General features: G+C 52.6%; 56 protein-coding genes and 1 pseudogene (1 of these 57 cut by a window edge). 16 read left to right on the forward strand and 41 right to left on the reverse strand.

Annotated elements, in window-relative coordinates; translation table 11 throughout:
• Positions 1 to 101: pseudogene (locus QLH52_RS18135) on the forward strand (IS110 family transposase); the annotation flags it as partial.
• A gap of 313 nt (positions 102 to 414) precedes the next feature.
• Here QLH52_RS18135 and QLH52_RS18140 read toward each other — a convergent pair.
• The 3 genes from QLH52_RS18140 to QLH52_RS18150 all read right to left on the reverse strand — a co-directional run bounded on the left by QLH52_RS18140 (position 415) and on the right by QLH52_RS18150 (position 4860).
• On the reverse strand, positions 415 to 960 hold the full coding sequence (locus QLH52_RS18140; protein ID WP_319962480.1) for a hypothetical protein: 546 nt from the start codon (positions 958 to 960) through the stop codon (positions 415 to 417).
• 320 nt (positions 961 to 1280) lie between these two features.
• Complete coding sequence (locus tag QLH52_RS18145) at positions 1281 to 3809, reverse strand: ExeM/NucH family extracellular endonuclease (protein ID WP_319962481.1); 2529 nt, start codon at positions 3807 to 3809, stop codon at positions 1281 to 1283.
• A gap of 256 nt (positions 3810 to 4065) precedes the next feature.
• Positions 4066 to 4860: a UDP-2,3-diacylglucosamine diphosphatase gene (locus QLH52_RS18150; protein ID WP_319962482.1), complete on the reverse strand. Its 795-nt coding sequence runs from the start codon at positions 4858 to 4860 to the stop codon at positions 4066 to 4068.
• A 290-nt stretch (positions 4861 to 5150) separates the two neighbouring features.
• Here QLH52_RS18150 and phoU point away from each other — a divergent pair, with 290 nt between their 5' ends.
• Positions 5151 to 5879 carry a phosphate signaling complex protein PhoU gene (gene phoU, locus QLH52_RS18155; protein ID WP_319962483.1) on the forward strand — a complete coding sequence of 243 codons (729 nt, stop codon included), beginning with the start codon at positions 5151 to 5153 and terminating at the stop codon, positions 5877 to 5879.
• Between the two features lie 95 nt (positions 5880 to 5974).
• Here the strand turns inward: phoU and QLH52_RS18160 are convergent, their stop codons facing one another.
• Together QLH52_RS18160 and QLH52_RS18165 are read right to left on the reverse strand one after the other, a co-directional pair.
• Positions 5975 to 6748, reverse strand: a complete 774-nt coding sequence (locus tag QLH52_RS18160; RefSeq protein WP_033157892.1) for a ParA family protein — start codon at positions 6746 to 6748, stop codon at positions 5975 to 5977.
• 58 nt (positions 6749 to 6806) lie between these two features.
• Positions 6807 to 7295: a zinc ribbon-containing protein gene (locus QLH52_RS18165; protein ID WP_033157891.1), complete on the reverse strand. Its 489-nt coding sequence runs from the start codon at positions 7293 to 7295 to the stop codon at positions 6807 to 6809.
• 91 nt (positions 7296 to 7386) lie between these two features.
• On the opposite strand from QLH52_RS18165, the gene leuS reads away from it, so the two are divergent.
• From leuS to holA, 3 genes are read left to right on the forward strand one after another with little or no spacing between them, the layout of a single operon-like run.
• Positions 7387 to 9975 carry a leucine--tRNA ligase gene (gene leuS / locus QLH52_RS18170; protein WP_319962484.1) on the forward strand — a complete coding sequence of 863 codons (2589 nt, stop codon included), beginning with the start codon at positions 7387 to 7389 and terminating at the stop codon, positions 9973 to 9975.
• Positions 9976 to 10018: 43 nt separating this feature from the next.
• Positions 10019 to 10501, forward strand: coding sequence for an LPS-assembly lipoprotein LptE (locus QLH52_RS18175; RefSeq protein ID WP_319962546.1), 483 nt, complete (start codon positions 10019 to 10021; stop codon positions 10499 to 10501).
• A 2-nt stretch (positions 10502 to 10503) separates the two neighbouring features.
• Positions 10504 to 11532 (forward strand): DNA polymerase III subunit delta, encoded by a 1029-nt coding sequence (holA, locus tag QLH52_RS18180; RefSeq protein WP_319962485.1) that lies wholly within the window; start codon positions 10504 to 10506, stop codon positions 11530 to 11532.
• Positions 11533 to 11585: 53 nt separating this feature from the next.
• Here the strand turns inward: holA and pepA are convergent, their stop codons facing one another.
• Positions 11586 to 12410 (reverse strand): flocculation-associated PEP-CTERM protein PepA, encoded by an 825-nt coding sequence (pepA, locus tag QLH52_RS18185; protein ID WP_319962486.1) that lies wholly within the window; start codon positions 12408 to 12410, stop codon positions 11586 to 11588.
• A 556-nt stretch (positions 12411 to 12966) separates the two neighbouring features.
• On the opposite strand from pepA, the gene cysK reads away from it, so the two are divergent.
• The 3 genes from cysK (at position 12967) to QLH52_RS18200 (ending at position 14901) form a co-directional block, all read left to right on the forward strand.
• Positions 12967 to 13917 carry a cysteine synthase A gene (gene cysK / locus QLH52_RS18190; RefSeq protein ID WP_205453670.1) on the forward strand — a complete coding sequence of 317 codons (951 nt, stop codon included), beginning with the start codon at positions 12967 to 12969 and terminating at the stop codon, positions 13915 to 13917.
• Positions 13918 to 14053: 136 nt separating this feature from the next.
• The gene (locus QLH52_RS18195; protein ID WP_319962487.1) at positions 14054 to 14470 is read left to right on the forward strand and encodes a YeeE/YedE family protein; all 417 of its coding nucleotides are present in this window, start codon (positions 14054 to 14056) and stop codon (positions 14468 to 14470) included.
• Positions 14471 to 14484: 14 nt separating this feature from the next.
• Complete coding sequence (locus QLH52_RS18200; protein ID WP_319962488.1) at positions 14485 to 14901, forward strand: DUF6691 family protein; 417 nt, start codon at positions 14485 to 14487, stop codon at positions 14899 to 14901.
• A 24-nt stretch (positions 14902 to 14925) separates the two neighbouring features.
• Here the strand turns inward: QLH52_RS18200 and QLH52_RS18205 are convergent, their stop codons facing one another.
• The 6 genes from QLH52_RS18205 to QLH52_RS18230 all read right to left on the reverse strand — a co-directional run bounded on the left by QLH52_RS18205 (position 14926) and on the right by QLH52_RS18230 (position 20416).
• Entirely contained in the window at positions 14926 to 16284 is a 1359-nt protein-coding gene (locus tag QLH52_RS18205) for a DASH family cryptochrome (RefSeq protein WP_319962489.1), read from the reverse strand.
• Between the two features lie 61 nt (positions 16285 to 16345).
• Positions 16346 to 16891, reverse strand: a complete 546-nt coding sequence (locus tag QLH52_RS18210; protein ID WP_319962490.1) for a glutathione peroxidase — start codon at positions 16889 to 16891, stop codon at positions 16346 to 16348.
• A gap of 71 nt (positions 16892 to 16962) precedes the next feature.
• Complete coding sequence (ureG, locus tag QLH52_RS18215) at positions 16963 to 17580, reverse strand: urease accessory protein UreG (RefSeq protein ID WP_319962491.1); 618 nt, start codon at positions 17578 to 17580, stop codon at positions 16963 to 16965.
• A gap of 241 nt (positions 17581 to 17821) precedes the next feature.
• Positions 17822 to 18496, reverse strand: a complete 675-nt coding sequence (locus QLH52_RS18220; protein WP_319962492.1) for an urease accessory protein UreF — start codon at positions 18494 to 18496, stop codon at positions 17822 to 17824.
• A complete protein-coding gene (gene ureE, locus QLH52_RS18225; protein WP_171694564.1) occupies positions 18486 to 18917 on the reverse strand; it encodes an urease accessory protein UreE in 432 nt (143 codons plus the stop codon). The genes QLH52_RS18220 and ureE overlap by 11 nt, the downstream gene beginning before the upstream one ends.
• 422 nt (positions 18918 to 19339) lie before the next feature.
• Entirely contained in the window at positions 19340 to 20416 is a 1077-nt protein-coding gene (locus tag QLH52_RS18230) for a S1 family peptidase (protein WP_319962493.1), read from the reverse strand.
• 636 nt (positions 20417 to 21052) lie between these two features.
• Here QLH52_RS18230 and QLH52_RS18235 point away from each other — a divergent pair.
• Both QLH52_RS18235 and QLH52_RS18240 read left to right on the forward strand, forming a co-directional pair.
• The gene (locus tag QLH52_RS18235; RefSeq protein ID WP_171694566.1) at positions 21053 to 21409 is read left to right on the forward strand and encodes a hypothetical protein; all 357 of its coding nucleotides are present in this window, start codon (positions 21053 to 21055) and stop codon (positions 21407 to 21409) included.
• A gap of 85 nt (positions 21410 to 21494) precedes the next feature.
• Entirely contained in the window at positions 21495 to 22064 is a 570-nt protein-coding gene (locus QLH52_RS18240; protein WP_319962494.1) for a hypothetical protein, read from the forward strand.
• 94 nt (positions 22065 to 22158) lie between these two features.
• Here the strand turns inward: QLH52_RS18240 and ureC are convergent, their stop codons facing one another.
• The 3 genes from ureC to ureA all read right to left on the reverse strand — a co-directional run bounded on the left by ureC (position 22159) and on the right by ureA (position 24609).
• Positions 22159 to 23862: an urease subunit alpha gene (gene ureC, locus QLH52_RS18245; protein ID WP_319962495.1), complete on the reverse strand. Its 1704-nt coding sequence runs from the start codon at positions 23860 to 23862 to the stop codon at positions 22159 to 22161.
• Positions 23859 to 24176, reverse strand: a complete 318-nt coding sequence (locus tag QLH52_RS18250; protein ID WP_319962496.1) for an urease subunit beta — start codon at positions 24174 to 24176, stop codon at positions 23859 to 23861. The genes ureC and QLH52_RS18250 overlap by 4 nt, the downstream gene beginning before the upstream one ends.
• Before the next feature lie 130 nt (positions 24177 to 24306).
• Positions 24307 to 24609 (reverse strand): urease subunit gamma, encoded by a 303-nt coding sequence (gene ureA / locus QLH52_RS18255; protein ID WP_064020995.1) that lies wholly within the window; start codon positions 24607 to 24609, stop codon positions 24307 to 24309.
• Between the two features lie 133 nt (positions 24610 to 24742).
• Here ureA and QLH52_RS18260 point away from each other — a divergent pair, with 133 nt between their 5' ends.
• Together QLH52_RS18260 and QLH52_RS18265 are read left to right on the forward strand one after the other, a co-directional pair.
• A complete protein-coding gene (locus QLH52_RS18260; protein ID WP_064026876.1) occupies positions 24743 to 24994 on the forward strand; it encodes a type II toxin-antitoxin system Phd/YefM family antitoxin in 252 nt (83 codons plus the stop codon).
• Positions 24991 to 25251 carry a Txe/YoeB family addiction module toxin gene (locus tag QLH52_RS18265; RefSeq protein WP_319962497.1) on the forward strand — a complete coding sequence of 87 codons (261 nt, stop codon included), beginning with the start codon at positions 24991 to 24993 and terminating at the stop codon, positions 25249 to 25251. Before QLH52_RS18260 ends, QLH52_RS18265 begins: the two co-directional genes overlap by 4 nt.
• Before the next feature lie 317 nt (positions 25252 to 25568).
• Here QLH52_RS18265 and QLH52_RS18270 read toward each other — a convergent pair whose 3' ends face one another.
• The 18 genes from QLH52_RS18270 to fmdA all read right to left on the reverse strand — a co-directional run bounded on the left by QLH52_RS18270 (position 25569) and on the right by fmdA (position 44377).
• Positions 25569 to 26888: a pentapeptide repeat-containing protein gene (locus QLH52_RS18270; protein ID WP_319962498.1), complete on the reverse strand. Its 1320-nt coding sequence runs from the start codon at positions 26886 to 26888 to the stop codon at positions 25569 to 25571.
• A gap of 555 nt (positions 26889 to 27443) precedes the next feature.
• On the reverse strand, positions 27444 to 27626 hold the full coding sequence (locus QLH52_RS18275) for a hypothetical protein (protein WP_319962499.1): 183 nt from the start codon (positions 27624 to 27626) through the stop codon (positions 27444 to 27446).
• Between the two features lie 63 nt (positions 27627 to 27689).
• Positions 27690 to 28541, reverse strand: a complete 852-nt coding sequence (locus tag QLH52_RS18280; RefSeq protein WP_319962500.1) for an urease accessory protein UreD — start codon at positions 28539 to 28541, stop codon at positions 27690 to 27692.
• Between the two features lie 12 nt (positions 28542 to 28553).
• Positions 28554 to 28859 (reverse strand): hypothetical protein, encoded by a 306-nt coding sequence (locus QLH52_RS18285; RefSeq protein WP_319962501.1) that lies wholly within the window; start codon positions 28857 to 28859, stop codon positions 28554 to 28556.
• 116 nt (positions 28860 to 28975) lie between these two features.
• Positions 28976 to 29749, reverse strand: coding sequence for an ABC transporter ATP-binding protein (locus tag QLH52_RS18290; RefSeq protein ID WP_319962547.1), 774 nt, complete (start codon positions 29747 to 29749; stop codon positions 28976 to 28978).
• Positions 29749 to 30558, reverse strand: coding sequence for an urea ABC transporter ATP-binding protein UrtD (gene urtD, locus QLH52_RS18295; RefSeq protein WP_064041146.1), 810 nt, complete (start codon positions 30556 to 30558; stop codon positions 29749 to 29751). The genes QLH52_RS18290 and urtD (QLH52_RS18295) overlap by 1 nt, the downstream gene beginning before the upstream one ends.
• Positions 30555 to 31673: an urea ABC transporter permease subunit UrtC gene (urtC, locus tag QLH52_RS18300; RefSeq protein WP_319962502.1), complete on the reverse strand. Its 1119-nt coding sequence runs from the start codon at positions 31671 to 31673 to the stop codon at positions 30555 to 30557. The genes urtD (QLH52_RS18295) and urtC (QLH52_RS18300) overlap by 4 nt, the downstream gene beginning before the upstream one ends.
• Positions 31674 to 32052: 379 nt before the next feature.
• Positions 32053 to 32403, reverse strand: coding sequence for a hypothetical protein (locus QLH52_RS18305; protein WP_319962503.1), 351 nt, complete (start codon positions 32401 to 32403; stop codon positions 32053 to 32055).
• Positions 32404 to 32904: 501 nt separating this feature from the next.
• Complete coding sequence (gene urtB / locus QLH52_RS18310) at positions 32905 to 34569, reverse strand: urea ABC transporter permease subunit UrtB (RefSeq protein WP_425257745.1); 1665 nt, start codon at positions 34567 to 34569, stop codon at positions 32905 to 32907.
• Positions 34570 to 34723: 154 nt separating this feature from the next.
• Positions 34724 to 36013: an urea ABC transporter substrate-binding protein gene (urtA, locus tag QLH52_RS18315; RefSeq protein WP_425257725.1), complete on the reverse strand. Its 1290-nt coding sequence runs from the start codon at positions 36011 to 36013 to the stop codon at positions 34724 to 34726.
• Between the two features lie 35 nt (positions 36014 to 36048).
• Positions 36049 to 37299: a hypothetical protein gene (locus QLH52_RS18320; RefSeq protein ID WP_319962505.1), complete on the reverse strand. Its 1251-nt coding sequence runs from the start codon at positions 37297 to 37299 to the stop codon at positions 36049 to 36051.
• 448 nt (positions 37300 to 37747) lie between these two features.
• The gene (urtE, locus tag QLH52_RS18325; RefSeq protein ID WP_319962506.1) at positions 37748 to 38437 is read right to left on the reverse strand and encodes an urea ABC transporter ATP-binding subunit UrtE; all 690 of its coding nucleotides are present in this window, start codon (positions 38435 to 38437) and stop codon (positions 37748 to 37750) included.
• 46 nt (positions 38438 to 38483) lie between these two features.
• Complete coding sequence (gene urtD, locus QLH52_RS18330) at positions 38484 to 39227, reverse strand: urea ABC transporter ATP-binding protein UrtD (protein WP_319962507.1); 744 nt, start codon at positions 39225 to 39227, stop codon at positions 38484 to 38486.
• A complete protein-coding gene (gene urtC / locus QLH52_RS18335) occupies positions 39224 to 40378 on the reverse strand; it encodes an urea ABC transporter permease subunit UrtC (protein WP_319962508.1) in 1155 nt (384 codons plus the stop codon). The genes urtD (QLH52_RS18330) and urtC (QLH52_RS18335) overlap by 4 nt, the downstream gene beginning before the upstream one ends.
• An 11-nt stretch (positions 40379 to 40389) precedes the next feature.
• The gene (urtB, locus tag QLH52_RS18340; protein ID WP_319962509.1) at positions 40390 to 41307 is read right to left on the reverse strand and encodes an urea ABC transporter permease subunit UrtB; all 918 of its coding nucleotides are present in this window, start codon (positions 41305 to 41307) and stop codon (positions 40390 to 40392) included.
• A gap of 109 nt (positions 41308 to 41416) precedes the next feature.
• Entirely contained in the window at positions 41417 to 42667 is a 1251-nt protein-coding gene (gene urtA / locus QLH52_RS18345) for an urea ABC transporter substrate-binding protein (RefSeq protein WP_319962510.1), read from the reverse strand.
• Positions 42668 to 42770: 103 nt separating this feature from the next.
• Entirely contained in the window at positions 42771 to 43127 is a 357-nt protein-coding gene (locus QLH52_RS18350) for an FmdB family zinc ribbon protein (RefSeq protein ID WP_319962511.1), read from the reverse strand.
• A 26-nt stretch (positions 43128 to 43153) separates the two neighbouring features.
• Entirely contained in the window at positions 43154 to 44377 is a 1224-nt protein-coding gene (gene fmdA / locus QLH52_RS18355) for a formamidase (RefSeq protein ID WP_319962512.1), read from the reverse strand.
• A 273-nt stretch (positions 44378 to 44650) separates the two neighbouring features.
• Between fmdA and QLH52_RS18360 the strand changes: the two genes are divergently transcribed.
• The 3 genes from QLH52_RS18360 to QLH52_RS18370 all read left to right on the forward strand — a co-directional run bounded on the left by QLH52_RS18360 (position 44651) and on the right by QLH52_RS18370 (position 49882).
• Complete coding sequence (locus QLH52_RS18360; protein WP_319962513.1) at positions 44651 to 45412, forward strand: hypothetical protein; 762 nt, start codon at positions 44651 to 44653, stop codon at positions 45410 to 45412.
• Positions 45413 to 45572: 160 nt separating this feature from the next.
• A complete protein-coding gene (locus QLH52_RS18365) occupies positions 45573 to 48950 on the forward strand; it encodes a hybrid sensor histidine kinase/response regulator (RefSeq protein WP_319962514.1) in 3378 nt (1125 codons plus the stop codon).
• Positions 48947 to 49882 carry a response regulator transcription factor gene (locus QLH52_RS18370; RefSeq protein ID WP_319962515.1) on the forward strand — a complete coding sequence of 312 codons (936 nt, stop codon included), beginning with the start codon at positions 48947 to 48949 and terminating at the stop codon, positions 49880 to 49882. Before QLH52_RS18365 ends, QLH52_RS18370 begins: the two co-directional genes overlap by 4 nt.
• A 72-nt stretch (positions 49883 to 49954) precedes the next feature.
• Here the strand turns inward: QLH52_RS18370 and fabG are convergent, their stop codons facing one another.
• The 6 genes from fabG to QLH52_RS18400 all read right to left on the reverse strand — a co-directional run bounded on the left by fabG (position 49955) and on the right by QLH52_RS18400 (position 54541).
• Complete coding sequence (gene fabG, locus QLH52_RS18375; RefSeq protein ID WP_482194192.1) at positions 49955 to 50683, reverse strand: 3-oxoacyl-ACP reductase FabG; 729 nt, start codon at positions 50681 to 50683, stop codon at positions 49955 to 49957.
• The gene (fabD, locus tag QLH52_RS18380; RefSeq protein ID WP_319962517.1) at positions 50676 to 51632 is read right to left on the reverse strand and encodes an ACP S-malonyltransferase; all 957 of its coding nucleotides are present in this window, start codon (positions 51630 to 51632) and stop codon (positions 50676 to 50678) included. The genes fabG and fabD overlap by 8 nt, the downstream gene beginning before the upstream one ends.
• A gap of 2 nt (positions 51633 to 51634) precedes the next feature.
• A complete protein-coding gene (locus tag QLH52_RS18385) occupies positions 51635 to 52603 on the reverse strand; it encodes a beta-ketoacyl-ACP synthase III (protein WP_319962518.1) in 969 nt (322 codons plus the stop codon).
• Entirely contained in the window at positions 52600 to 53628 is a 1029-nt protein-coding gene (plsX, locus tag QLH52_RS18390) for a phosphate acyltransferase PlsX (protein ID WP_319962519.1), read from the reverse strand. Before plsX ends, QLH52_RS18385 begins: the two co-directional genes overlap by 4 nt.
• Before the next feature lie 210 nt (positions 53629 to 53838).
• A complete protein-coding gene (rpmF, locus tag QLH52_RS18395) occupies positions 53839 to 54021 on the reverse strand; it encodes a 50S ribosomal protein L32 (RefSeq protein WP_033158926.1) in 183 nt (60 codons plus the stop codon).
• 1 nt (position 54022) lies between these two features.
• Positions 54023 to 54541: a YceD family protein gene (locus tag QLH52_RS18400; RefSeq protein ID WP_319962520.1), complete on the reverse strand. Its 519-nt coding sequence runs from the start codon at positions 54539 to 54541 to the stop codon at positions 54023 to 54025.
• 69 nt (positions 54542 to 54610) lie between these two features.
• On the opposite strand from QLH52_RS18400, the gene QLH52_RS18405 reads away from it, so the two are divergent.
• Complete coding sequence (locus QLH52_RS18405) at positions 54611 to 55189, forward strand: Maf family protein (RefSeq protein ID WP_319962521.1); 579 nt, start codon at positions 54611 to 54613, stop codon at positions 55187 to 55189.
• 43 nt (positions 55190 to 55232) lie between these two features.
• On the opposite strand, the gene QLH52_RS18410 is transcribed toward QLH52_RS18405, so the two are convergent.
• Together QLH52_RS18410 and QLH52_RS18415 are read right to left on the reverse strand one after the other, a co-directional pair.
• Positions 55233 to 56096 (reverse strand): HDOD domain-containing protein, encoded by an 864-nt coding sequence (locus tag QLH52_RS18410; RefSeq protein ID WP_319962522.1) that lies wholly within the window; start codon positions 56094 to 56096, stop codon positions 55233 to 55235.
• A protein-coding gene (locus tag QLH52_RS18415) for a lytic transglycosylase domain-containing protein (protein ID WP_033158930.1) crosses the window boundary here: on the reverse strand, positions 56097 to 56638 show its 3' portion. Its footprint extends 34 nt past the window's final position; 542 of the gene's 576 nt are visible here — the last part of the coding sequence; the start codon falls outside the window, past its right edge; its stop codon occupies positions 56097 to 56099. It lies immediately after the preceding gene.

Below are 56638 nucleotides of genomic sequence, written 5' to 3' on the forward strand. Positions count from 1 at the left end.
ATAAACTCATTATCGGCGCCATGATGCGAAAATTGATTCATGTGGCGTTCGGCGTCTTAAAATCCGCCAAACCCTTCGATTCGGCTATTCATTTGGCTTGACTTGGATAACAGTATCTACGCGGTTTTCTTTGGACGTGGCTCTTTCCGACTCGCTCTGCGTGGAACCTCAAAAACAAAAGAACGTTCCGATCTTGCCGGCAACGACCTACAAAACCGCCCGCACCAATAGCCAATATGCCGGGTGGGCACGGTCTTTGTGCTTACCTGGCATAAACCTGTACCGATAATCGATTTGCAGAGATGCTCACCCTGCGTTTTGTTTTCTCTTGATTTTGGTAGTGGTGTTCTCCCGTTACTCCGCGCCAAGCATCGCAGCTCTTGTGCCCCGTGGGTGTTTGGCGAGAATAGCCCGTCAGGGGCGATGCAGGTATGCCGCGCGCTTCCGAATCCCCCCAAAACCCACCACCAAGCCACTCACAAACAGCAACAAAGAGGGCGGTAACGGCACAGCCGTGATGATGTTGAAGCCGACGCTGGTATTAATCGCCAGTGATCCTTGATTTAAAAAGATCAAACCTTGGTTGAGATCATGCAAATCGCTGGTAATCGCGATATTCAAGTTTCCCGCTGCGATAGCCTGAAAATGCAAAACCGCTAGAGAAATGAACGAGCCCACGTCATTTGCACTTAAGCCCGGAAAGGCCAGGCCGGCAGCGGCTAAATTCACGCCATCCTGTGTTGAAATGTCGTTGAACAACGGGTTAATGCTGCTACCCAAGAATTGCGCCGCTCCCGTGCCGCCTAATTGCGTGTTGAAACCAAAGCCCAACACCAGTTCGTCCGGGCTGGCATTAGCCAAAGGCGCGAGCGCCAGCACTTCAATATCAAAATGATCACCAATATGGGTAACCCCTGAGGTTTGTTGCACCGCCAAAAAAGTGGGCTCGGTGGGCAACACGATGGCTAACGGTGATATTGATCCCGAATTGGTTGGCGTTTGTCCCGCTTGGCTTGCAATACTACCGCGAGGCAAAATTTGAATGTCACCCCCTGTAATAAGTGGTGGTTGTTTAGCTTGCAGATTTCCTGGGGTTTGACTCGTTTGGAGGTCTATATTGTCGCCAGGGTAAATTTGAATATCGCCGGATGTGCTAAGCGTGCTCGCTTGGTTCGCACCGGACCAAAATGCCAACGCAAGTATCAGGCAATGACGCCATGTCATATTTTTCATAAAACCTTCTTTAACAAATAAAAATTAATCGGCAATGTTTGCGGTCGTTACGGTTTGCTGATCGCTGTGTAGTTATTGAAATAGCCATACCAAGTCCGGTAGTCGGCAATGCTGACGCAGCCGGTTGCGTCATAATCCGCTTCCCGGTTAAAACCAGCCTTGCCGCTGCATTTGCCAACTTGAGCCTTGATCAAATTGGCATCGGTACCATCGACATCGCCGTCGTTATCCAAATCACCCGGTACGAACAACTTGATCAACAGCGGATCGTGATCCGATGAGCGATAAGCACCGGCCGCGTAGAAGCTGCTTAATTGATTGGCTGTTTTGAACTCGGTGTTGTAATCCAGAGAGCGTGGTTCGTCGGCGTTGATATGCCATTCGCCGGCACTTTTAACTTGCGGCGCGAGTGCGGCATTCGCTAGGCCATGATCCAGATAACCGGCCGCGCCATCGAATACGTAACTGTAAGCGGCCTGATTGCCGACGAAAGTTTCCAGCAGGTTCTGGTAACCGGCGTTTTTCAAGGCACTGATCGGGTCTTCTTGAGCATAGCTGTTCAGGTCGCCGATGATCAGGGCATTGTTGGCGCCGTTGTGGGTAGGATCGCCAGCCAACCAGGTGGCCAAGGCTTGCGCAGCATTGGTGCGGGTTTGGTTGCAATTGCCTTGGCCGTCGCCGGTGTCGGGATCATTGACATCGTCACAAGCCGAACCTTTGGATTTAAGATGGTTGACTGCCACGGTCAGCAACTTGTTGGAAGCCTTATCCAAGAAAGTTTGGGCCAGGGCAGGGCGGTTTTTGGTGTCGATAAATAAGGGGTTTACCGAAGAATCCAATATTGCCACCGCGCCGACCGGCGTGGTTTTAGCCGGTTTGTAGATGATGCCAACCGCGATCTCATCGGTGCCGACTTTGCTCAAGCCCGGATTGATATAGGCATACGTGCCGGCGCCGGCCAGTTGATTCAAACCATTCACCAGATCGGCGATGGCGCTGCTGCTGCCGTAGCCGTCGTTTTCAATTTCCATCAAACCTACCACATCGGCATTTAAGGCATGGATGGCCGGAATGATTTTGTCGCGCTGGCGGTTGAATTCGACCAGGGTATTAGCGCCGCGAGCGGTTGGGAAGCCGCTGCCGACACCGTTACCGTTGAAGTAATTCAACACGTTGAAGCTGGCGACTTTCAATGAACCCAAATTCGATAGCGTGGGCACCGGGCCGCGGGCGTTATCGGCGACAAAAGTCAGTGGCTGAGTCGGTTGCAGACGGTACACGCCAAAATCGTAAGCCAACACGCCGGTAGCGCCCACCACCGCATCGCCGCTACGTAAAGGCGTGGCGGCGCTGAGACCGGTCGGTTGCGGATAAATTACCGGGTCTGGGTTTTGGATGTTTGAGCCATCATCCACGGTCAGCTGATTCAAGCCATTTTGCGCCGCAGCATCGATAGCCGCTTGGCCGGGAGTGGCGACTTGGGTGGGTGTCAATAAGCGGCCTCCGGACGAAAGTAAAAATTCACCGAAGCGGCCCAGGTTGAAATTTTCGCTGACTGTCAGGGTTTGCGGCAGATAGATCAACATGCCTTCCCAGCGTTCAGCGTTATTGTCGGCGTTGTCGAAGGGTAAATTTACTTCAACCGCGGTCGGTAAGGCGTTACCGGTGGCGCAAATGTCCACTGAGCTGACGCTTTCCAGGCGGGTCATATTGAAGGTTTCGGTGACGGTGCCGACGATGTGGACTTTATCGCCGACATTGACCGGCAAGCTGGAGGCGACGAACAAGCCTTCGGACGTAGCCGGATTGGCGTCGGCACCATCGATTTGCTGCACGAAAAAGCCGTTCAAATTACCGCTGCCTTGGAAGTCGGCGCTGACCACGGCTTCAACATGTTGCACGCTGCCGCTCAACGGACTGACGCCGCTGCTGCCTTGGATGGCGCTGATTAGGGTTGCCGCTTGGCCGCATTGGGAAACCGGTGGCGGCGGTGGGGTGACGCCGCCGAAGTTTTGGCCGTTGTTGACCGCGCCAAATGAATTTGTGGCTGGGGCGTTCCAGGTAAAGTTTTCGTAGCTGTTGCCGGTGCCTTTCAGTTGTAAGGATTGGCCGACGGGAGTTGAGTTAGTTTCCGCTACGCCAATATCCAAGCTGGTCATGCCGTTGGCCGGGCCGCCTACCGCTGTAAAAGGTGAGGGCTCGTAACTTAAAAACTGCACCACCGTGCTGCCGTTGACCAAGGCAATGCCGTCTGGTGCACCGTTTTGAATGCCGTCTGCCGGATAGCTGAAGCTCAGCGTGCCGAAGCCGGTGCCGGTTTGATCGGCTATCACGCCGCTTAAGGCTTTGCTGTTATAGCTGGCGCCACCGTTGCCGTTATAAAGCACCAACGACCAACCACTGAGGTTGGTGCCGGCCGGGCCGGCGATTTCGATGGCCTCACCGCTATCGGTGCCGACGTTGTCGTAATGAATTTCGTTAATAAACACCGGCGTGGCTGCCTGGGCGTTGCCGAAGCAGCTGAGGGCGCTCACTGCGGCCAGCAGCGGGTAGCTGCGGATGTGCTTTGCGATCATGGTCGGATGGTCTCTGTGCTTAAAAATCAGTAAGCAGGCTTGGATGAGCCTGAGCTGACTCGCAGAGAGACGCACTCATCGGCTTAAGGGGGAAAGACGACGAGCGCGTCATTGGGTGACTTCCCAAAATTCTGCAAGCCCGCTCACATTTTCCGGGATTACGCTTGGAGGAGGGTTAAGAAACCGTGACGGTTTGGCGAAGTTTTTGTGACATGTAATACAAAGCTAAGTAGGCCGGTTCCGGCAAGGTTTGGAGTTAGCCAGGATGCGGCAATTCTCCATCGTGCTGCTGCGTCAATTGCGGCGCTTCCTGGGTCAGCCAGCGGATTAACTCCAGTCTGCCGTCTTGATGTTCGACAATGGCCGTGCAGCTTTCCACGAAATCGCCGGTATTGACGTATAAGAAACCTTCTATTTCCTTGATTTCGGCATGATGTATATGTCCGCAAATCACGCCGTCCAGGCCTTCGTTTTTCAGGGTGCGGACAATGCTTTCTTCGTAATCGGAGATAAATTGCACCACATTCTTGACTTTGAATTTCACAAACGCCGCCAAGGAGAAATGCGATTGCCTGCCGAATAGGCGTCTGAACAAGCGCAGGAAGCGGTTGATTTCAATCAGCCAGTCGTAACCCAGGCTGCCGATTTTTGCCAACCATTGGTGATGTTTGGCGATGGTGTCGTATTCGTCGCCGTGGACGATCAGGAAGCGTTTGCCGTTTACCGTGGTGTGAATATCCGAGTTTTTGACGACGATGTCGCCGAACACGTAATCGTCGTAATCGCGGACGTTTTCGTCGTGGTTGCCGGGGACGTAGATAATTTGCGTGCCGTGTCTGGCTTTGCGCAGGATTTTTTGAATGATGGTGTTGTGATCACGCGGCCAGTACATTTTTTTGGACAAGGCCCAAAAGTCGATGATGTCGCCGACCAGATAGAGTTTTTCGCTGTCGTTATGTTTTAAAAAATCCAGCAGGGCATCGGCCTGGCATTGGGTCGAGCCAATGTGTAGGTCGGAAATCCAGATGGTGCGATAGAAAGAGGTATTCATAAGCAAACGCCAAATATTAGTATCGGACGAGGGTTATTCTTGTCTGCATTTATGACAGCAGCATGACAGAGCCGGCTTGTCGCTTCTTTGCCGAGTAATGCGGGCAACGGATTATTTTTGGCGTTTTGTGCAGACTTTAGATCGTCGGCTCTATAAATATATTGTTTAAAAACAATGGCTAACGCGCCGGGTTTTGCGTGTCTATCGGGTTGTGTCACATTCCTGTAATCTGCTTGTTCTAAGGTTTGCTTATTACCGAGACCCTGGCCAAACAAGCAAGAGAACTGCCGATGACGAAGCAAACAGACACTCCCAATAATGTGCATACCTTGCATGCGTATGACACCGATTTAGGGCATATGCACAGTTTGATGCTGGATATGACAGACCTTTTGGTTTACCAACTGGAACAGGCGATGCAGGCGCTGGACTACGGCGATGCCGAACTGGCGCAAAAAGTCGTATCACGGCATAAGAAGGTCAAGCACTTCGAAAGCAAGATTGACGGCGAGGTATTGAACATCATTGCCCGGCATAGTCCGGTGGCAAACGATCTGCGCTATGTGTTATCAACGTCGAAAATCGCCGTAGAGCTGGAAAAAATCGGTGTTGAGATTGTCGAGTTCGCCAAACTGATTACGGTGTTGTTCGACCCTAACACCAGCGACCCCAATCAAAAGCTGTTGGCTGACATCGTGAAAATCGGCGGTTTAATCAAGCTGATTTTGGACAAGTTGATGGTGGTTTTCGAAAGCCGGGATACCAAGCAGGCATACGCCTTGTTGGAATGCGACAGGGATTGCGAGTCGGAATTGCAGGAGGGTATCAAGCACCAATTGACTTTGGTATTGCACGACGCCCGAATGATTCGCAGAGCCTTGGATGTGATGCAAATGATGAAAGCCATGGAGCGTTGCGGCGAGCATTGCCGGAACATTGCCGAGCACGCCATTTTTATGTTGGACGGTATCGATGTGCGGCATGGTGGGCTGGCGGCTCAGGCTAGTCTTGCTGGTTAAGCATTTGCGCGCGGCTGCCTCTTCGGTATTTGCCGTCATTTAAAAACAAAAAAGCCGGCATTGCCGGCTTTTTAATGTGGGTAAATGCCAAACCGTTATTTGTGAATTTCCAAATGCAAGGCCCGGTATTCTTCGGTCAGTTTGTGGGTTGGCGCGTAGTGGATCAAAGGCTGGGCATCGCTGTGCGATTCGCGGACTTTCACCGAGGTGGAGATTTTGGTCTCCAGGACCGGCAAGCCCTCGGCGATCAGGTCTTCCACTAACTGCCGCGGCAGGTTGGCCTGTTTTTGATATTGGTTGACGATGACGCCTTCCACTTCCAGTCTGTCGTTATGATCGGCTTTGACTTCGGCGATGGCGCGCATCAATGTGTACAGTGCTTCACGAGCGAAGGTGTCGCAGTCGAACGGAATCAGGCATTTTTCGGCGGCGATTAAAGCTGATAGGCTATAAAAATTTAAAATCGGCGGGGTGTCGATATAGATTTGCTCGAAGCCTTCCAGTTTTTCCAGCGCCTCTTTTAATTTGTAGATTTTGTGCCGGGATTCCAACCGGCTTTGCAAACCTTCCAAATCGCTATGGGATGGCAACACGAAAAGGTTGGGGAAGGGCGTTTCATGGATCAGACCGTCCAAGCCTTCCTTGCCGCCGCCGAATAAGCCCAATCCCAGGCTGTCTTTGAAAAAATGGGCGATGGTCTTGTCGGAATCGGCGACTTTATTGCCCAGCAAATACTGGGTGGAATTGCCTTGCACATCGAGATCGATCACCAGGGTTTTTTTACCCTCTACGGCGCTGATGGCTGCCAGGTTACAGGTAATGGTAGATTTACCCACGCCGCCTTTCTGATTGAAGATCACCCTGCGCATAATCGCCCTCGATTGCTAAAAAATAAAAGCCCGCATTATAAGGTTAAAGCCTGCAATATCAAACGCGCGAGAAACTGCCGCCCTTGCATTCCGGGCAGGCCGGTATCACGCTGGTGGATTTGAAGGCGATTTGTTTGCCGCAGGCATCGCAGACAAAAGTGCCGGGGCCGGCTACCTCACCGCTTTTATAAGGATGATAGAGCTTGGCTTCCATCTCCAACGCGGCCAGCTTGACCTTGGTTTTGTCGGCAATGTCCATGAAAGCGTCCAAAGCAAAGTTCTCGATCAAATCGATGTCAAACTTCAACCATTCGGACAACGAATTGCTGTCGTTTTGTTGCGACGGCGCGGTGGCGACGTGTTCTACGTCGCGCATCACATAGTCGGCGATTTTATTGATTTCTTCTTGAGTGTGGCCGCCCAGCGCGCTGGTTTTTTCCTTGGCTATTTCCAATGCGTCGGCGACGGTGTGTAAGGTATCGTCCAGGGCTTCGTAAAGATGGCCCATCAGATCGTCATACGCTTTGATCAGTTTGTTTTCGCCCATGGCTGCTCCTTGTGTTGTTTTAATTTTCACGCTTTAGCTTTAAGCGTCTCTAAGGTATTCTAGCGCCTTTTTACAGCAAAAGACGAATAGGATGGAAGAGCATTACAAGCCGTCGGAAATAGAGCAAAAAGTACAGGCCGACTGGGAAAAATCCGGGGTGTTTACCGCTTCTGAAGACACCGGCAAAGAAAAATACTATTGCCTGTCGATGTTTCCTTATCCCAGCGGCAAGCTGCACATGGGCCACGTTCGCAACTACACGATAGGCGACGTGATCAGCCGTTTTCAAAGAATGCAGGGCAAGCATGTGTTGCAACCTATGGGTTGGGATGCCTTTGGTTTGCCGGCCGAGAATGCGGCTATGCAAAACAAGGTGCACCCGGCCGACTGGACCTATTCGAATATCGATTACATGCGTGACCAGCTGAAACGTCTGGGTTTTGGTTACGACTGGAGCCGCGAACTGGCGACCTGCGATCCGAGTTATTACCGGTGGGAGCAATGGTTTTTCATCCGTCTGCTGGAAAAAGGCCTGGTTTATAAAAAAACCGCGCCGGTCAACTGGTGTCCACACGACCAAACCGTGCTGGCCAACGAACAAGTCATTGACGGCTGCTGCTGGCGCTGCGATACCCAAGTCGAGAAAAAGGAAATCTCGCAGTGGTTTTTAAAAATCACCGCTTATGCCGATGAATTGCTGACATCGCTGGATAAACTGCCCGGCTGGCCGGAGCAGGTCCGAACCATGCAGGCCAACTGGATAGGTCGTTCCGAAGGTGTGGAGATGGATTTCGCGGTCGATGGTTTTGACGCGCCGATCCGCATCTATACCACCCGCCCCGATACCGTGATGGGCGTGACTTACGTCGCGGTCGCCGCGGAACATCCGCTGGCCTTGAAGGCCGCCCAAGCCAATGCCGACATCGCCGCCTTCATCGAGTCCTGCAAGTTGATGGAAACCTCGGAAGCGGCGATGGAAACCATGGAAAAGCGCGGTATCGCTTCCGGTTACAGCGCTATCCATCCGCTGACCGGAGAATCGGTCCCAGTATGGATCGCCAACTTCGTGTTGATGAGCTATGGCACGGGTGCTGTCATGTCCGTGCCTGCACACGATCAGCGTGACTATGAGTTTGCCAAGAAATATGGGATTGCCATCAAGGAAGTCATTGCCGCCGCGGACGGCTCTGACGACAGCGTTGCGGAAAAAGCTTTTACCGATAAAGGCATATTGAAAAACTCAGGCGAATTTGACGGCTTGAATTTCAAGCAAGCCTTCGACGCGATCGCCACTAAACTAGCTGGCTTAGGCAAGGGTGAACGCAAAACTAACTTTAGATTGCGCGACTGGGGTGTCTCGCGGCAACGTTATTGGGGGGCGCCGATTCCGGTGATTTATTGTGACGACTGCGGTACCGTGCCTGTCCCAGACGATCAATTGCCGGTGACCTTGCCGCGCGATGTGGTGCTGGACGGTTCACAATCACCCTTGGCCGCGCATCCTACTTTTCCGCACACCGATTGCCCGAAATGCGGCAAGCCGGCGCGGCGCGAAACCGATACATTCGATACCTTCATGGAATCGTCCTGGTATTTCGCCCGTTACGCCAGCCAGGATTGCGATAGCGCGATGCTGGACCAGCGCGCCAACTACTGGTTGCCGGTCGATCATTACATCGGTGGCATCGAACATGCGATTTTGCATTTGCTGTATGCGCGTTTTTTCACCAAATTGTTGCGCGATGAAGGTTTGGTGGTGTGCGATGAGCCGTTCAAGAACTTGTTGACGCAAGGCATGGTGATCGCCGAAACCTTCTATCAAATTGACGATCACGGCCACAAACGCTATTTCAATCTGACCCAAATCGATGTCGAACGCGATGGCAAAGGCAAAATAATTGGCGCCAAATTGCTGGAAGATGGTTCGCCGGTCACCGTCGGCGCCGTGGAGAAAATGTCGAAGTCGAAAAACAATGGTGTTGATCCGCAGGTCTTGATTGATAAATACGGTGCGGATACGGTGCGCTTGTACACGATGTTTACTTCGCCGCCCGACCAGTCGCTGGAATGGAATGACGCTGGTGTGGAAGGCGCTTTCCGTTTCCTGAAACGTTTGTGGCGGCAAGTCTATTTGCATGTCGAAGCCGGATTGCCTCAGCAAGCGCTGGACAAGGCGGCCTTGAGCGATGATCAAAAAGTGTTGCGTCGCCAGTTGTATCAGGCGTTGCAAAAAGTCACCGACGATATGGCCCGTCGCCATACCGTTAATACCGCGATTGCGGCCAACATGGAGCTGGTCAACGCGCTGAATAAATTTGAAGACAATAGCGATAATGGCAGGGCAACCCGTCAGGAAGTGTTGGAGGCTATCGTCTTGATGCTGGCTCCGATTATTCCGCATGCGGCTCAAGCATTGTGGAATCAGTTGGGGCATAACGATGACATCGTGCTTGCCGCTTGGCCACTGATCGACGAATCCGCATTGCAACAGGACGCCATCGAAATGGTCGTGCAAGTGAACGGTAAGCTGCGCGGTAAATTATCCGTTGCGGCAACGGCGTCCAAGGAGCAAGTCGAAGCCTTGGCCCTGGCCGACGACAATGTGCAGCGTTATCTGGAAGGTAAACCGGTGAAAAAGCTGATTGTGGTGCCGCAGAAACTGGTGAATATCGTTGTTTAAACGCTGGGTTTTCGAGAAGCAAATGATAAATCACTTGAGCCGAATGGTTTTGTTTGGAACTTTGGCGCTGCTGCTTGGCTGCGGATACCATCTGCGCGGTTCGATAGAGATGCCGGAAGTGCTGAAAAACATGTATGTGTTTGGTGCTTCCACTCCGCTTCAGGGTGAGCTGCAGTCCATCATGAAGGCATCGAAAGGCAAAATAGTGGGTTCTCCCAATGATGCCGGCGTGGTGGTCAAGGTGCTTAGGGAAGACATGCGTAACCGGGTACTGACCATCGGTTCAACCGGTAAATCCAGCGAGTCCGAGCTGGAATATTATCTGCGCTTTCAATTTTTCGACAGCAAGGAAAATGCGCTGATGGACGAGCAAGTGATCGAAATTTCCCGGGAGTTTTTTAACGACCAAACGGCGGTACTGGCGAAAGGCAACGAAGAACAATTGATTCGCAACGAAATCTATAAACAAGTGGCGCGGATGATATTGGCCAGAGCCAGGATAGCCGTCGATACGCAGAAAAAATAAGTATGCGTTTAAAGCTTGACCAGTTGACCGCTGCCTTGCAGAAAGAGCTGGCACCGGTTTATCTGGTGAGCGGTGATGAGCCTTTACAGCTTGGTGAAGCGGCCGACGACATTCGGCGTGCGGCTCGCACTGCAGGTTATCTCACCCGCGAAGTGATTGCCATCGATACCGGTAACGAGTGGCCGCAATTGACGCTCGAAGCCGAATCCCTTTCTATCTTTTCCGACAAAAAACTCATCGATTTGCGCTTGCCCTCCGCTAAGCCTGGGTTAGAAGGCGGCAAAGCCCTAAGCGCGTATTGTCAGCGTCCCCCCGAAGATACCGTTTTGCTGATCACCGCCGGCAAGCTGGATAGCGCGGCGCAGAAGTCGCAATGGTTTCAGACCTTGGATAAAATTGCGATCACCGTGCAGGTCTGGCCATTACAAGGGCCGGAGTTGTTGCACTGGTTGCAGCGCCGCGCGGAGCGGAAGGGCATGCATCTTGACGCGGAGGCATTGAAAAGCCTGGCCGTGCGAGTCGAAGGCAACTTGCTGGCCGCGGCTCAGGAGCTTGAAAAACTATATATCTTGCACGGGGCTAACCGTATCAACAAAGCCATGGTTGAGGGCGATGTGGCTGACAGCGCTAGGTTCGACTTGTTTAAGTTGATGGATGCTTTGTTGGCGGGGAAGGTGAATAGGGCCGTGAAAATTCTTGCCGGGCTCAAAGCGGAAGGCGTCGCAGCGCCGGTGGTGTTGTGGGCTATCAGCCGCGAAGCCCGAACCCTGGCCAGTATCAAGACTGAATTGAAACGCGGTAGTAACCCGGACGTTCTCTACAAAAAATATCAGATCTGGGACAAGCGCAAGCAGTCGGTGCATGAGGCCTTGCAGCGGTTGAAGAGCAAGGAGCTACAGGGTATTTTGCAAGCCAGCGCCAATGTGGATTGCCAAATCAAAGGCCAGATTAACGGCGACGAATGGGAGGGTTTGTTTAGGATTTGTTTGTTGTTTTCGAAGGGCTCAGGTATCCGCGCAGTGGAATATTAAAGCTACTGTCCAAAAGAAATTTGAGCGGTAGCTTTAAGATGGAATTGAATGCCTTAACCAGTGATTTTTTTACGTTTGCCGGTACTGAGTAAACCAAGCAAACCGCTACCAAATAACCATACGGCGGTTGGTACGGGTACCGCTGTCAGTTGCATGTAACCGTCGGATACAAATTTTTGACCGTCTGCATGTCCCTGAACGCTGTTAAAGTTAACACTTTGCAGTCCTTTAGTGGTAATGGAAAAGAATGCGTCTGCACCGCCGATTGTATTTGGACTATACACAGCCTGGTCGGAACCCGATGCAGCACCAGCAAAATTCAGGGTTAGTTCTTGGCCTCCAGTACCTTTGAACAAACTGCCGTTTCCGGAGTTTATACTCCCCCAAAGAATTCGTTGTGAGTTAACGTCAGAAAAACCGGTGTCGTTGATGAAGCTGTGATCAGGAGTAGTGTCAAAATACAGTGCTACGTCGCCTGTCATGTTATCCACAGACTGGGTATTACCGTCGATGCTGTTGGAATAGTTACCAAAAAAATGAGCAACCGCAGTCAATTCATAAGTTGATCCAAGATTACCGTTTGAGACGCCAACGAAGCCTAGGTCGTGTGACCTCACATAGGATTGATACCAACCCTCTACCGTTCCAGATGTGGCACTATTGGGTGTGAATTTTATCATGGCGGCGCCAGGGGCAAAGTCGTAGCTGTCAAACGGTCCAACTGCGGGTCCTTCATCGCCGGCAGCGTTTGGTGCTAACTTATAATCTGCAGTACCAACCCATTGTGTACTCGCCATCGCAGCAGGGGCGGCAATAACCAGTCCTGCCGTTAAAATTGCATTTCGCTTGAGATGCTTGCTTAAAGTTTTACTGCTCATTGCTGTACCTCATAAAAGTTAGATTGTATTCCCCCAAAATGCGGTTATAGCTGATTTTGTGAACCAACACAAATTACAGTTCTATTACTGAAACTCCCCGAATGGGCTTTCAGTTTAGTCGCAATGGAAAGCGTAAATCATCTGAGCCGGGGCTCACTACAAATTCGTGTGCAATGTTCAATAAAAACAGCGTCCTGCTTGTACAAGATTTTTCTGGAAAATGCCCGCTAGAAGTCGTGGGAAGCTTGATAAAAGCCGGTTGTTCTAAAAAGCAAATGATCGACGATACACTGAATCGTCGGAATCTTTACGCCGGGTGTTCTGGGGCAATTAATGATTTCCCAAGGTGTCGATGGCGACGATTGTTGGTATTGTTGTTAAATGGGCCCAAAATGACGAAGCCAGGAAATTTGGCGGCGTTACTAAACACAAACACCAACGCAACTGCAGCCATTTTGTTTGAAAGACTATCCGTTAATCGTCTTAGAATCCGTCACAATAGCCCGGATCATTTTTTTCATGCAAAGTAAACCCCTTATCCCACAGGAAGCCCTCAATGCCTGCTTGGTACGCAGATAATTCCCAATCGATAGGCAGGACGCCTTTAGTACGGATCAATCATATTAGCCAAGGATTGAACGCGACCTTGTTGGTGAAAATTGAAGGCCGTAATCCTTCTTATTCGGTGAAATGCCGGGTCGGTGCGGCGATGGTCTGGGCGGCGGAGCGTCAAGGCCTGTTGACGCCGGGCAAGACTTTATTGGAAGCCACCAGCGGTAATTCCGGTATTGCATTGGCTGCGGTGGCGGCTGCGCGTGGCATTCCGATCACATTGACGATGCCGGACAACATGAGCCAGGAGCGCCGCACGTTGTTGTTGGCGTATGGCGCGAACCTGCGGTTGACCGATGGCGCGCTCGGCATGCGCGCGGCGGTGGAGCAGGCCGAGGCTATTGCCGCAGCCGACCCTGAGCATTATCTATTGCTGGAACAGTTTAAAAACCCGGCCAATCCGGCGATACACGAACAAACCACCGGCCCGGAAATTTGGCGCGATAGCGGCGGTCAGGTCGATATATTCGTAGCCGGCGTCGGCACCGGCGGCACGATTACCGGTGTGTCGCGTTATCTGAAAAAGCATTGCGGCAGGCCGGTGCTCAGTGTCGCGGTCGAGCCGGCCGGCAGTCCGGTCTTAAGCCAGACTCGCGCGGGCTTACCCGTGCAAATTGGGATACACGGCATTCAAGGCATAGGTGCCGGCTTTGTACCGCAGAATTTGGATTTGTCGTTGATTGATTTGATCGAGCCGGTGGAAGACGCCGAAGCCATTGCCTATACACGACGGCTTGCCAAGGAAGAAGGGATTATGGCCGGGATTTCCAGTGGCGCGGCGCTTGCGGTTGCGGTGCGGCTAGCCAAGCGTCCGGAACATGCCGGCAAAGTCATTATCGCGATGCTGCCGGATTCCGGTGAGCGCTATTTGAGCTCGTCTTTGTTTGGTGAATAACCCCCGCTGTCAATGTGAACAAGCCACGTGCTATAAGTGGCTGGGCTGGCCAACTTAAATCGGGCGTTAAAGCTAGTAAATCTGGTTTGGTGTTGCGGTTTCTGCTTCAATAGCCCATTTTTGGCAAGAATGACGCATGAACTATTTGACGATTTTATCCGCGCTGGCCGGGGGAGCCATGATTGGGCTGGCCGCCGCTTTGCTGTTGTTTACCCATAAGCATACCGCTGGGATTTCTGGCATCGCCGCAGGCATGTTACCGCCTTGGAACGAGAGCAGTGTCTGGCGCGGCTGGTTTCTGGCTGGCCTGCTGGCGAGTGGGCCTCTTTATCGCTTAAGCGGTGCAGACATTACGTTGGATTTGGCAGCCTCGCCTGGTTTGCTGGCAATTGCCGGCCTGCTGGTGGGTTACGGCACCCGGCTAGGTGGCGGCTGCACTAGTGGGCACGGTGTTTGCGGTATCGCCCGCTTGTCCATGCGATCCATCGTCGCGACGCTGACTTTCATGCTGACTGCAGGTGTTACGGTGTTTATTACTCGTCACTTGCTCTAAACCGGAAACTTGCTATGAAAAATACTGTTTATTTGTTCGCTTATGGTCTGTTGTTTGGACTCGGCTTGATTGTCGCCGGCATGAGCAATCCGGCCAAAGTCTTGGCTTTTCTGGATGTAGCGGGGGCGTGGGACCCCAGTCTGGCCTTGGTGATGGCTAGCGCCTTATCGACGTTGGGGCTGGCGCGTTATTTGATGCATCGTAATAACGACGCGGCGGACCGCGAGCAAGAGCCTTCGGCTATCGTGCCGGCCGGCGTCGATGCCAAACTGATGAGCGGTGCGGCGATATTCGGCGTGGGCTGGGGCTTATCCGGTTTTTGTCCGGGGCCGGCTTTATTGGGATTGAGTGCCGGCGTGTTGGGTAATTATGCGTTTGTTACGGCAATGTTTGCCGGGTTTTGGTTGTTTCGCTTGTTGCATCAACGCTAAGAAGCCACTCCTATCAGTTAAGGATTAAGCCCTTAGGATTGATGCCAATTTCGCGTCAGCCGGGTCTACGGGCCAATCTGCGGCATCAACAGAATCCAATGGCAAATTGCGGACTTCAGCCTGCCACTTGCGGATGAATTTGCCGTCAGGATCATAAAGCCGGGTTTGTTTTTCCAGATCAAAGTGCCGTTGGCCACGCGGGTCGGCACCTACGCCGGCCAGGTATTGCCAATTCCCCCAATTGCTGGCCACGTCGTAATCCAGCAACTGTTGTTCAAAATAAGCTGCGCCGAAGCGCCAATCCACTGCCAATTCATTGACCAAACAACTGGCGACGATTTGCCGGCCGCGATTGGACATATAGCCGGTGGCGTTCAGTTGCTTCATGCAAGCGTTTACTAATGGATAGGGCGTGTAACCGTGACACCATTTTTGAAAGCGTTCCGGATAAAAGCAGGTTAAAGGTTTGCGTACTTTAATGCCGCGAAACGCAAACAGTCGCTTGCCGTGCTGGTGGGCATACCATTGAAAATACTCCCGCCAGAGTAATTCAAAATACAGCCAATAAGTGGATTCATTGGCGCCATTCTCTGCTTCGTAGCGGCGTAAACTGGAATAAATTTTTCTTACCGACAGATTGCCATGGGCCAGCCAAGGCGAAAACTTAGTTGAATTTTCCCAACCGTCCAGTTCGTTGCGCAGGTCTTTGTAACGGCTGGGGTAGCTGCTGCGAAAATACGCTTTAAACTGTTTTTTACCGGCGGTCTCGCCGCCATGAAACGCCAACTCAGCATCGAGTGCTGAAACGGCCGGCAAATACACCGGAAAATTCAATAGCCAATCCGATTTGGGTTCCGGGGTGGGGGGCAGCGCATCGGGCGGCAGCAAAGGATGATCGACCCGCAATCGCTCGACGTTATCCTTGAACGGCGTGAAGGACTTCGGCAATTGGGTAAAAGGCAATTCGTGCAGGTTGAACAGGGTTTGCGTGTCGGATTCGACAAAACGCAAACCCGGCAAATGTTTTTGCAGCGCCAGCCATTGTTGCCGCTCCTGAAAACCAGCATGGCGGCTGCGATAAATCACCGATACGCCATGCTTAGCCACTAGCCCACCGATGGCCGCAAGCGGTGTTTCGTAACAAACCAGCAGATGTTGTCCGACTTGCTGAAGATTTCTATCCAGATCCTGTAAGGCTTCTTTCAAAAATCGCCAACGCTGTGCCGACAAATTAGCCATCCCGTATGGGTTGGGCGCCAACCAGGCAGGGTCCAGACAAAACACGCAAAGCAACTGGTCGACGACCGCGCTGGCTTGTTGCAGGTTGGCGTTGTCATGCACCCGCAAATCATTACCAAACCAGTAAAGTCCAATTCTGCGCATTGCCGTCTCGTCCTGATAAAAAATGCCGGCATGCCGCCGGCGAGAGCTGAGGTTTACAACCCTATTTAGCTGATAACAAGGCGCTGATCTTAGAATCCAGCTGTTCCGGCGTCACAGCGCTGGGGAAGGCCGCCACGCTGTTGCCGCTGCGATCAATCAAATATTTGTGAAAATTCCAGGCCGGCGCCTGACCGGTGGCTTTAATCAGTTTTTGGAAGAAACCGTTCGCTGCCGCGCCTTTCACCTGACTTTTTTCCAGCATGGGGAACGTGACGCCGTAATTGATGTAACAGACGTTTGCAGTTTTTTCCGCTTCGCTGAACTCCTGATTAAAATCATTGGACGGAAAGCCAACTACCACCAAACCCTGATCCTTATATTTTTGATATAAGGCTTCTAGGCCCTTGAATTGCGGGGTGTAGCCGCAGTTACTCGCGGTATTGACGGCCAGGATCACCTTGCCTTGAAACGCCTGGCAAAAATCGATTTGCTCGCTGGAACGAAGCTTGGTCATCTTGTAATTCAGCAATTCCGGGCAAGGCTCGGCGCCGGCTACCGACACGGAGCACGCCCAGAGGCTGGCGACTAAAAACGCGGTTTTCATCATGGTTCCTCCTGATTCTTTATCCTTGAGCATACCAGTACTGGTTAAAAGTCAACCTTGGCTGACTATCGCCATTAATGCGTTTGCAGCATGCCTTGCTTGACAATAAAGTCAGCGACCGCTTCCAAGCCATTGCCGGTTTTGATATTGGTAAACACAAAAGGCCGCTCGCCGCGCATCTTTTTGGCATCCCGGTCCATCACTTCCAGCGACGCGCCGACATAAGGCGCCAGATCGATTTTATTGATGACCAATAAATCCGAACGGGTGATGCCGGGGCCGCCTTTACGCGGTATCTTGTCGCCGGCAGAGACATCGATCACGTAAATCGTCAGGTCAGCCAATTCCGGGCTGAAGGTCGCGCTGAGATTATCTCCGCCGCTTTCCACCATCACAAAATCCAGCTCAGGCCAGCGTTCGCACAACTCGTCCACCGCCGCCAGATTCATCGATGCATCCTCGCGGATGGCGGTATGCGGACAGCCGCCGGTTTCCACGCCCAGGATGCGCTCTTCCGGCAGCGCCTGGCTGCGAATCAAAAACTGCTGGTCTTCGCGGGTGTAAATGTCGTTGGTGACCACCCCGATTTCGTAATCGTCGCGCATCCTCTTGCACAAGGCATCCACCAGCGCAGTCTTGCCGGAACCCACCGGGCCGCCGATGCCTACTCTTAAAATTTGTTTGTCGTTCATGTTGTCTCCAGTTGCCCCGACACTATCCGGGATTTAAAAATGCCAAATCTCGATTCCACTGCGCTGCGTTGAGGCAGCGTTTATCGGTTGGTGCGAATTATTCCAGCCTTTAAAAACCGTTCGCCCTGAGCCTGTCGAAGGGCCTGCCAGCTAGGGCTTCGACAAGCTCGGCCCGAACGGAATACCTGCGATAAAGAGCGTAGGGTGGACACGATAAGTGCCCACGCGAAACCTCATGGCATCACGACCGAAACAGCCGCGAATACTGCATTTCGTGCCGGCTGCTGGCCAGGGCCAAGCCAAAACAACTGCCGCCGATTTCATCGTCTTTCAATTGTGATGCGCTCTCGACCAAGCCCGGCAACTCGCCGGCCAGACTTTGCAACAACTGCTGCCCCGCCACCTGGCCCAGCGGTACCAATTTAATCGCGCCCAACACTTGATTTTCCAGCCAGCCCCATAAATAACCGGCTATCGCATCGGCTTTATCGATTTGCCAGCGTGTCGCCGCCAACGCAAACAAGGTCGCCAATGTAGCATCGGGCCGTTTTTGCCAAACCTGCGCTTCCGGCATCTCTAACTTGACCAACAAGCGCGCCAGGGCCTGCCCGGTTTGCCGGTCTTCGGCGCGCAATTCGGCAGTTTCGCGGTAAGCGGTTAGGGTTTGACTCCAATGCGTGACAGCCTTGATGTCATTAGTCTGCCAAGCGTCGTACAGCCGCGCCAACAACGGTGCGTCGACCTTGCCTAAACCGTTGTGCAATAAACCACGCAGCCAATCGCCGGTTTGCTCGGCATTGGTTACCCAGCCGTCGTGCACCGCAGTCTCCAGCCCCTGTGAATAGCTGTACATCCCAATCGGCAAACTGGGGCTGACCAGTTGCAGCAGCCGCAGCAGGCTTAAATTAGTGACCATGACTATGGTAAGCGCCGGCTTCCGGCTCGAACGGCAGGGTGTCGTGCTCGACGGCTAAACCCAATCCGATCAGCATTTGATCCAGTACATAGTCGGTCAAAAACCGCAATTCGCCGGGCAGGATTTGCAAGGCTACGTGACGATTGCCCAAGTGATAACAAGCGCGGGCAAACAGCAACGGATCGGCGCATTTCACTACCGACAGTGGTTCCGGCGCGGCGTTGATTCGTACCTTGAAACCCTGGCCGTTGGTGAGGATTGCGCCGTGTCTCAGGGTTTGGCCCCTTGGCAGGAACACGCCGACTTGAATACCACCTTGGGTGGTGGCCGGTTGCCGGGATTTTTGCCGGGCCTCGAAGGGGAGGGTGAGGGTGTCGTCTGGGGTTTCTTCGGTTTGGGTGGTTTCAGTGAGTTTTAGCATTTTGTATTTTGTGTAGGTTGGGTTAGCGAAGCGTAACCCAACACGTCGGCTTCTAGATTATTTGATGTCTTTTGGTTTTGTTGTGTCGCTATCGCGACGGGTGTTTTATATGTCGGTTCGCGGACCGACAACCGCGATACTTTCTTTTGCTTGGCCAAAAGAAAGTATCCAAAGAAAAGGCCACCCGACATTCCGCCTTGATCCTGTGCTTCTCGCTTTTGGCGAGGGTTTTCGGAAGGGCCGTCCCTGGCCCTCCGAAAACGAGCGGCATCCCTGCCGCTCCCCTGCGGGCTATTCTCGCCAAAAGCTGCGATGCTCGGGGCGGAATAACGGGACCAAAACCATCCCCAAGCGCAACAGAAAATCCCCAAAACCTAGGGTGGGGCTATGCTTTTCGTGAGAAGGCAACAGTAGTACGTAACCTATTCGATGATCTCACTAATAAAATTGTCTGTACCAAATTGGTTTCCACCATATTTAACTTGGTATTCAAAATCAAATCCCTCAGCAAATTTTAGGGCTTCTCTTTTTGTTTTGAAAAATCCAGCTAAATGCCAAGGATTATTTCTTATCACTCCCCACCCACGTCGCATCATAGGGTTCAGTCCGTCAAGCGTTGGGACTAATGTGTTGAAATAGGATAGGAATTCAAAACTAGTGGCCTTGCCAACACCAGGAGATTTTTCGTCGCCAAGCAAAGATCTACTGACCACTCCTACAACTTCACCAGACGAATTGAATACTGGACCGCCGCTCATTCCTGAAGGCCAGTTACATTCAACTTCTAATACAGGATTGGGATGGTGTTGACTTGTACCAAAAGGATGAAGCTTTGTAATTCTTCCGTAGGCGGCATACATCCCTTCAGTCAAGGTAGCAAGTTGGCTATCTTCAGTTAAGAGTTGACACTCTAGCTCAGGAAAGCCAATCGCTAAAACTATTTCTCCAATTGACGGATGCCAACCAATGGCTTTAACTGGAATTGAGTGCGGGGTCAGAGGGCCAGCCTGCGATGTTGCTGTGATAACTGCTAAGTCCGCCAACATTTCCATGGAGCTTTCACCTCTTAGTTTTGCTATCGGATCATCCTTTTCCCACATGGCAGAAACAATTTCGCTTGCTAAGACAAATGCTTCAGCAGGGATTTTTACTGAGCCTATGACCAACCCCATACCGAGGAAAAGTACTAAATGGTCTCCTTTGGAGAAATTTGGACTATTTACTGCCGATGTTTTTTTTAGTTGATCTCGTGCAAAATCAATTACATGATCAGCAGTTAAAAATGTACCCCATCCATCTACGTGGAATGCTGTGCCCATCCCAAAGATATTTCCTTTCATATCTTTTCTGAAAACTGGAACAACAGCTTTTCTTAACCCAAAAGGATCCTGAACTAAGAATGGTTCAAACGGATTTCCTGGCAGATGCTCCAATATTATGCCGGGTTCGTTTTTTATGATTGATTCGCAAGTCTTTATATCAAATGGTTTAATTTTCATTTCTAGTCGCGTAAGCCCGATAGGGTGGGCACGATTTAGTGCCCACGCGGAAATAAAATCAAATGGTGGGCAAAATTGTCCACCCTACGCCTACACCCAATAACCGCTGGAGTGAATCATTCCCGTTATTCCGCCCCGAGCATCGCAGCTTTTGGCGAGATCAGCCCGCAGGGGAGCGGCAGGGATGCCGCTCGTTTTCGGAGGGCCAAGGATGGCCCTTCCGAAAACCCTCGCCGAAAGCAAGACGCGCAGGATTAAGGCGGAATGTCGGGTGGCCTTTTCTTTGGATACTTTCTTTTGGCCACGCAAAAGAAAGTATCGCGGTTGTCGGTCCGCGAACCGACATATAAAACACCCGTCGCGATAGCGACACAAAACCCCAAAACCCAGCAAAGCTATATCCACATAAAACTGTGAAAAACCTCACGCTTCTTCAGCCAGAAAGTTAACAGAGAAAGCCCTTCAGTTTCCCTAAATTATCACCGTCCCCGCTAATTACGCCGCCAGTAAAACCACAGCGTAAATGCCGAAGGACACGCTGCCCTTGAATTTTCAGGTAGGCCAATTTTTTACCCGAGAAGCAAGTACAGCGTTAACTCATCCACTCTCGTGTTTAATTTACAAAAGGTGAAGGTCATGAAAACTATCAAAAATCTGTTTCTAATGCTGTCTGTCATTGCTGCTTCCATGTTTGGCGCCAGTGCGGCCAATGCGGCGACTTGTTCCGCAGGCTGGGTGAATGTCACCGGTGTTTACGAATATAACGTTAACGGTACGACGTACGGTTATATCTACACCGTGCCGGAACACAACGTACTGCCAGCCTATACCAACTATTTCGTAACCTATAACAAAGAGGCTTTGATTCAGGCCAAAATGGCGCTGCAAAACCATCAAACTTACTATTTGTATGGTGACTCAGGCACTGCTGCCTGCCCAACCTCCGGCTCTTATCGCTACTTGGGTACTTTATCCTACCTGTACGAGTACTAATCGCGGCATCCGATCATGCGGAATCTTTGGTCTGGTCCATCCGACCGAGATTCCGCTCTGAGTAACATCAACCTAGGTCAAGATCATGAACAAACTTGTCTCAATACTGGGTGTGGCTAGCGTTTTTGCGAGCGGATATTTTGCCGGTCAGCAATTCCCCGGTCGCGGCGACAGCCATTCAGCGGCGCTGCCCGAGAATAACGCTTCAGTTTCCGCGCCTGTTATCGCGGTCGGCGCTAACAGAAAGCTGGATATGTCGCGGACAAACGTCCCGGTCTCTAAGGAAATTCGGTTGCCCCCTCACGAACAGCAACGGCAGGCGCTCGCTAATGGCTTGTCTCCCGAAGATGAGGTTGCGCGTAGCGAAGCCAATGCCGACTTGATTGCGTCGATGCGAGCCAACCACTTACCGGAAGAGCAGGTCGCTCAATTGGAGCAGACTCTGAAAGATCAAGAGTCCGCCACGCCCGTTCAGCCTGAAGAGCCGGTATCCGAACGAACCAACGCGGAATTGAGCGCCGAGCTACGCGAAAGCCTAAAGCAATCCGGTGCTCCGCCGGAAATCATCAATGCCATGGCTCAGCCACTCGAAGCCGGCGCAACCACCACGGACGAACCGGTTCTACCGCACAAAAACCATATCCCAGGTTCCTAGTTTTAACGGATGGCAAACACTGCCATCGCTTCAGTTGCATACAGTTTGTTTTCGGCAGGGCCACGGATGGCTCTACCGAAAACCCTGACCCTTCTCAAAACAGGAAATACCGCTGCGCCATCGGCAACACCACCGCCGGTTCGCAAGTCAACAACACCCCATCCGCTTTGACTTGATAAGTCTGCGGACAAACCTCCATCACCGGTTGGTAGTCGTTCAATTTCATATCCGCCTTACCAATGTTGCGAGTATTGCGAACAACCCCGACCCGCTTCTGCAAGCTCAATTGCCCTGCCACGCCGGCCGCTACTGCCGCTTGCGGCAGGAAGATCATCGATGTATTGGCGGCGGTGCGGCCGAAGCTGCCGAACATCGGCCGGTAATGCACCGGTTGCGGGGTGGGGATGGAGGCGTTGGCGTCGCCCATCGGCGCGGCGGCGATCAGGCCACCTTTCAGCACCAGGCTGGGTTTGACGCCGAAGAAGGCCGGTTGCCACAACACCAGGTCGGCCAATTTGCCGGCTTCGATGGAGCCCACTTCGTGGCTGATGCCGTGGCTGATGGCCGGGTTGATGGTGTATTTGGCGATGTAGCGTTTGATGCGCTGGTTGTCGCTGCTCGCCGGATCGCCGGCCAGCGCGCCGCGCTGCGTCTTCATCTTGTGCGCGGTCTGCCAGGTGCGGATAACTACTTCGCCGACCCGGCCCATGGCTTGCGAGTCCGAGGAAATCATCGAAAACGCACCCAGGTCGTGCAGGATGTCCTCGGCGGCGATGGTTTCGCGGCGGATGCGCGATTCGGCAAAAGCCACGTCTTCCGGGATGCTGGGATCAAGGTGATGGCAGACCATCAGCATGTCCAGATGCTCGTCGACGGTGTTGACCGTATACGGCCGGGTCGGGTTGGTCGACGACGGCAGCACATTGTTCAAGCCGCAGGCCTTGATGATGTCCGGGGCATGGCCGCCGCCGGCGCCTTCGGTGTGGTAGGTGTGGATGGTGCGGCCCTTGAAGGCGGCGAAGGTGTCTTCGACGAAGCCCGACTCGTTCAAGGTGTCGGTGTGGATCGCCACTTGCACGTCGTAATCCTCGGCCACACCCAGACAGCAATCAATCGATGCCGGCGTGGTGCCCCAGTCCTCGTGCAGTTTCAGGCCCATCGCCCCAGCCTGAATTTGTTCCACCAACGCGCCGGGCAGGCTGGCGTTGCCTTTGCCGAGCAAACCAAAGTTCATCGGCAGGCCGTCCAGCGCGGTCAGCATTTGTTGCAGATGCCACGGCCCCGGCGTACAAGTGGTGGCGTTGGTGCCGGTGGCCGGCCCGGTGCCGCCACCGATCATCGTCGTCACCCCGGAGCACAGCGCTTCCTCGATCTGCTGCGGGCAGATGAAATGGATGTGGGCGTCGATGCCGCCGGCGGTCAGTAGCTGACCTTCGCCGGCGATGACTTCGGTGCCGGGGCCGACGATGATGTCGACGCCGGGCTGCACGTCCGGGTTGCCGGCCTTGCCGATCTTGAAGATGCGGCCGTCCTTGACGCCGACGTCGGCCTTGACGATGCCCCAGTAATCGATGATCAGTGCGTTGGTAATCACCAAATCCACTGCGCGGTCGTTGCCGAGCTGGCTTTGGCCCATGCCGTCGCGGATCACCTTGCCGCCGCCGAATTTCACCTCGTCGCCGTAGACGGTGTAATCGGCTTCCACTTGCAGGATCAAATCGGTGTCGGCCAACCGCAAACGGTCGCCGGTGGTGGGGCCGAACATGTCGGCGTAAGCGGTTCTGCTGATTTTGCTCATGCGGTTGTCTCCAATGCGCCCATCACCTCGCCGCGAAAGCCGTAGACTTTGCGTTCACCGGCGAAAGCCACCAACTGCACCTCGCGCTGCTGGCCCGGCTCGAAACGCACCGCCGTGCCGGCCGGGATGTCCAAGCGAAAGCCGCGCGCCGCTTCACGGTCGAAATGCAAGGCCGGGTTGGTTTCGTAAAAATGGTAATGCGAGCCGACCTGAATCGGCCGGTCGCCGCTGTTGGCGACCAGGACTTTGACGGTGGCGCGACCAACGTTGATTTCGATGCCGCCGTCGGCGGGGAAGATTTCTCCGGGGATCATATTGGGCTCCTTTTATTCATTTTTTTTCGCGTGGGCACGATAAATCGTGTCCACCCTACCTATTGGATTTTCTTGGTTTTCTGGCGAATTTTCGTAGGGTGGGCACAGTCTTTTTGTGCCCACGCGATGGCTAAACAATAGGCTCATGTACGGTGACCAGCTTGGTGCCGTCCGGGAAGGTTGCCTCCACCTGCACGTCGGGAATCATTTCCGCCACACCGTCCATCACGTCGTCGCGCGTCAACAAGGTTCGGCCAAAGCTCATCAATTCTGCGACGCTCTGGCCGTCGCGGGCGCCTTCCATGATCGCGGCGGAGATATAAGCCACCGCTTCCGGGTAGTTGAGTTTCAAGCCTCTGGCTTTGCGGCGCTCGGCGAGGAGGGCGGCAGTGAAGAGGAGGAGTTTGTCTTTTTCTCTAGGTGTTAGTTGCATGGTGGTCTGTTTAGTTAAAGTCGCGTTTTCGTACCATGGGTAGATTTATCCCGCCCACAGGCTTTTCCTAATTTGCAGCAGCTAACCGTCGGGGTTAAGCTATCGTACACTTTTTTGTACAAAAGGAGCATCGATGGACGCCATCAGTTACAGCGCCGCTCGCGCCAATTTAGCCAAAACCATGGACAAGGTTTGCGCCGACCATGCCCCAATCATCATCACCCGCAAAAGCGAATCCCCGGTGGTGATGCTGTCTTTGGAAGACTACCAAGCCATGGAGGAAACCGCCTATTTATTACGCTCGCCAGCCAACGCCCGCCGCTTGCTGGAATCCATCGCCGAGCTGGAATCCGGCCAAGGCACGGAGCATGAATTAATCGAGTGAAAATCACTTTTTCCGCCGATGCCTGGGATAGCTATCTGTACTGGCAAACCACCGACAAGGCCATTCTCAAACGCATCAACCAATTGATCAAGGAAATCCAGCGCCAGCCGTTTGAAGGCATCGGTAAGCCGGAACCGTTGAAACACGGTTTGTCCGGCTATTGGTCGCGGCGGATTAACGACGAGCACAGGATCGTTTACAAGGTTGCCGGCGATACGTTGTTGATTGCGCAGTTGCGGTTTCACTATGAGTATTAATCTTGGTTGGTGTCGTTGGTTGTAGTGGTGTCGCTATCGCGACGGTTTTTTAAATGTCGGTTCGCGGACCGACAACCGCGATACTTTCTTTTGCGTCGCCAAAAGAAAGTATCCAAAGAAAAGGCGACCCGGATGCCGCTTTGACCCTGCGCTCCGAAGCTTTTGAACGGGGTTGCCGAAAGGGGCTCCTGCCCCTTCGTCAACGCGATGCATCCCTGCATCGCCCCTATCGGGCAAATCCGTTCAAAAGCTCCGGTGCTCGGCGCGGCATACGGGGAGGAAACCGCCCCGTATCGAAAAGTTATTTAATTTCTTCATCAACTTTTTTGAAATCTGTTTCTGAGGGACAAAGCGGTCAATATTAAAACTAGATTCGTGCCAATAAATTGAAAAATAGATAAAAACAAAACCAAAATATTATTTGGATATATCACTGTTTTAAATGAAAAAGCAGCGCCAGGATTAAATAGGTTTTGTAGGGTAAAAAATAAAGCCGGATGTTGTTTTAAAGGTAAGTCATGGGTGCTAATATCAGAAAAATAAAATGCTGATGGACTCATAATTAAAATTGTTTTGTATAGCAGGAGAAATAAAATGTTTAGGCCAAATAACCAGCCAATAGCTTGATTAGGATTTCTGCCATATTCAGATATAAGATCATAGAGCCAAGAGATAAACCATTCAATCGACTTCCAGCGTACATCACAAAACTTCCAGTATTTCAGAGAGCTTGGATGCCAAGTGTCAAGAACCAATAAATCGCCTAAACCTTGTCGGCCTTGCTGAGCCCTAAATAATTCCTTTTGCCACACTAAGCGTAAAGCTAAATATGCTTTACGATAATATCTTTGTTCTAATGTAAAAAAAACCGCTTCATCATGTTGATTTTTTTGTGCTGATGCAATATTTTTTAATGCTCTCCAAGCTTGAATATCACAGTGCATATCTTTTTGAAATAGATTTTTTGCATTTTTATTAAAGGTGGCTTCGTTAAATGGTAAGGAAGCTTTAAATTCAGTGCCATAGAAAACAGGGGCTCGGTTAAATTTTGCTTTTGTAAAATCAATGGATTTTGATAAATCGACTTGTTGAAATGATGGGTTATTTATGCCTCTAAAATCACAGTTTATGAATGACGCATTTCTTGAGAAAATCGCTCGATCAAAATTAACGTTGCCAACAAATACGGTATGGTCAAAACGCATTTCTCTTTTAAACTTAACATTATAAAAACTGGTATCACCTAAGAACCTTGTTGTCGCAAATAGTGGTAATCCTATGTCAACTATTGAGTGGTCAAATTGAATAGGCGCAAACTCTAAGAGAGAATCAATATTCATTGATAGCACATCGTCTAGGGATGACTCAATATACAGTCCCCGGCAATCGATATACCAAATTCCTCTAAACTCTTGCTTTTGTTCTTTTGGTATGCTTTTCCATATGCTAGTGAATTTATTTATATGTGAAATTAATTTAGTTATCGAAACGGAAAGAATTGGTCGTTCTTGGCCGCCTATATGGAGTTTGGGTTCTTGTTCTATATCTTCTGTAGACCATTCTTTTAAGCTAGATATAAAATCGCTATTTAGCTGCTGCAATCTATCCGGTCCAGAAATATAATTATTTTCATCCATATTTTTTGTTAACTCACTTTTTAGGGGGACAGGATAAGCTTAACAAAGGCAAAGCGTATCGTTCGAGACCGATTCGCCTCATAACGTCGGCAGCATCCTACAATAGTCACGTTGTTTCGGCTTTTAAAGTCTCCCGGTTATCTTTCAACGCAGGTTGGGTTACTCCCCTGATGCCGCGCCGAGCACAGGAGGGTTTGGACGGATCAGCCCGCAGGGGAGCGGCAGGGATGCCGCTCGTTTTCGGAGGGCTATGGATAGCCCTTCCGAAAACCCCGTTCAAACCCTTCGGAGCGCAGGAATCAAGCGGCATGGGGTGTCGTTTCTTTTGGGTACTTTTCTTTGGACAAGCAAAGAAAAGTACCTCGGCTGTCGGGCCGAGACCCGACATGAAAATAAAGCCGTCGCGCTAGCGACACCAAATCCCAACTCCAAGCCATCCATGGCTTCTGGATTCCGGCAATCCATGCCGGAATGACGTGTTAATTAAGCCGAGTATGAACATGATTGAGTGCCCAGACGTCATAAAGTTAATTGTTGGCATAATTGCCAACCCTTTTATCTGACGTAATACTTTTTTGCCTCTTCGATACTCAAGGTCTCGCTATCATCGGCGTTTATCAACTGCACCAAGGCATAATTTTCCAACACATTTTCAATCTTTTCGAAAGTATCGATATCCAGTTGTACCGCGACTCTTTGGCTGTCTTCATTAACGATATATTGTCTTTTAAATTCCATAACTGTCTCCTAGGAAAGGTGAGTGGTCACCATACCCATCCACTAGAGAAAAATCAAACCGGCTTAGGTCGCCCAAATCCTCGGCGCACAAACCTCTTTACCAACTACATCCCCTCGAACCAATCCCCAAACCCGCTCAAAAAACCCTTTCAACACATCCGCCCGCTCATCCAACCCCCGGCAAATCAACAATCCCTCAATCAAAGTGACCCCGCGATTCGGCTCCTCGCCAATCAATGCTTGTACCGCCTCCAAATGCAAAGGTGTTGCCGGATACACAAACATCGTCCCGCACGCCGAATGCCCGGCCAGACCCCAACGAGCTTGAAAGGCTTGCGCGTCCAGATGCTGGCGTTCCAGGTAGAACAAGCGGCCGTCGCGTTGGATGCGCCAGTTCAGTTCGGCGTGGCCGTCACTGAAGCCTTCGCCGGCGGCGGGGCGGCCGAGTGCGGTGATTTCCCAGCCGACGAAGCGAGACTGTTCGGCTAGCTCGATATGCATATTGGCACTTAGGCGGGCTCCGTCGTAGACGATGGTTTCCTGCGGCAGCCATTCCAGGCTGGCACCGTCGGCGACGGTTAAATTCACCGTTTGCCGGGCTTCGCCGCCGCCGCTACGGTAAAACTTGCCGGCGGCGGGCGTGGTGATCAGGGCCTGAGCGGCGGTGTCGGCGCTGGCGTTGATGGTCAAACGGTCGCCGGCCACAACGCCGCCGGGCGGGTGCAGCAAGTAGACGTGGCAGACTTCGCCTTCCGGATAAAACGGCCGCTGCACAGTCAGCGGGCCGCGATGGCTGCGGTTGACTAGGGCGGTTTTGTCTCCGCGCGGGGCGAATCCCAAGGTCAATTCGGCTTCCCACGCCGTGGTATCGGTTGAGACAGCGGGATGGGTTAAAGCGGCACAGTTGGCTGGCATGGTGCGGTTGGGTTACAAGTTTTTGGTCTTAGGCGCGATGGCCGATTTTTCCGACAAGGGCGGATGCTGCGCTTTGTTAGCTTCGCGCTGGCGGATGATGTGCAATATAACCGGGCCAAACACGAAGCCCAAAATTAAAACGCTGATCATTAGGGTCGGTAGATCCGGGACTTCAAACAAAGGATGTAAGGCGGCGCGGGTCAATTGCGACAGGTTGCCGCCTTCCATCATGGCATCGTAACTGTCATGTGCCTCACTACGCATCGACCACGCCAACAATAGCGCTCCTGCAGCCAGCAAAAATTTATCGGAATTCATCTTTATTTCTCCGTGATCACGCTTTGAATAACAACGATGGGCTTCACGTTGTTCAGCCCATCCTACGCCCGTTTAGAAAATCTCCATTAGCCCCGCATTTGCAAAGAGAGGAATATTCAGACTGTGAGGTAACGCTTCACCATATCATCGGCCAACTCATCCATCGCCCCGACCGCCACATGCCGGCCCCGGTCCATGATGCAAAACTGGTTCGCCACCTTACGAGCAAACGGCAGTTTTTGCTCGACCAACAATACCGTCACGCCCAGTTCTTTATGGATGCGGTCGATGGCTTGGTGGATTTCGCCGGGTTCCGGTTTGGTGGCTGGCGTCGGCACGCCTCGAGCTTTGTTCAGGCGAATGATCACGTCGCCGATTTCGCTGACGATGTTGGGCTGAATGCCTTCAGTCGGTTCGTCCAAAATCAACAATCTGGGATTTAAGACCAAGGCCCGACCAATCGCCAATTGCTGTTGTTGGCCGCCGGATAGGTCGCCGCCGCGGCGTTTCAGCATTTGTTTCAGTACCGGGAAAATCTCGAATATGCTGTCCGGCACTTTTTTAATGCCGTGTTTGTGGGCGGCGCGCAAACCGGTTTTCAGGTTTTCTTCCACGGTCAACAGCGGAAAGATTTCCCGGCCCTGCGGCACGTAGCCGATGCCCAGTTCGGCGCGGGATTCGGCCTTGGCTTTGGCCAGTTCCACGCCGTCGAATTGGATGCTGCCGTCGGCTACCGGCAGCAGGCCCATGATGGCTTTGAGTAGCGTGGTTTTGCCGACGCCGTTGCGGCCCATCAGGCAGACGCAAGCGCCGGCCGGTACGCTTAAGTCTAGGTCCCACAGGGTGTGGCTGGCGCCGTAATATTGTTGCAATGCGCTAATGTTTAACATCATCCCCCCAGATAAACTTGAATCACGCGCGGATCGTTTTGGACTTCGTCCATCGTGCCCTCGGTCAGCACCGAGCCTTCGTGCAGCACGGTGACCTTGCGGGCGATGCTGCGCACGAATTCCATGTCGTGCTCGACGACCACAATGGAATGCTGGCCTTGCAGGGACAGCAATAACTCGGCGGTGCGTTCGACTTCCTGATGCGTCATGCCGGCGATGGGCTCATCGACCAGCATTACTTTTGGGTCTTGCATCAACAGCATGCCGATCTCCAGCCATTGTTTCTGGCCGTGCGACAGCGCGCCGGCCAGTTGCCGTTGTTGAGCGGGCAGGGCGATGGTTTGCAGCACGTCCTGGATGCGGTCGCGTTGTTCGCTGTTTAACTTATGAAACAAGGTCGGCCAGGTGCGCTTGTCGGTTTTCAAGGCCAGTTCCAGGTTTTCGAACACTGTCAAGGCGTCGAATACGCTGGGCTTTTGAAACTTGCGGCAGATGCCGGCCTGAGCGATGGCCGGTTCGTCCAGTTCCAGCAAGTCGATGGTCTGGCCGAAGAATACCGAGCCGCTGTCGGGCTTGGTTTTGCCGGTGATGACGTCCATTAAAGTGGTTTTGCCGGCACCGTTGGGGCCGATCAGGCAGCGCAATTCGCCGTCGTCGATGTACAGCGATAGGTGGTTCAGCGCCCGGAAGCCGTCGAAACTGACGCTGACGTCTTCCATGTACAGAATCGGGCCGTGGCGGGCGTCGACCTCGCCGTCCAGCGGCAGGCTGGCGCCGCCTTCGGTGGTAGTTGCAGCCGAGATCATCATGCCGGTTGTCCTCCGGTAGCGTTAAGAGTAGGTTTGGGTTTGCTGCGACGGCGCAGCAGGCCGACGATGCCGTCGGGCATTAACAAGGTGACCAGTATGAAGGCGCCGCCCAAACAAAACAGCCAGGCGTCGGGCATCAGGCCGGTCAACACGGTTTTGGCGTAATTGACTAATACCGCGCCGATGATCGCGCCGTACAGCGTGCCGCGGCCGCCGACCGCGACCCAGATGACGATTTCCAGCGAATTGAGCGGCGAGAATTCGCTGGGGTTGATGATGCCGACCTGCGGCACGTACAGAGCCCCGGCCAGCCCGGCCAGCATCGCCGCGAACACGAACACCCACAGTTTGAACAATTCCACCCGGTAACCCAAAAAGCGCACTCGCGATTCCTGATCGCGAATCGCCGTGACGACCCGGCCCAGTTTGCTGTTGACGATCCAGCGGCACAGCAGCAGCGCGCCGATCAGACTGAGGCCGGTCATCAATAACAGCACCGAACGGACGGCTTCGGATTGAATGTTGAAGCCGAGGATGTCTTTGAAATCGGTCAGGCCGTTGTTACCGCCAAAGCCCATTTCGTTGCGGAAGAAGGCCAGTAACAAGGCGTAGGTCAGGGCCTGAGTGATGATGGACAGATACACGCCGGTGACCCGCGAGCGAAACGCCAACCAACCAAACACGAAGGCCAGCAGGCCAGGGGCAAGGAATACCATCAACATCGCAAATCCGAAATTCTCGAAGCCGTACCAATACCAGGGCAGTTCGGTCCAGTTCAGGAACACCATGAAGTCAGGTAATTCGGCGTTGCCGTAAACGCCGCGGGTGCCGATCTGCCGCATCAGATACATGCCCATCGCATAGCCGCCCAGCGCGAAGAATGCGCCTTGACCGAGGACCAGAATGCCGGCGTAGCCCCAGACCATGTCCAGCGACAGGCCGAGTAGGGCGAAGGTCAGGTATTTGCCGATTAGGGAGACTGAGTAGGCTGAAAAGTGCAACGCGGAGTCTTCGGGGAAGATTAGGTTACAGAGGGGGATTAATAGGGTTACCGACGCCAGCGCGGCTAGGACGGTGGTGTAGGTTTTGTCTTGGCTTAGGTTGATTAGTTTCATACCGTCTTCCGTTTTAGTGTGTCGCTATCGCGACGGTTTTTTTTATGCCGGTTCGCGGACCGGCGACCGCGATACTTTTCTTTGCTTGTCCAAAGAAAAGTATCCAAAAGAAAAGACACCCGGATGCCGCTTGTATCCTGCGCGCCGAAGTTTTTGAATGGGGTTGACGGAAGGGGCTTCCTGCCCCTCCGTCAACGCGATGCATCCCTGCATCGCCCCTTCGGGCTATTCCATTCAAAAACTCCGGTGCTCGGAGCGGCATACGGGGTTAAAACCATCAGCCGCCCAAATTTGCGTAGGGTGGGCAATTTTGCCCACCGTCGGTTTTAGCCAATTGCAGATATGCTCGTAATTTTTTAAATCCGCCATCTTTTTAATATTATTTGTATCTGTCCAAAACCGACACATGCCTGTTTTTCGTGTTCTCAGATTTATCTTTAACCAAATCTTGGATGTTTTTATTCTTATCAGTATTGGGTTTATTATGAATTGCGTGTTTAATGGCAAAGCTAACCCCGATTCCTAAAACAAAAATTCCAGAGGCGACAATAATTAAAGAAATACTTTGACTTGCCTTCATTTGCACCATTGACTTTCCGGCAAGTGCAAGAGCAGCTCCAATTTGTATGATCTTTAAAAACTGAAAATCCCTTCTTATGATGAATCCAATTAAGAATCCAAAAAGTAACGGGGTTAATACATAAAGTATTAGAATTTCGTTTGAATTCATTTAACTATGTCCTGTTAGTGTATTATCGATAACGAACACAATTATGAATCAATTTCAAAATCTATCATCGTTCTCATGCTATGCACGGGAACCAGAATTTCCTTCGTCACACAACCCATCCACTTTGAATCTTGCGAGGGATTTAATCCCCTTTGCCGCGCCGAGCACCGGAGGGTTTGAACGGAATAGCCCGTTAGGGGCGTCGCATGGATGCGGCGCGTTGCATGCAGGGGCTGGGAAGCCCCTTCAGGCAACCCCGTTCAAACCCGAGGAGCGCAGGGATCAAGCGGCGGCGGGGTGGCTTTTTCTTTGGATACTTTCTTTTGGCCAAACAAAAGAAAGTATCTCGGCTGTCGGGCCGAGACCCGACTTCAAAAACCACCGTCGCGTTAGCGACACCAATCCGAATTCGAAAGCCGTAACCTAAATCGAAAGCCTACATGTTGGGTTACGGCTAGCGCCTTTTATGCCCTTCGGGTAAACCCAACCTACATTTTCAGATTACGATTCCGCCGCTCTCCCTTTCTGCGGAAACAACCCCCTAGGCTTCTTCTGAATAAACAAAATAATAAACACTAACACCAAAATCTTCGCTAACACCGCCCCGGCATAAGGCTCCAACACCTTATTGGCAATCCCCAACGAGAACCCGGCCACCAAGGTGCCAAACAAATTACCGACGCCGCCGAACACCACCACCATAAAGGAGTCGACGATGTAGGCCTGGCCCAGATTCGGTCCGACGTTGGTGATCTGGCTCAAGGCCACGCCGGCCACGCCGGCAATGCCGGAACCCAAGCCAAAAGTCATCGCATCGACCCGCGAGGTGGGGATGCCCATCGCCCGGGCCATGCCGCGATTTTGCGCGACGGCGCGGACTTCCAAACCTAGCTTGGTGCGCTTCAAGATTTGCAGCAGCGCGGTAAACACCAGCAGGCAGAAGATCAGGATGTAGAAGCGGTTCCAGGTCAGCGATAAAAAGTCGTTGATTTGCCAGGAGCCGCTCATCCAGTCCGGCGTGGCGACGCTGCGGTTCAGCGGCGAGAAGATCGAGCGCACGGCTTGTTGCAGAAATAAACTCACACCAAAAGTCGCCAACAAAGTCTCCAGCGGCCGGCCGTACAGGAAGCGGATGATGCCGCGCTCGATGGCGATGCCGACCAAGGCCGCGACCAAGAAGGCCATCGGAATCGATAGAATCAAGGCGGTGCCCAGGTTGTTGGGCATGATTTGTTGCATCACATAAGTGGTATAAGCGCCCAGCATCATCAGTTCGCCGTGGGCCATGTTGATGACACCCATCACCCCAAAGGTAATCGCCAAACCAATCGCGGACAACACCAGCACCGCACCCAAGCTCAAGCCAAAGAACACGGTTTCGGCGGCGGCGTAGGCTTGCATGCGTTCGCGGATTTTGATTAGGGCCGCTTCGGCCAGGTTGCGCACGTCGCTATCGGTTTCCAGGAAATTGCCGTCGGCATCCTTATCGATAATGGCTTGCAACTTGTTGACTACGTCCTGGCTGTCCAAATCTTTTAACGCGCCGATCGCGGCGATGCGTTGGTCTTTTTCCGGGCTGTTCATGTCTTGCAATAACAGCATTTTGTTGATCGCGGTTTTGATCTCGGCGTCGGTTTCGCTGGCCAGATGATCGCGCAGCAAAATCACCGCTTTGTCGTCTATGTCGTTGGCCAATGCTTGTACCGCGATCAGGCGCAGCACTGGGTCAGTATCGTTTAATTGCAATTGGGCGATGGTTTTGCGCAGCACGCCGCGGAGTTTGTTATTTAAATTGATTTTGCCTACCGCGCCGCGCTCGACTTCGGCTAATGCCGAGCCGCTGAGCGGATCACTGAGTTGGTAACCGGCCGGGCTTTCCTGCGCAAACACCAATTTGCCTTCGGCTTTGAAGTCGAACAGTTTGCCGTCTTGCAGGGCTTGCAGTAGTTTCAGGTTATTGCTGTCGCTGCCCAGGGTTGCGATGGCTTGTTCGCGTTCGGCCATGCTGCCGGTGCGCAGTTGCTCCAAGGCGCTGCCGGCGTCTTGGGCCATGGCGGGTTGCGCGGCGAGGAATATCATCGCCAGCAAATAGCCGGCAAGTTTTGGAAGCCGTTTAAAAACGCCGCCAGCCAGCAATCCGGCCTGAGTAGAATGTTTAGTCATCATGCTCATAAAGCTGTCCTTGGGGGAACGGTTGGCCGGGCGCGAGCCGGGCGGCGTTTTTAAACGGGTTCTGAAACGGAGTGTGTGCATCGTCTGTCCTCTTTTGGGGGCGAGGCCCACGGCATCCTGCCGTGAGCCTCGCGGGTAACATCCGCTGTTAGTAGTTCTGTCCTGAACACTTTTTGGTTTTAGTGTTGTAGTTGCCGCAGCTGATAGGCGCGGTCCAGTCGGCGATGATCGGTTTGCTGTCCGGCAGGAAGTCCGACCAGGCGTCGCCATCCACCAGTTTGTTGGTTTGCCAGACGGTGACGAATTGGCCGTCGTCTTGAATTTCGCCGATCAACACCGGTTTGCTGATGTGGTGGTTAGGCAGCATTTTCGACATACCGCCGGTGAGGTTGGGGTACTCGACGCCAATCAGCGCTTTTTGTACCGCGTCGGAATCCGTGGTGCCGGCTTTTTCTACTGCTTTCACCCACATATTGAAGCCGATGTAATGGGCTTCCATCGGGTCGTTGGTCACCCGTTTAGGGTTCTTGATGTAGTCTTTCCATTGTTGAATAAAGGCTGCGTTTTTGGTGGTATCCACGCTCATGAAGTAGTTCCAGGCCGCCAAATGACCCACCAGCGGTTTGGTGTCCATGCCGGAGAGTTCTTCCTCGCCCACCGAGAAGGCGATGACCGGGATTTTTTCGGCGGAGATGCCTTGGTTGCCCAGTTCTTTATAGAACGGAATGTTGGCGTCGCCGTTGATGGTGGAAACGACAGCGGTTTTCTTGCCGGCCGAACCAAATTTTTTGATGTCGGCGACGATGCTTTGCCAATCGGAATGGCCGAATGGGGTGTAGTTGATCATGATGTCCGCCGGTTTAACCCCTTTGGATTTTAGATACGCTTCCAGGATTTTGTTGGTGGTGCGCGGATAGACGTAGTCAGTACCGGCCAACACCCAACGTTGTACTTTCAGGTCGTTCATCAGGTAATCGACCGCCGGAATCGCTTGCTGATTCGGCGCAGCGCCGGTGTAAAACACGTTTTTGGAAGACTCTTCGCCTTCGTATTGCACCGGGTAGAACAGGATGCTGTTCAACTCTTCAATGACCGGTAACACCGATTTCCGGGAAACGGATGTCCAGCAGCCGAAGATGGATGCGACTTTGTCTTTAGTGATCAGCTCGCGGGCTTTTTCCGCGAACAAGGGCCAGTTGGAAGCCGGGTCGACCACCACGGCTTCCAACTTCTTGCCGAGCAAACCGCCTTTTTTGTTTTGCTCGTCGATCAACATCAGCATGGTGTCTTTCAGCGTGGTTTCGCTGATGGCCATCGTGCCGGATAGCGAGTGCAGCACGCCGACTTTAATGGTGTCTTCGGCATTGGCTGCCTGGCCGCCGATCAGCAGCGACGAAAGCGCCGCCCCCAGTGCCAGTTTACGGAATGTGTTACGCATTAATTTCATCTTGATAGCCCTCTGTTATTAGTATTTTAGATTTGCCATTGGAAGCCGACCATAACTTGGCTGGCGTTCTCGCCGGTGACGTTTGATCTGTAATCCAGGAGGCCCTTGGTCAACAAATCACCGTATTGGTAGGACGCAAAAATTTTCGCATTATGGCCGTCGATGACGTAGTTGACGCCGCCTTCGTAGACTTCACGACTGGCGCTGGTGCTGGGTTCGACGTTGACATAACGCAGGTAAGGCTGGAATTGGCCGATACCGACTTTTTGCGGGAATAAATACATGCCGCTAACGTCGTACGCATTGCCTTCAAACATCGCAAAAACGCCATTGGAAAACGGCGCCACCGCATCACGTTGGGCCTGGCCAAAACCATTCGATAGACCATAGTTTTTGTACTCGCCGTTAAATGTCACGACGCCGCCGCCAGGTAATACTTTTTCCATTAACAAGTCTACGGTGGTGCCGCGGAAATTGGCGGGGTTGGCTGCTGTGCCGGCACCGTCTTCTTGATACTGGTTAGCTACACCGACGGTCAGGATGTCGCCGCCTTTGCCGTGGTAGGTACCCGAGGTGTAATAGCCGGGGTTTTTCTCAACTTCCCAAAAGTTATAGGACACGCGTTGGGCGTACAGAATGTTGTCGTCGACGTTGGCGCCGCCTCTTAGACCACGGAAGAAACCGACAGAATATTGCAGTCGACCGTCCAGAACCGCACCCCAGAAGGTGGCACCGTCGTCACGACCGATGGAACCCGCCGACGTACCGTTGTTTTGGATAGTCAGGTTGTAATCGGAGGGTTGGAAAGGGGTGCCAGCAGAGAAGATGTTGTAAACCGCACTGTAGAAAGGACCGTTCAATTCCCGGCGCTCAGCGGGCACCAACATCCGGCCTACCCATAAGTTGGCATAAGGCGTGACTTCGAATTTACCCACCGCGTCCAGCACATGTATCTCGCCGCCGCTACCGCACATGGGACATTCAGTGTTGAACTCGACTTTTAGATATTTATGAATTTGACCATTCAAATACAAACGAATGTTGTCCAGATTGAAGTTGTTGCTCCATTTGTCGCCGTTAGCGCCCGCTCCACTTTCCTGGGCCCGGAAGCTGGAACGTAAACCCGCACCGACGCTGACCCATTTGGTGTCGTCGATTTTAAAGGTGGCACCTGCCTGGCTCTCCGCAGCGTAGCCTATGACCAGTGCGGCGATTGCAGAGCTGAGGAAGAGTCGCGTGTTCAGCGAGCTTGCAGGATGTTCAATATAAGCTTTCATGTAAAGTCCCCTAGTCTAAAAGCACAAATGATTAAGCATGCCCGGACGAGCGATGCGGCAGAATCTAGCGAGGACGATTGTTAAATTTGTGGCGATTTTCAACAATCCGTCAGATGACTCATCAGTCATTTGACGTATGGCTGCCTACAACGAGTTTTAATCTGATTAAACTATTGATTAAAAATGGTTAATCTTGGGTTTGGCGGAATGGCTACGTGTGAAATACCGTGGGTGGAATTGTCAGAAAACGGCGCCGATACGGCTAGATTGGGCCTAAAAAATCGGTTTTGCTGAGCCTGAATTTGTCAAAGCAGAGCGGATTTCTGTTTCAGCGTGAGCGGCTTGAATCAGAAAATAGGCCGGGATGGCTGCTGATAGTTTTGGTGTTCACAAAACCATCAGGGCAGATGGGAACGTTTGGGGAGAGAAGTCGGCGCGGGTTTAGCTACTAAACCGATAAATAGCCTTTAATCTTGGCGGCGTCGACGTCGCCGCGTTTGTCTTCATGAATAAATTTACCTTTGTCGATCACAATGATGCGGTCGGCCACTTCCATGGTAAAGCTCAGCACTTGTTCGGAAACGATGATGGTGATTTCGCGCATTTTGCGGATTTCATTCAGCACCTTAGCGATGTCTTTAATAATCGAGGGCTGTATGCCTTCGGTGGGTTCATCCAGCAGTAAGACTTTGGGGTTGGTGACTAAAGCCCGGGCAATCGCCAACTGCTGTTGCTGGCCGCCGGACAGATTGCCGCCTTTGCGTTTACGCATATCATAAAGCACGGGAAATAGGGCATAGATGTCATCGGGGATTTCCCGAAATTTGGAGTTCTCCAGGCCGGTTTCGATATTTTCTTGCACGGTCATCGTGGAGAAGATCATCCGGCCTTGTGGCACGTAGGCCAAACCTTTGGCGACCCGTTGATACGTATCGATGCCGTTCAGGTTTTCCCCGTCAACCGTGGCTTTGGCGGCTTTGCTGGGTAAGATGCCCATCAAGGATTTGAACAGGGTGGTTTTGCCCATGCCGTTGCGGCCCATGATCGCCAGGGTCTCGTTTTTTTCCGCGGTAAAACTCAAGCCGTGTATCACTTGGCTTTGCCCGTAACTGACTTGCAGATCCGAAATTTCAAACATTGTCTATTTCCTCTTGTTAGGTGCTGGCAGTGCGGATGGCGGTAGCTTAGTGGCCCAAATAGACTTCAATGACTTTTTCGTCGGCCTGTACTTTCTCCATCGATCCTTCCGCCAGGATTTTGCCCTGATGCAGTACCGTCACTTTATGGGCGATCTTTTTTACGAATTCCATGTCATGCTCGATCACCAATACCGAGCGGTTTTTGCAAATTCGATTCAATAAGTCGGCGGTTTGATCGCGTTCCTTGGCGCTCATGCCCGCCACCGGTTCGTCGAGCATCAATAACTCCGGGTCTTGCATCAACAGCATGCCGATTTCCAGCCATTGCTTTTGACCATGGCTGAGCAGGGCGGCTTCCATTTGCAATTGCTCGGTCAACAGCACTTCAGCGGCGATTTTATGCACTTGCTCGACAACTTCCGGCGTGCGTTTGAAAGTCAGGCTGCCCCACACCGATCGCCCCACCGGATAGGACACTTCCAGGTTTTGATAAACCGTCAGGTTTTCGTAAATTGACGGGGTTTGAAACTTTCTGCCCACGCCGGCACGGACGATTTCGTGCTCCGGTAATTTGGTCAGTTCTTTGTTCTTAAACTTGATAGAGCCGGAAGTGGATTTGGTTTTGCCGCAGATGAGATCCAGCACCGTGGTTTTGCCGGCGCCGTTGGGGCCGATCACCACCCGTAGCTCATTGCTGTCGATGTACATATTCAGGGCATCAACGGCTTTGAAGCCATCGAAAGACACGGTCAGGTCTTCAATCGCCAGTACGAAATCAGGATTGCTCATGGTTTTTCTCCTACCAATTCGTCTACTGCCGCGGTTGATTTAGTGAATTTAGCCGTGAGTTTGGAAAATTTGCCGGCCAGATTGAACTTGCTTGCATAGTTTTCGTAGATGCCGGCCAAACCGTCGGGGAAGAACATCACCACCGCAATGAACAAACCGCCCATCAAGAACAGCCACAACTCAGGGTAGGTTTCGGAAAACATGGTTTTGCCGAAATTCACCAACAGGGTGCCGTACACCGCGCCGATCAGGGACATTCGGCCGCCGACCGCGGCAAAGATCACCATCTCAATTGAAGGCACAATGCCGACAAAGCTGGGTGACATGAAACCCACTTGCAGCGTAAACATCGCTCCACCGATTGCCGAAATCATCGCGGCGATGCAAAAAATGAAGATTTTGAAATTGGAAACATCGTAACCGGAAAAGCGCACCCGCTCTTCCTTGTCGCGCATCGCTAGCAGCAGCATGCCAAACTTCGAGGTGAGAATGTAACGGGCCAGCAGCATGCAGGCGATCAACAGCCCGGCGTTGGTAAAATAGAGAATATATTTGGCGCTATCGGTTCTGATGTCCCAATCCAGCATGGTTTTCAGGTCGGTGATGCCGTTTACCCCGCCGGTATAGCCTTGCTGGCCGACGATCAGAATGCTCAAGATAAGGGCGATGGCTTGGGTGATGATGGCAAAGTAAACCCCGCCCACCCGGCGTTTGAACATCGCAAAGCCGATGATGAAGGCCAGTAAAGTGGGCACGATCAAAACCAACAGAATCGTCAGCGTCAGGCTTTTAAACGGTTCCCAAAACCAGGGTAGGGCGGTGAGCTGATTCCAGTCCATGAAATCGGGGATGCCGGGGGTGGTTTGGATTTTGGTGCTGATGGGATCGGAGGCTTCTAGCTTTAAAAACATCGCCATGCAATAGCCGCCCAAACCAAAAAACATGCCTTGGCCCAAACTCAAGATGCCGCCGTTACCCCACAGCAGTACCAAGCTGATGGCCACGAAGGCGTAGGTGACATATTTACCGACCAAGCCCAGCCGGAATAGGTCCAGCCACAGTGGGAAGATGACAAACAGCAGCAGAGACAATATCGCCAGCCCAATCGCCCCCTGTTTGCCGCCTAATAATTTCTCTGATAGTACCTTCATGATATTTCCCTCTATTTACGTACTTTGGATGCAAACAATCCTTCCGGACGCATCATCAAGATGATGACGATGGTCATCAAGGTCGCCACTTTGCCCATCGAACTGGTCATGAAAAATTGCAATATCGATTGGGCCTGGGCGATGCCGAAGGCGGAAGCGATGGTGCCCATCAGGCTGGCCGCGCCGCCGAATACCACCACCATGAAACTGTCGACGATGTATAAAGAACCGGTCGTCGGGCCGGTGGAAGCAATCGTGGTGAAGGCTGCGCCTGCCACGCCGGCGATGCCGCATCCCAAGGCAAAGGTCAAGCGGTCCACTTTTTTGGTGTTGATGCCCACCGCGCCGGCCATCACCCGGTTCTGCATGGTCGCTCTGACGCGCAGGCCCCAGCGTGAGCGGTACATGAACAGGTAGACGCCGACGGTCACGATCAAAGCCAGGCCCATCACGAACACGCCGTTGATCGGAATATCGATATCCTCGGTGGGCTTGAAGGAGCCCAACAGCCATTCTGGCAATTCGGCGCTCACTTCCTTGGCGCCAAAGGTGGAACGAAAAATCTGTTGCATCACCAGACTTAAGCCCCAGGTCGCCAACAGCGTATCCAAGGGCCGTTTGTAGAGATGGCGTATCAACACATATTCAATGAGATAGCCGATCAAAAAGGCGAGGATAAAGGCTGCGACGATCGCGAATACAAAATAGGAATTGACGATGTCGTAGGACACGGCAATTTTTGACATAAATACGGTGGTGTAAGCGCCGACGGCCATGAATTCGCCGTGGGCCATATTGATCACACCCATCTGCCCGAAAATAATGGCCAGGCCCAACGCCATCAACAGTAGGACGCTAAATAGGCTTAACCCAGAGAAGCCCTGCATCACCACGATGTTGCCCACTTCTTCCATCGAATATCCAAACATAAGGCCTCCCGCTAACTCACTGACATGAAACAACTCGCGTTTAAAACACCGTGGCAACGGCAGAATTGCTAGTTGCCACGGTTTTGCTACCTAGCTAGCGCACTAGCGCTTATTGGTAACCTTTGGGGAACGGATCGGGAGCGATCAAATCGGACTCGTAAACCACGTCGGCTTGACCGTCTTTCCGCCATTGACCGATCCGTAGCTTGCTGTGCAAATGGTGGTTAGGATCGACTTTGACGTAGCCTTCCGGCGCGGTAGTCAACTCGTAACCGGGTAAGGCCGCCACGGCTTTGTCGACATCAAAGCTGCCGGCGCGCTCCACCGCCGCTTTCCATAGCCACGGTCCCAGGTAGGCGGCTTGGGTAACGTCGCCGATGACCGCAGCGTCGCCATAAGCTTTCTTGAAGTCGGCCACGAATTTCTCGTTGTTAGGATTTTTCAGGGATTGGAAGTATTTCATCGCCGAATAGAAGCCTTCCAGGTTCTCGCCGCCGATACCCAGTACCTCGTCCTCGGTTACGGAGATGGTCAGCATGTTTTGCTTTTTGGCGTTCAGACCGGCAGCGTTCAATTGCTTGAACCACGCCACGTTACTGCCGCCTACCACCGCTGCGTAAATCACATCGGGTTTTTTCAGTTTGATTTTATTGATCACCGAACCAAACTGGGTGTCGCCCAAGGCGATGTATTCCTCACCCACTACGGTGCCGCCCAAATGTTGCTCAATGTGTTTCCGGGCAATTTTCATGGAAGTGCGCGGCCAGATGTAATCCGAACCGATCAGATAAAAGGTTTTGGCTTTTTTCTCTTTGGCGATCCAATCCAGACCGGCGAGAATTTGCTGGGTAGCTTCCTGGCCGGTGTAAAACACGTTTTTCGATTGTTCCAAACCTTCGTAGAAGGTCGGATAGAACAGCAGGCCGTTGTCTTTTTCAAACACCGGTAATGCCGCCTTCCGTGATGCCGAGGTCCAGCAGCCGAATACGGTGGCTACTTTGTCGTTTTCCAGCAGTTTCTTGGATTTTTCCGCGAAGGTGGGCCAGTCGCTGGCGCCGTCTTCCTGGATGACCTCGATTTTTCTGCCCAAAACGCCGCCCATCTCATTGATTTGGGCAATCGCCAGTTTTTCCGCCTGGATGGAGCCAGTTTCGCTGATGGCCATGGTGCCGGTGGCGGAATGCAAAATCCCAACCTTCACCGTGGTATCGGTGACGGCCAGGCCAGTGGTGTTGACCGTCGCAGTCGGAAAATCGGCGGCGTTGGCGACATTGATGCCAATCGGCAAGCCCAGTGCTAGCGATACGGCGACTAAAGCCGTGGTCTTTTTCATAAATTGTCGTCTATCGGAATTACTCATTTAGTTTCTCCACATTGATAAATCAAACTCTCCGGATTTGCCGAATAGACAAATCCATTTACCGCGTCACACGTTGTTAAATCTCTCTTCAATTACAAAACGGCTAGTGGCCGAGCATCCAAGGTCTTGCGGTTTTCTTGGTTTGCATCTGGAAGCCGTTTGCTTGGTCTTTGTTACCGTTGCTACTGGCCTTTGTAGTGTCCTTACTCGGCTTACAGGTATGCGCACCGCTGCATCCGCAACTGGAGCGGCGTACCGATTTAGGTTCGTGCGCCGATCGTTCGTTGGTTTCGTGAGCCTGGCGTTGCGCCTTGCCCAACAATGCAAAATGCGGCGCGGAAATCACCCGCTCGCTGACTGCTCCGCACTGCGCGCAAATGGCGGGACTGGCGGATTCACTCATTTTCCGGATTGCGGTAAACGGCCCGCAGTCGTGACAGTGATACTCGTACAAAGGCATAGCCAAACTCCCTATCAATTGCCGATTTAACTGGTGAATGCCATATCGGTAGTACCGGTGATAATTTTGCTAGGCCCATCGGCATTCGGTTTTAGGTCAAAATCGAAGATCTCGGTCGGTAACCACAAGGTCGCGCAGGCGTTGGGGATGTCGACGATGCCGCTGATATGGCCTTCGACCGGCGCGGTACCGAGAATCGACAAGGCCTGCGCGCCGCTGTAGCCGAATTTTTTCAGATACTCGATGGCGTTGAGACAGGCTTGGCGGTAAGCCACATGCACGTCCAGATAATGTTGCTTGCCTTGCTCGTCGACCGAAATGCCTTCGAAAATCAGGTAGTCGCGATACGCCGGTGACAGCGGGCTGGGTTGGAAGATCGGGTTTTTGATGCCGTATTTTTTCACGCCCTCTTTGATCAAGCTGACCTTGATGTCCAGATAGCCGGCCATTTCGATCGCGCCGCAGAAGGTGATTTCGCCGTCGCCTTGCGAGAAATGCAAGTCGCCCATGGACAGACCGCCATCCTTGACGTAAACCGGGAAGAATACTTTGGAGCCTTTGGTGAGGTTTTTAATGTCGCAGTTACCGCCGTGGTCGCGCGGCGGCACGGTTCTGGCGCCTTCCGCCGCGGCTGCGACGGCAGCTTCGCCGGTTAAGCGGCCCATGACGGCTGATTGCGGGTTGGGGGGCAGCGCCAAGGCCGGCACCCGGTCCGGGTCGGTCGCGATTAACGCCGCTTCCCTGGCGTTCCAGTTTTCCAGCAATTCCCGGGACGGTAAGCAACCAATCAAACCGGGATGCATGATGCCGGCAAACTTAACATTGGGAATATGGCGGGAGGTGGTGTAGATGCCGTGAAAATCCCAGATGGATTTGCGCGCTTCCGGATAATGGTCTGTCAGGAAGCCGCCGCCGTTTTCCTTGGCGAATAGGCCGTTGAAGCCCCATTGATAGTCGTCCAGGGTGCCGACATCCAGAATTTCCACGACCATCAAGTCGCCGGGTTCCGCGCCTTCCACGCCTATCGGGCCACTTAAATAGTGTACCTGGGTCAAATCCACATCGCGGACGTCGTTGGCACTGTCGTTGTTGCCAATCTGGCCGCCGGTCCAGTCCATGCATTCGACGCGAAATTCGTCGCCGGGTTTGACCATGGCGACCATCGGCAGGTCCGGATGCCAGCGGTTGTGGATCAGACCATCCTGTTCCCAGGGCTTTTTGTCTAAATCTAACTTAATTAACGTTTTCATGCGGCCTCCTCAACGGTGAATTTCAATGACAAGAAATTAATGCTGCGGTTAAAGCCCTTGCGATAACACCATTCATATAAAATCCCCTTGTTTTGCGTAATCTCGATGGAAATAAAGGCAGTCTTTTGTAAGGCGTGTTAGCAGTTCTGCCGGGGTTCATTGTTAAATTCGCCGACCGTTCCCACAATTCGTCAGATGACTCATTAGTCATTTGACGTATGGCAGGCAACGCAGGGCTTCCGTAGAGTGAACTTGAACCGTTAGGAGAGTATTGTGAGTAGGTATAAGCTGTTTTTAAGACATATCCGCGCCGGGTTATGGGTATTGCCCTGGTGTTTTCTGGGGCAGGCAGTGGCCGCCAGCGGAGTGGAGGCCATCGATCGGGCGTCGATTAGCGGCATCGTGATTGATGTGGCTGATCAGAACCTCGGGCAGTTTGGTTTCAAACTGTCGCCCAGCTTGATTGCCGAGCAGGTCGGCAAGAATTTGGCGGAGTGGCAGTATCCGGTCAAGTCAAGCCGTGTGGATAGCTCGCATACGCTGCTGATCAGTTTGGGGAAAGCGGCCACCGGCGATACCCCGGTCGGTTTTTCCTGGACTAGCGGTGATTCGGACCCGCGTGGCCTGGGGTTTCAAAAAGCCAAGGTGCTGCCGATCAGTTGCCATCTAAAAAAAATTGGCAGTGACGAAGCCAGTATCGAAAACAAGGCGACCGTCAGCGCCCATCAACTCATCGATGAATCCAACCAAAGCAAAGTCACTGACAAAGTCATCGATCATGTCAGCACCGTGTGTTTTGATTTGTTGGATGAACTCAAGCTGCCTGCGACGGGACACCGTATGGATACCCACACCTTCAAACCGGGCTGGATGCCGGATGTGCAAGTGGAAGTAAAACAGGTGCCGGCTCTATCTAAACCTGAAGATCCGGCGGCCACGCGGGTCGAGGAGGTCGGCGGTGAGACCAAGAAGCAGATCATTATTCACAATCAAGGATCGCCGGTAATCCTTGAGTTTGGCTACGAGCGTAAGTGATTCGTGTGGCTGTTGATACGCCGTCGGGGGCGATTGCCTAATCCTGGGTGTGGTCAGCAGTCATCCAGGATGTTAAAAGGTGTTGCGCTGCGATGGTAGCGTTTAATGCTGGTTCGCGCCGACATCTAAAATTCGCCGGCGCGTTAGATACTCCTGAGCCATGAAAACCATTCATCAAAACATCACCAAAATCCGCCGGGAATATAACGGTCTGGTCGCCAACGAGACACTGGAAGACTATGCCTTGCGTTTTGCGCCGCGCCGGTTCCGGAAATGGTCGGAGTTTGAGGTTGCCAATACGGCTTTCGGTTCTACGTCGTTTTTGGTATTGGAGGCGATCGGCGGATTCCTGTCCATCAATTATGGTTTTACCAATGCCGTTTGGGCCATCGCCATCGTTGCTGTCGTCATCTTTATCGTCAGTTTGCCCATCGGCTATTACGCGGCCCGCTACCATATCGACATTGATCTTTTAACTCGCGCCGCCGGTTTTGGCTATATCGGCTCGACGGTGACCTCGTTGATCTATGCGTCCTATACGTTCACGCTGTTCGCACTGGAAGCCTCAATCATGTCGTTGGCCATCGAGCTGTATTTCAATATACCGCTGGAGGTTGCCTATATCGTCAGCGCCGTGGTGGTGATTCCGCTGGTGACGTTTGGGATTACCACGATTAGCCGAATGCAGCTGTGGACGCAACCGCTTTGGTTGTTGTTGCTCGTCGCACCCTATATCGCGGTGGCCTTGCGGGAGCCAGAAGCACTAGAAACCTTGAGTACTTATTTCTGGATCGCCGGCAGTGGGCAAGGCTTCAATTGGTTATTGTTCGGTACAGCGGCGACGGTGGCGTTTTCCATGGTGGCGCAGATTGGCGAACAGGTAGACTTTCTAAGGTTCATGCCGCAAAAAAACCAGGCAAACAAAACCCGCTGGTGGCTGGCCATGGTGGCTGCAGGGCCTGGCTGGATTGTGTTTGGCGCATTAAGGCAACTGTTGGGGGCGTTGCTGGCGCATTTGGCGATCCGCCATGGTATCAGTCCCGCGCATGCCCACGAACCGACGCAAATGTATCTGGTAGCGTATAACGAATTGTTTGACGATCCAAAATGGGCGTTGGCGGCTACCACTCTATTTGTGATTGTCAGTCAAATCAAGATCAACGTTACCAATGCCTACGCCGGCTCCTTGGCGTGGTCCAATTTCTTTTCGCGATTAACCCATAGTCACCCGGGGCGTGTGGTGTGGTTGTTTTTCAATGTGCTGATTGCGCTGTTGCTGATGGAGTTTGGCGTGTTTGGCGCCTTGGAAAAAGTGCTGGGCTTGTTTTCGCATATGTCGATTGCCTGGATCAGTTCCATCGCCGCCGAGTTGATGATCAACAAGCCTTTTGGCTTAAGTCCCAAAGTGGTGGAGTTCAAGCGCGCGTATCTGTCGGATTTAAATCCGGTAGGCATCATTTCCACGTTTTGCGCGTCCTTGCTGTCTATCTTGGCCTACGCCGGGGTATTTGGGGTCTATCCGCAGGCGTTCTCGGCGTTTATTGCCTTGGGATTGGCGTTTGTATTGGTGCCGGCGATTGCTTACTTATCGGACGGTAAACATTATCTGGCGCGGAATCGGGAGGAGAATAATCGTAAATCGCACAACAAATGTTCGATCTGCGAGAACGAGTTTGAACACGAGGATATAGCCTATTGCCCGGCTTATGCCGGCAGCATCTGTTCCTTGTGTTGCACCTTGGATGCGCGCTGTCTGGATGGCTGCAAAGTAGGTTTTCGTTTTGAAGACTATCTGGAAAAACTTGCTCGATGTTGCATGCCGGCGGCGATGAGTTTGGACGCCCGCCTGAGGTTGCTGCGCTTTACCTTGATGTTTTTGTTTTTGTCGGTGTTGAGCGGCATTTTTGTCAGCATTATTTACTATCAGGATTTGCTGAGCGTCGAACACGACATGGGGGCGTTTCAGTTACTGCTGAATAATTTTCTAAAGATTTATGCGTCGTTGCTGGTGTTTATCGGGCTGTGTACCTGGTGGTTGATTCTGAATGCAGAAAGTCGCCGCGTCGCGCATGAGGAAACGGCCAAGCAAACCCAGTTGCTTTTGATGGAAATCGAAGAGCATAAACAGACGGATGGCAAACTGCAACGGGCTTTGAAAATGGCGGACACCGCCAATCAAGCGAAGAGTCGATTCCTGAGCAATATGAGCCATGAAATTCGTTCGCCCTTGAACAGTATCATCGGCTACGCGCATATCCTGCATCAAGATCCCAGTATTCCGGCGCACCGCCAGCAAGCTGTGGAAACCTTGAAACGCAGCGGTGAGCATTTATGCGCGCTGATTGAGGATATACTGGATATTGCCCGGATCGAAGCCCGAAAATTTGAATTGAAGTACCAGCCTATTCATTTTCCGGATTTTATTGATCATTTGGTACACACCTATAAATTGCAGGCCGAAGACAAGGGTCTGAATTTTGTCTGTCAGATTTCTCATACCTTGCCACAGCGCATCCGCGGCGACGAAAAGCGGGTGGGGCAGATCTTGATCAATTTGCTTAGCAATGCGGTGAAATTTACCTCGGCTGGGGACATCGTGTTTCGGATTGGTTACAGCGGTGGCGTGGCCAATTTTCAGGTGAGCGATACCGGTAGCGGTATCGACGAAGAGCAGTTGCAGGATATTTTTCAGCCCTTCACCCGCTTGCATAATCCCACCGGCAACGCGGTGGCCGGTAGCGGTTTGGGCTTGACGATCAGCAAGATTCTCACCGAGGTCATGGGTGGGGAGTTGACGGTGAAAAGCCAAATCGGCCAGGGTTCCACCTTTACCGTGCGCTTGTTGCTGCCCAGTTTGGGGGCGGAGGCGGATGCCGATCCCAAAGCGGCGATTATTGGTTACCAAGGTCCGCGCCGAAAAATATTGGTGGTAGATGACCAACGCGATCACCGCGAGTTATTGCTGTCCATGCTGGAGCCTTTGGGTTTTTATTTGAGTGAGGCGTGTTCCGGCGAAGAGTGTTTGCTCAAAGTGCCGGAAAATCCACCCGACATCATTTTGTTGGATATTTCGATGACCGGAGTCAGCGGTATCGAAACCGCGATGCAGTTGCGTGATCAGGCATGGACCATGCCGATCCTGGTACTCAGCGCCAACGCTTATCCCAGCGATCGCTTGGCGGCTTTGAATGCCGGTTGTAACGACTTTTTATCCAAGCCGATTCAAGTGCCGCAGTTAATGAAGAAATTGAAGTTGTATTTGTCGTTGGCTTGGTTATATCAGAACGAGGTTGCGCCAGTTGCCACGGAAAAAGCAGCCGAGCCGCTGATAATGCCGCCGCCTGAGTTGTTAACTGGGTGTGTGGAATGCGTGCGGATTGGCGATTTATTAGGTTTGAAAAAGGTCTTGGAACAGCTTGCCGAAACCGAGCCGCGTTACGGTGCTTTTTTTGCCAAACTGATAGCGTTGGCCAGTCAATTTCGGATAGGCGAAATTAGAAAACTATTGAATATGCACAAACAGGAGGTGTCCCGATGATGGAAGTATCCGCCAGCAATGGCACGGTGTTGATAGTCGACGATACGCCCGGCAATCTGGCTCTGCTATCCGATACGCTTTCCGAGGCCAATTATCGGGTGTTGGTGGCGACCGACGGCTGTTCGGCCATTGAGCAGATTCAATATGTCAAACCCGACATCATTTTGCTGGACGTGATGATGCCGGGCATAGATGGTTTCGAGACCTGTAGCCGTTTGAAAGCCGATCCGGCCACCGCGCCGATTCCAGTGTTGTTCATGACCGGCCTCAGCGAACTGGACGATTTGCTGCGCGGCTTCGGCGAGGGGGCGTTGGATTACATCGTCAAGCCGATTCGGCCGGCCGAGGTGCTGGCGCGAATTGAAGTGCATCTGACCCAATCGCGCAATTTACGGCGGGCCGAGAGTTTACTAGATCATCACGACTTCGCCGCCGTGGCGGTGGATGCGGCGGGCGGCATTGTCTGGCTGACGCCGGCGGCTCGCGAATGGTTGGACGATTTTGCCGAATTACAAGAAGGAGGGGCGCAGCATACTGCGGATAAGCTGTTGCCGGAAAGCATGCGTGGCTGGTTTCAACGCTGGTTGCGGCAAAGCTGGCGCAGCGAGGTGGCAGCCGAAACGGAAGCGCATCGTCTGGCGCCAGGCTTTGCGTTGCGGGTCGGCGCCTGCCAGAACCCGGATGAATATCTGCTGTTATTGCAGCGCGAAGACGCGCAATGGACCCCGGAAACCCTGCGCGACAAGCTGAAGCTGACCTTTCGTGAGGCCGAGATTTTAATGTGGATTGCCCGCGGTAAAACCAACAAAGAAATCGGCATCATCCTGACCACCAGCCCCAGAACCGTGAATAAGCACCTGGAGCATATCTTTGAAAAGCTCGGAGTTTCGACACGGGCTGCGGCGGTGGCGATGGTGTTACAGCGGGGTTGAATCGGCAATAAAAAAAGGCCGGCAACTAACTGTTTGCCGGCCTTTTATTTGATCTGGAGAAACTTTTAACCTTTAAGGCATATACATGCCGCCATTCACATGCAGCGTTTCGCCGGTGATGTAGGAAGCTTGTTCGGAGGCCAGGAACGATACGGCATGCGCGATTTCTTCCGGCTGGCCCAGGCGGCCTAGTGCAATTGAACCCAGAAGGGCATTTTTGATGTCTTCCGACAGTTCCTTGGTCATATCAGTATCGATAAAGCCGGGCGATACCGTATTGACGGTGATGCCGCGCGAACCCACTTCTTTGGCCATCGATTTGGCAAAACCGATCATGCCGGCTTTGGCTGCCGCGTAGTTGGCTTGGCCGGCGTTGCCGGTGGAGCCGACCACCGAGGAAATATTGATGATGCGGCCGTAACGGACTTTCATCATGCCGCGCAAGACGGCTTTGCTCATCCGGAAGATCGAAGTCAGATTCGTGCTGATGATGTCGTCCCATTCCTCGTCTTTCATCCGCATCAACAGGTTGTCGCGGGTGATGCCGGCGTTGTTGACCAGTACTGCCGGTGTGCCGTAAGCGTCGCCGGTGGTTTTGATAAAGCTGTCGATGTCGGCAGCGTCGGCGACGTTTAATTTGTAGCCTTTGCCGTTGTCGCCCAGATAAGCGGAAATAGCCTCAGCGCCGCTATCGGAGGTGGCGGTACCGACCACAAAAAAGCCGTCGGTGACTAATTTTTCGGCAATGGCCCGGCCTATGCCGCGGCTAGCGCCGGTAACAATGGCGAGTTTTTTATCCACGGAGTTGCTCCACAACGTTGTCAATGGTTTCGGGGTCGTAAATGGTGTAATGCGTTGCATCAGGCGCTATGCGTTTGTTTAAACCGACTAATACTTTGCCGGGTCCGCATTCAACAAAAGCGGTGACGCCTTGTTCGTGCATGAATTTGACGCTTTCCACCCAGCGCACCGGTTTGAACAATTGTTCTTTCAATGCATAGCGAATCACTTCCGGCGAGCCGTGCGATTTGACGTCGGCGTTGTGGATCAGCGTGCTATTGGGCATCTCGACGTTAAGGCTTTGCAATATTTCGTTTAATTTGTCGGAAGCCGCTTCCATCAATGCGCAGTGGGACGGCACGCTAACCGGTAGTTTTAATGCACGTTTGGCGCCCAGCGCTTTTAAGGCTTCCATCGCTCTTTCCACTGCGACGGTTTCGCCGGCAATCACCACTTGGCCTGGGGCATTGAAATTGGCGGCCGCAACGATTTCGCCATTGGCGACTTCGGCACAGGTGTTAACGACTTGATGATCTTCCAGGCCCAGAATAGCCGCCATCGCGCCTTTTCCGGCTGGTACCGCTTCCTGCATCAGGCGGCCGCGCTCGGCGACCAGGCGAATGGCGTCTTCATAACCCAGCGCACCGGAACAGACCAGGGCGGTGTATTCACCCAAGCTATGGCCGGCCATCCAGGCGGGTTTGATGTCGGATTTTTCGCACCAGGCCCGCCATACCGCAACGCCGGCCGCCAGCATAGCCGGCTGGGTGTTATGTGTTTGGTTCAAGTCGGTGTCCGGGCCGTTCGCGATCATATTCCACAGATCGAAACCGAGCACGTCGGAAGCTTGTTCGAAAGTTTGCTTGACCAATGGGTTGGTGGCGGCCAGCGTGCCCAGCATGCCGACAGCTTGCGAGCCTTGTCCGGGAAATACGAATGCCAGGTTGTAACTTTGTTCTATCGTCGTCATGTTTAATACCTGATTAATGCGGAACCCCAGGTAAAGCCGGCTCCAAAAGCTTCCATTAATACGGTTTGCCCGCGTTGAATGCGGCCGTCGCGCACGCCTTCGTTAAACGCCAATAACACGGAGGCGGAGGACGTGTTACCTTGGTTTTCCAGGGTTAGAATCACTTGGTCCATCGACATGCCCAGCTTCTTGGCAGTGGCGGCGATGATGCGCGTATTGGCCTGATGCGGCACCAGCCAATCGATGTCGCTTTGTTGTAAGCCGTTGGCTTCCAGGGTTTCATCGACAATCCTGCCCAAGGTGTTGACTGCCACCTTGAAAACTTCGTTGCCGCGCATGCTGATGTATGCGGGCTCGTTTTGTTTGGCGGCTGCCGCTACCTGCGGATTGGGGCAATACAATAAATCTTCGTAGCCGCCATCGGAGTGGATATGCGTGGACAAGATGCCAGGCTTATCGCTGGAGGTCAGCAAAATCGCGCCGGCACCGTCGCCGAACAGGATGCAGGTGCCGCGGTCGGTCCAATCGACGATGCGTGAGCAAATCTCCGTGCCGACTACCAATACGTTTTTGGCAAAACCGGTTTTCAGGTATTGGTCGGCGATGCTGAGTCCGTAAACGGAACCCGAGCAGGCGGCCTGAATATCGAAACCGACGCATTGCTTGATGCCCAGGCGTTCCTGCAACAGGCAGGCCGTGCTGGGATAGACGCGATCCGGCGTGCCGGTGGCGACGATGATCATGTCGATCTCGTCAGCTGCAATTCCGGCTGCGTCAATGGCTTGCCTGGCGGCGATTTCGGCCATGCTGGAAGCGGTTTCGTCGGGACCGGCTATGCGGCGGCTTTTGATACCGGTTCTTTCGTAGATCCAGCTGTCGGATGTGTCCACCGTGGCGGATATATCGTCATTGGTGCGGATGGTTTCGGGCAGATAGCCGCCCGTACCGATAACATGAGTCCAGCGTGTCATTCATCAACCTTTTGGGCCAGCGCGAGTTCTAGTTTTTCGCTGATTTTACGAATAAGGCCCTGTGCGACTTCGACTTCCGCCAGATGAATGGCGGTTTCGAAAGCCAGAGCGTCGGCGCCGCCGTGGCTTTTGATCACCAAGCCGCGTAGGCCGATGAAACTGGCGCCATTGTAGAGGCGCGGGTCTATGCTGTCTTTGAAGCGTTTCAGAACAGGATACGCGATCAATCCGGCTAATTTGGTCAGCCAGTTTTGCGAAAAACTGTCTTTCAGTTTGCTGCCTATCATTTTCGCCGCACCTTCGATAGATTTTAGGGCGATGTTGCCGACGAAACCGTCCGAGACGATTAAATCGACTTTGACGCTGCCGGCGTTAATCGAATTACCTTCCACGTAACCGATGTAATTCAGTCCGGAGCTTTCCAGCAATTTAGCGGCGGCTTTGACTTGTTCGTTGCCTTTCATGTCTTCTTCGCCGATGTTCAACAAACCGATACGAGGGCGTTCGATTTTTTCCACGGCCTTGACCACTTCTTCGCCCATGACTGCAAATTGGTAGAGTTGTTCGGCGCTGGAATCGACATTGGCGCCTAAATCGAGCATGTGGGTGTGGCCGAAAGTAGAAGGTAGTGTGGAAATAATCGCCGGGCGTTCGATGCCGGGAATCATTTTCAGTACGAAACGGGCTGTTGCCATTAACGCGCCGGTGTTACCTGCGCTGACACAGGCGTCGGCCTTGCCTTCCTGTACCAGATTTATCGCCACGCGCATGGAAGAATCTTTTTTGTTCTTCAAGGCTTTTTGCGGCGCTTCGTCCATCTCGACGACTTGCGAGGCGTGTTGAATACTGATCCGACCTTTGAACTCGACCAGCGCTTGGGATAGCAGGTTACCAAGAACCGCCTCATCGCCCACCATGATCAGATTTAAGTCCGGACTTTTTCGTAAACAGGCCAGTGAAGCAGGTACGGTCACTTGAGGACCGAAATCCCCGCCCATGGCATCAATTGAGAGAGTTGAGCTCACGCTTAGGACTAACTCCAGAAGTTGAAAGGAGCCAACAGCTATCCAGCGACGTGTTGGCTTACTCAGAGACTATCAATAAATCAAATATTACTGCCCGTCGTGCTGACGATTGCGCGGGAAAACGCGATGCTTGCGGCCCGTCTTGGACTAAGGGCTGCTCGACTCGATTTGCGAATGAGTTACGAGTCGGCCTATGGCAGTTTAAAACGATTAATCTTCGTCGTTGCCGGCAATGATTTGACGGCCTTTGAAGAAACCGTCCGGCGTCATGTGGTGACGCAGATGGGTTTCGCCGGTCAACGGATCCTGAGACAGGGTTTTACCGACTAATGCATCGTGTGAACGACGTTGACCGCGTCTGGAACGCGATACTTTGCTCTTTTGTACTGCCATTTCAATCTCCAGTTTTTTTAAGTTTTGCTAAAACAGAAAAAGGGTTGTTAGCCTTAGTCTGACTATCTGTTGCGCTGTAATCGGCATCTTCCGAACGGTTGTGGGCGAGACAATCGTGTTCATGCCGAGGGTAGTCGGGCAATGCCAGCAGGATTTCGTCTTCGATCACGGCGTTTAACGATACGGTGTCGCCGTCCAGCAATAGCGGTTCGCAATCGTCCAGTTGCTTTGCTTCCTGTAGCGAAGCAACAACAGCCAATTTAAAATCGATATCCAGTGGCCAAGCCAGTGCTTGCAAACAAGACTGACACGCCAATTCCACAACACCCTCGATATGGCCGGCAACGACAATGCGTTTACCTTCCTTACCAAATTCGATCTTGGCGCTAACGCTGCCACCATGATCGATCACGCTACCAGACAAGCGCTCGAGCGCAGCGATTTTTATATCCCCGGAAAACGCGCCGCGTCTTTCGGCGAATAATAAGGGATCGATAAGGTCGGGAAACTTGTCTGACATAACTGTACAATGATACAGATAACTAACTGTTGCGTCAAACGCACACCGACTCAAACCACTACCTAGCCGATGACCGCCATAGTCCTTGCCTCGAGTTCGAAATATCGCCGCCAGTTGTTGGAAAAACTGGGTCTTGCTTTTTTAAGTTGCAGCAGTGACGTCGATGAGAGCCCGCAAGCCGGCGAATCGCCCGATGCTTTGGTGCGCAGATTATCGCTGGCGAAGGCTGAAGAAGTCGGCAAAACGTACCCTGATCATTTAATCATCGGTTCCGATCAGGTTGCCGTGCTGGACCAAGAGATATTGGGAAAACCCGGCGGGCGCGACGCGGCAATTCAACAACTTGCCAAGCAATCCGGCCGGACCGTGCAATTTTATACTGGGGTCTGCGTTTTTAATAGCGTATCGGGCCGGCACCTGAGTGATATGGATGTGTGTAGTGTGCAATTCAAAACGCTGACCTCGTCGCAGATTGAGAGATACATTGATTTGGATCGGCCCTTCGACTGTGCCGGCAGCTTCAAATCCGAGGGTTTAGGGATCGCGCTATTTAGTAAAATTGTCGGCGAGGACCCCAATGCATTAGTAGGGTTGCCCTTGATAAAATTGGTGGCTTTACTCGACAAGTTTGGGGTCAATATTCTCTGATTTACCGTGACTCACGGTAGCAGAAAATGCTTGCCAGTACCGTTTAGTGAAATTTTTTGTTTGGTCCGAGTAATTCAAACATCTGCAAAAACTCCTCTTCCACCTGCTCCATTATCGAAATGGTTTGCTCTCGTGTCAGACGCACCAGCGTTAACGATTGGTTAGAAAATTCCGCTACGGCTATTTCCAAGCCATCGGCTTGTTGGCCGCTATCGACCAAGCGCGCCGCCATATGCAGCAAATGCGCGTCCAGTTTGTGTATTTGGGCATCGGTCGGGTTCAGATAACAGCCTATGGTTTCGTAGAGGGATTCCGGTAAGCCCCAGGTTTTTAGTAATTCCCCGCCGACCTCAGCGTGAGTGAAACCAATCAGTTCTTGTTCGAAGCCGGCCAACAAAGCGCGGTTGTGGTCTGCGGCCAGCAATACGCTTAGATATTGCTCGGGCATTTTTTGACTGAGTATCAGTGAGCCTATGTCGTGTAAAAGGCCGGCCAGAAACAGTCTTTCGGTATGCAGCACGGCGCTGGCTTTTGCCAGCAGCCGCGCAATCACCGCGCAATGAATGCTGCGCATCCAAAACGAGGTCATGTCGATCAGTTCGCCGGGGATTTTTCCAAAGCGATCAACGACCGTGGTTGCCAATACCAGGTTGCTCAAGTCGTCGATGCCTATTACGGTAACGGCGCGGGAAATGGTGTCGATTTTGGCTTGAAAGCCGTAGAAAGGGCTATTCACCACACGTAATAAGCGCGCACTCAGCGCCGGATCCTTGGCGATAACCTTGCCGATGTCGGCCAACGAGAAACGCGGGTCGCGGATCATCTCGCTGAGTTGGAAATAAATGTCGGGCAGGGAGAATAGTTCGGTCGAGCCGGCAATCAATTGCTTGATGGCAGCGGCTTTCAATTAACTCTTCCGATACAGCGCCATGACGTGCTGCACATAATTACGGGTTTCGGGATAGGGCGGCACGCTATTATTGTATTTCATCACCGCGCCTTCGCCGGCATTATAACCGGCTACCGCCAAGGTTAGATTGGAGTTGAACATCGCCAGTAAATCTTTCAAGTAGCGGGTGCCGCCATCGACATTCTGTTCGGCATCGCGCCGGTCGGTCACGCCATAGCGGCGCGCGGTATCCGGCATTAACTGCATCAAGCCCACCGCGCCGGCCGAGGACACCGCATTGGGGTTATAGGCTGATTCGGCTTGAATCACTGCGTGCAGCAGTTTGGGGTCCATTTGATGTTTGGCCGCGGCCTTGGCAACTAGATCGTTGAACTTGAGCTTGTTGCCCGACATGAACTTTAGGTCGTGTTTATAAGTACGCGGCCGGGTACGGATGATCAAGCGGTAATCGAAACCTTTTTTGGGTTCGTCGGTGTAATACACCCGACCGCTAGGATCGGTGTATTTAAAAATGTCGGCCCCCGCATCGGTGATTAGCG

Origin of the sequence: Methylomonas defluvii, from assembly GCF_033949435.1 — a bacterium.
Classification (GTDB): Bacteria; Pseudomonadota; Gammaproteobacteria; order Methylococcales; family Methylomonadaceae; genus Methylomonas; species Methylomonas defluvii.

What these genes read in the sequence shown, in the direction of transcription:
- QLH52_RS18305 (WP_319962503.1), bottom strand. Translation starts at nt 32,403, where the DNA reads ATGAATTCAAACGAAATTCTAATACTTTATGTATTAACCCCGTTACTT.
- QLH52_RS18200 (WP_319962488.1), top strand. Translation starts at nt 14,485, where the DNA reads ATGAAAAATACTGTTTATTTGTTCGCTTATGGTCTGTTGTTTGGACTC.
- QLH52_RS18320 (WP_319962505.1), bottom strand. Translation starts at nt 37,299, where the DNA reads ATGAAAGCTTATATTGAACATCCTGCAAGCTCGCTGAACACGCGACTC.
- QLH52_RS18210 (WP_319962490.1), bottom strand. Translation starts at nt 16,891, where the DNA reads ATGATGAAAACCGCGTTTTTAGTCGCCAGCCTCTGGGCGTGCTCCGTG.
- ureE (WP_171694564.1), bottom strand. Translation starts at nt 18,917, where the DNA reads ATGCTAAAACTCACTGAAACCACCCAAACCGAAGAAACCCCAGACGAC.
- QLH52_RS18275 (WP_319962499.1), bottom strand. Translation starts at nt 27,626, where the DNA reads ATGGAATTTAAAAGACAATATATCGTTAATGAAGACAGCCAAAGAGTC.
- pepA (WP_319962486.1), bottom strand. Translation starts at nt 12,410, where the DNA reads ATGAGCAGTAAAACTTTAAGCAAGCATCTCAAGCGAAATGCAATTTTA.
- urtB (WP_319962509.1), bottom strand. Translation starts at nt 41,307, where the DNA reads ATGTTTGGATATTCGATGGAAGAAGTGGGCAACATCGTGGTGATGCAG.
- leuS (WP_319962484.1), top strand. Translation starts at nt 7,387, where the DNA reads ATGGAAGAGCATTACAAGCCGTCGGAAATAGAGCAAAAAGTACAGGCC.
- QLH52_RS18250 (WP_319962496.1), bottom strand. Translation starts at nt 24,176, where the DNA reads ATGATCCCCGGAGAAATCTTCCCCGCCGACGGCGGCATCGAAATCAAC.
- cysK (WP_205453670.1), top strand. Translation starts at nt 12,967, where the DNA reads ATGCCTGCTTGGTACGCAGATAATTCCCAATCGATAGGCAGGACGCCT.
- urtC (WP_319962502.1), bottom strand. Translation starts at nt 31,673, where the DNA reads ATGAAACTAATCAACCTAAGCCAAGACAAAACCTACACCACCGTCCTA.
- QLH52_RS18205 (WP_319962489.1), bottom strand. Translation starts at nt 16,284, where the DNA reads ATGCGCAGAATTGGACTTTACTGGTTTGGTAATGATTTGCGGGTGCAT.
- QLH52_RS18260 (WP_064026876.1), top strand. Translation starts at nt 24,743, where the DNA reads ATGGACGCCATCAGTTACAGCGCCGCTCGCGCCAATTTAGCCAAAACC.
- QLH52_RS18285 (WP_319962501.1), bottom strand. Translation starts at nt 28,859, where the DNA reads ATGAATTCCGATAAATTTTTGCTGGCTGCAGGAGCGCTATTGTTGGCG.
- QLH52_RS18290 (WP_319962547.1), bottom strand. Translation starts at nt 29,749, where the DNA reads ATGTTAAACATTAGCGCATTGCAACAATATTACGGCGCCAGCCACACC.
- holA (WP_319962485.1), top strand. Translation starts at nt 10,504, where the DNA reads ATGCGTTTAAAGCTTGACCAGTTGACCGCTGCCTTGCAGAAAGAGCTG.
- QLH52_RS18280 (WP_319962500.1), bottom strand. Translation starts at nt 28,541, where the DNA reads ATGCCAGCCAACTGTGCCGCTTTAACCCATCCCGCTGTCTCAACCGAT.
- QLH52_RS18195 (WP_319962487.1), top strand. Translation starts at nt 14,054, where the DNA reads ATGAACTATTTGACGATTTTATCCGCGCTGGCCGGGGGAGCCATGATT.
- fmdA (WP_319962512.1), bottom strand. Translation starts at nt 44,377, where the DNA reads ATGAAAACGTTAATTAAGTTAGATTTAGACAAAAAGCCCTGGGAACAG.
- phoU (WP_319962483.1), top strand. Translation starts at nt 5,151, where the DNA reads ATGACGAAGCAAACAGACACTCCCAATAATGTGCATACCTTGCATGCG.
- QLH52_RS18405 (WP_319962521.1), top strand. Translation starts at nt 54,611, where the DNA reads ATGACCGCCATAGTCCTTGCCTCGAGTTCGAAATATCGCCGCCAGTTG.
- ureA (WP_064020995.1), bottom strand. Translation starts at nt 24,609, where the DNA reads ATGCAACTAACACCTAGAGAAAAAGACAAACTCCTCCTCTTCACTGCC.
- urtC (WP_319962508.1), bottom strand. Translation starts at nt 40,378, where the DNA reads ATGAAGGTACTATCAGAGAAATTATTAGGCGGCAAACAGGGGGCGATT.
- QLH52_RS18240 (WP_319962494.1), top strand. Translation starts at nt 21,495, where the DNA reads ATGAACAAACTTGTCTCAATACTGGGTGTGGCTAGCGTTTTTGCGAGC.
- ureG (WP_319962491.1), bottom strand. Translation starts at nt 17,580, where the DNA reads ATGAACGACAAACAAATTTTAAGAGTAGGCATCGGCGGCCCGGTGGGT.
- QLH52_RS18370 (WP_319962515.1), top strand. Translation starts at nt 48,947, where the DNA reads ATGATGGAAGTATCCGCCAGCAATGGCACGGTGTTGATAGTCGACGAT.
- QLH52_RS18235 (WP_171694566.1), top strand. Translation starts at nt 21,053, where the DNA reads ATGAAAACTATCAAAAATCTGTTTCTAATGCTGTCTGTCATTGCTGCT.
- urtD (WP_319962507.1), bottom strand. Translation starts at nt 39,227, where the DNA reads ATGAGCAATCCTGATTTCGTACTGGCGATTGAAGACCTGACCGTGTCT.
- QLH52_RS18165 (WP_033157891.1), bottom strand. Translation starts at nt 7,295, where the DNA reads ATGGGCGAAAACAAACTGATCAAAGCGTATGACGATCTGATGGGCCAT.
- urtB (WP_425257745.1), bottom strand. Translation starts at nt 34,569, where the DNA reads ATGATGACTAAACATTCTACTCAGGCCGGATTGCTGGCTGGCGGCGTT.
- rpmF (WP_033158926.1), bottom strand. Translation starts at nt 54,021, where the DNA reads ATGGCAGTACAAAAGAGCAAAGTATCGCGTTCCAGACGCGGTCAACGT.
- QLH52_RS18400 (WP_319962520.1), bottom strand. Translation starts at nt 54,541, where the DNA reads ATGTCAGACAAGTTTCCCGACCTTATCGATCCCTTATTATTCGCCGAA.
- QLH52_RS18220 (WP_319962492.1), bottom strand. Translation starts at nt 18,496, where the DNA reads ATGGTCACTAATTTAAGCCTGCTGCGGCTGCTGCAACTGGTCAGCCCC.
- QLH52_RS18385 (WP_319962518.1), bottom strand. Translation starts at nt 52,603, where the DNA reads ATGACACGCTGGACTCATGTTATCGGTACGGGCGGCTATCTGCCCGAA.
- ureC (WP_319962495.1), bottom strand. Translation starts at nt 23,862, where the DNA reads ATGAGCAAAATCAGCAGAACCGCTTACGCCGACATGTTCGGCCCCACC.
- QLH52_RS18145 (WP_319962481.1), bottom strand. Translation starts at nt 3,809, where the DNA reads ATGATCGCAAAGCACATCCGCAGCTACCCGCTGCTGGCCGCAGTGAGC.
- urtA (WP_319962510.1), bottom strand. Translation starts at nt 42,667, where the DNA reads ATGAGTAATTCCGATAGACGACAATTTATGAAAAAGACCACGGCTTTA.
- QLH52_RS18270 (WP_319962498.1), bottom strand. Translation starts at nt 26,888, where the DNA reads ATGGATGAAAATAATTATATTTCTGGACCGGATAGATTGCAGCAGCTA.
- urtE (WP_319962506.1), bottom strand. Translation starts at nt 38,437, where the DNA reads ATGTTTGAAATTTCGGATCTGCAAGTCAGTTACGGGCAAAGCCAAGTG.
- urtA (WP_425257725.1), bottom strand. Translation starts at nt 36,013, where the DNA reads ATGCGTAACACATTCCGTAAACTGGCACTGGGGGCGGCGCTTTCGTCG.
- QLH52_RS18365 (WP_319962514.1), top strand. Translation starts at nt 45,573, where the DNA reads ATGAAAACCATTCATCAAAACATCACCAAAATCCGCCGGGAATATAAC.
- QLH52_RS18150 (WP_319962482.1), bottom strand. Translation starts at nt 4,860, where the DNA reads ATGAATACCTCTTTCTATCGCACCATCTGGATTTCCGACCTACACATT.
- urtD (WP_064041146.1), bottom strand. Translation starts at nt 30,558, where the DNA reads ATGATGATCTCGGCTGCAACTACCACCGAAGGCGGCGCCAGCCTGCCG.
- QLH52_RS18230 (WP_319962493.1), bottom strand. Translation starts at nt 20,416, where the DNA reads ATGAAAATTAAACCATTTGATATAAAGACTTGCGAATCAATCATAAAA.
- QLH52_RS18160 (WP_033157892.1), bottom strand. Translation starts at nt 6,748, where the DNA reads ATGCGCAGGGTGATCTTCAATCAGAAAGGCGGCGTGGGTAAATCTACC.
- QLH52_RS18350 (WP_319962511.1), bottom strand. Translation starts at nt 43,127, where the DNA reads ATGCCTTTGTACGAGTATCACTGTCACGACTGCGGGCCGTTTACCGCA.
- fabD (WP_319962517.1), bottom strand. Translation starts at nt 51,632, where the DNA reads ATGACGACGATAGAACAAAGTTACAACCTGGCATTCGTATTTCCCGGA.
- QLH52_RS18175 (WP_319962546.1), top strand. Translation starts at nt 10,019, where the DNA reads ATGGTTTTGTTTGGAACTTTGGCGCTGCTGCTTGGCTGCGGATACCAT.